The sequence below is a fragment of the Streptomyces sp. NPDC051104 genome (genome assembly GCF_040682835.1).
GTDB lineage: Bacteria > Actinomycetota > Actinomycetes > Streptomycetales > Streptomycetaceae > Streptomyces > Streptomyces cynarae.
This window is the reverse complement of record NZ_JBFBBS010000001.1, coordinates 299,838-354,549: the sequence shown is the minus strand read 5'-3', so window position 1 is coordinate 354,549 and position 54,712 is coordinate 299,838. Positions and strand designations below refer to the sequence as shown.

The 54,712-nt window shown below is 71.4% G+C and carries 54 protein-coding genes and 1 pseudogene (1 of these 55 running past the window's edge); 33 read left to right on the top strand and 22 right to left on the bottom strand.

Going from position 1 to position 54,712, the window contains the following annotated elements:
• The 3 genes in view from AB0N14_RS01790 to AB0N14_RS01780 are tightly spaced (each overlapping or abutting the next) and all read right to left on the bottom strand, a layout consistent with a single transcriptional unit that may run on beyond the window.
• On the bottom strand, positions 1 to 867 hold the 5' portion of the coding sequence (locus tag AB0N14_RS01790) for an ABC transporter permease (RefSeq protein ID WP_366023758.1). The gene continues 90 nt to the left of window position 1, outside the view; the window shows 867 of its 957 coding nt (coding positions 1–867); the start codon lies at positions 865 to 867; its stop codon lies off the left edge, out of view.
• Positions 864 to 1,874 (bottom strand): ABC transporter permease, encoded by a 1,011-nt coding sequence (locus tag AB0N14_RS01785; RefSeq protein WP_366023757.1) that lies wholly within the window; start codon positions 1,872 to 1,874, stop codon positions 864 to 866. Before AB0N14_RS01785 ends, AB0N14_RS01790 begins: the two co-directional genes overlap by 4 nt.
• Positions 1,874 to 3,721, bottom strand: a complete 1,848-nt coding sequence (locus tag AB0N14_RS01780) for an ABC transporter substrate-binding protein (RefSeq protein WP_366023756.1) — start codon at positions 3,719 to 3,721, stop codon at positions 1,874 to 1,876. Before AB0N14_RS01780 ends, AB0N14_RS01785 begins: the two co-directional genes overlap by 1 nt.
• A gap of 380 nt (positions 3,722 to 4,101) precedes the next feature.
• Between AB0N14_RS01780 and AB0N14_RS01775 the strand changes: the two genes are divergently transcribed.
• The 5 genes from AB0N14_RS01775 to AB0N14_RS01755 are packed head-to-tail and all read left to right on the top strand — an operon-like array spanning position 4,102 to position 9,691.
• Positions 4,102 to 5,718 (top strand): ABC transporter substrate-binding protein, encoded by a 1,617-nt coding sequence (locus tag AB0N14_RS01775; RefSeq protein ID WP_366023755.1) that lies wholly within the window; start codon positions 4,102 to 4,104, stop codon positions 5,716 to 5,718.
• 33 nt (positions 5,719 to 5,751) lie between these two features.
• Positions 5,752 to 6,675, top strand: a complete 924-nt coding sequence (locus tag AB0N14_RS01770) for an ABC transporter permease (protein ID WP_366023754.1) — start codon at positions 5,752 to 5,754, stop codon at positions 6,673 to 6,675.
• Positions 6,668 to 7,636 (top strand): ABC transporter permease, encoded by a 969-nt coding sequence (locus AB0N14_RS01765; protein WP_366023753.1) that lies wholly within the window; start codon positions 6,668 to 6,670, stop codon positions 7,634 to 7,636. Before AB0N14_RS01770 ends, AB0N14_RS01765 begins: the two co-directional genes overlap by 8 nt.
• Positions 7,637 to 7,641: 5 nt before the next feature.
• Complete coding sequence (locus AB0N14_RS01760) at positions 7,642 to 8,622, top strand: ABC transporter ATP-binding protein (protein ID WP_366023752.1); 981 nt, start codon at positions 7,642 to 7,644, stop codon at positions 8,620 to 8,622.
• Complete coding sequence (locus tag AB0N14_RS01755; RefSeq protein WP_366023751.1) at positions 8,609 to 9,691, top strand: dipeptide ABC transporter ATP-binding protein; 1,083 nt, start codon at positions 8,609 to 8,611, stop codon at positions 9,689 to 9,691. Before AB0N14_RS01760 ends, AB0N14_RS01755 begins: the two co-directional genes overlap by 14 nt.
• Positions 9,692 to 9,821: 130 nt before the next feature.
• Here the strand turns inward: AB0N14_RS01755 and AB0N14_RS01750 are convergent, their stop codons facing one another.
• Positions 9,822 to 11,942, bottom strand: coding sequence for a prolyl oligopeptidase family serine peptidase (locus tag AB0N14_RS01750; RefSeq protein ID WP_366023750.1), 2,121 nt, complete (start codon positions 11,940 to 11,942; stop codon positions 9,822 to 9,824).
• Positions 11,943 to 12,133: 191 nt separating this feature from the next.
• Here AB0N14_RS01750 and AB0N14_RS01745 point away from each other — a divergent pair, with 191 nt between their 5' ends.
• Positions 12,134 to 12,328 (top strand): hypothetical protein, encoded by a 195-nt coding sequence (locus AB0N14_RS01745; RefSeq protein ID WP_059128380.1) that lies wholly within the window; start codon positions 12,134 to 12,136, stop codon positions 12,326 to 12,328.
• Between the two features lie 111 nt (positions 12,329 to 12,439).
• Here the strand turns inward: AB0N14_RS01745 and AB0N14_RS01740 are convergent, their stop codons facing one another.
• Positions 12,440 to 12,649: a DUF397 domain-containing protein gene (locus AB0N14_RS01740; RefSeq protein WP_366023749.1), complete on the bottom strand. Its 210-nt coding sequence runs from the start codon at positions 12,647 to 12,649 to the stop codon at positions 12,440 to 12,442.
• Entirely contained in the window at positions 12,646 to 13,521 is an 876-nt protein-coding gene (locus AB0N14_RS01735) for a helix-turn-helix transcriptional regulator (RefSeq protein WP_366023748.1), read from the bottom strand. Before AB0N14_RS01735 ends, AB0N14_RS01740 begins: the two co-directional genes overlap by 4 nt.
• A gap of 350 nt (positions 13,522 to 13,871) precedes the next feature.
• Here AB0N14_RS01735 and AB0N14_RS01730 point away from each other — a divergent pair, with 350 nt between their 5' ends.
• From AB0N14_RS01730 to AB0N14_RS01690, 9 genes are all read left to right on the top strand, one after another.
• The gene (locus AB0N14_RS01730) at positions 13,872 to 14,759 is read left to right on the top strand and encodes a helix-turn-helix domain-containing protein (RefSeq protein ID WP_366023747.1); all 888 of its coding nucleotides are present in this window, start codon (positions 13,872 to 13,874) and stop codon (positions 14,757 to 14,759) included.
• 52 nt (positions 14,760 to 14,811) lie between these two features.
• Positions 14,812 to 15,432 carry a Uma2 family endonuclease gene (locus AB0N14_RS01725; protein WP_366023746.1) on the top strand — a complete coding sequence of 207 codons (621 nt, stop codon included), beginning with the start codon at positions 14,812 to 14,814 and terminating at the stop codon, positions 15,430 to 15,432.
• A 37-nt stretch (positions 15,433 to 15,469) separates the two neighbouring features.
• Positions 15,470 to 16,393: an N-acetyl-1-D-myo-inositol-2-amino-2-deoxy-alpha-D-glucopyranoside deacetylase gene (gene mshB, locus AB0N14_RS01720; protein ID WP_366023745.1), complete on the top strand. Its 924-nt coding sequence runs from the start codon at positions 15,470 to 15,472 to the stop codon at positions 16,391 to 16,393.
• A complete protein-coding gene (locus AB0N14_RS01715) occupies positions 16,390 to 16,809 on the top strand; it encodes a DUF6113 family protein (protein WP_366023744.1) in 420 nt (139 codons plus the stop codon). Before mshB ends, AB0N14_RS01715 begins: the two co-directional genes overlap by 4 nt.
• Before the next feature lie 227 nt (positions 16,810 to 17,036).
• Entirely contained in the window at positions 17,037 to 19,358 is a 2,322-nt protein-coding gene (locus AB0N14_RS01710; RefSeq protein WP_366023743.1) for a hypothetical protein, read from the top strand.
• A 134-nt stretch (positions 19,359 to 19,492) separates the two neighbouring features.
• Positions 19,493 to 20,416, top strand: coding sequence for an ABC transporter ATP-binding protein (locus AB0N14_RS01705; RefSeq protein WP_366023742.1), 924 nt, complete (start codon positions 19,493 to 19,495; stop codon positions 20,414 to 20,416).
• A complete protein-coding gene (locus tag AB0N14_RS01700) occupies positions 20,413 to 21,153 on the top strand; it encodes an ABC transporter permease (protein WP_366023741.1) in 741 nt (246 codons plus the stop codon). The genes AB0N14_RS01705 and AB0N14_RS01700 overlap by 4 nt, the downstream gene beginning before the upstream one ends.
• A gap of 5 nt (positions 21,154 to 21,158) precedes the next feature.
• On the top strand, positions 21,159 to 22,358 hold the full coding sequence (locus AB0N14_RS01695) for a histidine kinase (protein WP_366023740.1): 1,200 nt from the start codon (positions 21,159 to 21,161) through the stop codon (positions 22,356 to 22,358).
• Positions 22,355 to 22,969: a response regulator transcription factor gene (locus AB0N14_RS01690; protein ID WP_366023739.1), complete on the top strand. Its 615-nt coding sequence runs from the start codon at positions 22,355 to 22,357 to the stop codon at positions 22,967 to 22,969. The genes AB0N14_RS01695 and AB0N14_RS01690 overlap by 4 nt, the downstream gene beginning before the upstream one ends.
• Before the next feature lie 92 nt (positions 22,970 to 23,061).
• Here the strand turns inward: AB0N14_RS01690 and AB0N14_RS01685 are convergent, their stop codons facing one another.
• Both AB0N14_RS01685 and AB0N14_RS01680 read right to left on the bottom strand, forming a co-directional pair.
• On the bottom strand, positions 23,062 to 23,913 hold the full coding sequence (locus tag AB0N14_RS01685; RefSeq protein WP_366023738.1) for a transglutaminase-like domain-containing protein: 852 nt from the start codon (positions 23,911 to 23,913) through the stop codon (positions 23,062 to 23,064).
• A gap of 17 nt (positions 23,914 to 23,930) precedes the next feature.
• On the bottom strand, positions 23,931 to 24,980 hold the full coding sequence (locus AB0N14_RS01680) for a GNAT family N-acetyltransferase (RefSeq protein WP_366023737.1): 1,050 nt from the start codon (positions 24,978 to 24,980) through the stop codon (positions 23,931 to 23,933).
• Between the two features lie 140 nt (positions 24,981 to 25,120).
• On the opposite strand from AB0N14_RS01680, the gene fdxA reads away from it, so the two are divergent.
• Positions 25,121 to 25,441 (top strand): ferredoxin, encoded by a 321-nt coding sequence (gene fdxA / locus AB0N14_RS01675; RefSeq protein ID WP_043443616.1) that lies wholly within the window; start codon positions 25,121 to 25,123, stop codon positions 25,439 to 25,441.
• Positions 25,442 to 25,584: 143 nt separating this feature from the next.
• A complete protein-coding gene (locus AB0N14_RS01670) occupies positions 25,585 to 26,727 on the top strand; it encodes a bifunctional succinyldiaminopimelate transaminase/glutamate-prephenate aminotransferase (protein ID WP_366023736.1) in 1,143 nt (380 codons plus the stop codon).
• 195 nt (positions 26,728 to 26,922) lie between these two features.
• Here AB0N14_RS01670 and AB0N14_RS01665 read toward each other — a convergent pair whose 3' ends face one another.
• Together AB0N14_RS01665 and AB0N14_RS01660 are read right to left on the bottom strand one after the other, a co-directional pair.
• Positions 26,923 to 27,357 (bottom strand): ATP-binding protein, encoded by a 435-nt coding sequence (locus tag AB0N14_RS01665; RefSeq protein ID WP_366023735.1) that lies wholly within the window; start codon positions 27,355 to 27,357, stop codon positions 26,923 to 26,925.
• A gap of 341 nt (positions 27,358 to 27,698) precedes the next feature.
• Positions 27,699 to 28,658, bottom strand: a complete 960-nt coding sequence (locus AB0N14_RS01660) for a heavy metal transporter (protein WP_366023734.1) — start codon at positions 28,656 to 28,658, stop codon at positions 27,699 to 27,701.
• Positions 28,659 to 28,754: 96 nt separating this feature from the next.
• On the opposite strand from AB0N14_RS01660, the gene dapE reads away from it, so the two are divergent.
• Positions 28,755 to 29,834 carry a succinyl-diaminopimelate desuccinylase gene (dapE, locus tag AB0N14_RS01655; RefSeq protein ID WP_366023733.1) on the top strand — a complete coding sequence of 360 codons (1,080 nt, stop codon included), beginning with the start codon at positions 28,755 to 28,757 and terminating at the stop codon, positions 29,832 to 29,834.
• 114 nt (positions 29,835 to 29,948) lie between these two features.
• Positions 29,949 to 30,707: a TIGR00730 family Rossman fold protein gene (locus AB0N14_RS01650; RefSeq protein WP_366023732.1), complete on the top strand. Its 759-nt coding sequence runs from the start codon at positions 29,949 to 29,951 to the stop codon at positions 30,705 to 30,707.
• A 501-nt stretch (positions 30,708 to 31,208) separates the two neighbouring features.
• Here the strand turns inward: AB0N14_RS01650 and folP are convergent.
• A complete protein-coding gene (gene folP, locus AB0N14_RS01645) occupies positions 31,209 to 32,069 on the bottom strand; it encodes a dihydropteroate synthase (protein WP_366023731.1) in 861 nt (286 codons plus the stop codon).
• A 160-nt stretch (positions 32,070 to 32,229) separates the two neighbouring features.
• Here folP and AB0N14_RS01640 point away from each other — a divergent pair, with 160 nt between their 5' ends.
• Together AB0N14_RS01640 and AB0N14_RS01635 are read left to right on the top strand one after the other, a co-directional pair.
• Positions 32,230 to 32,577 carry a DivIVA domain-containing protein gene (locus AB0N14_RS01640; protein ID WP_366023730.1) on the top strand — a complete coding sequence of 116 codons (348 nt, stop codon included), beginning with the start codon at positions 32,230 to 32,232 and terminating at the stop codon, positions 32,575 to 32,577.
• The gene (locus AB0N14_RS01635) at positions 32,574 to 33,155 is read left to right on the top strand and encodes a DNA-3-methyladenine glycosylase I (protein WP_366023729.1); all 582 of its coding nucleotides are present in this window, start codon (positions 32,574 to 32,576) and stop codon (positions 33,153 to 33,155) included. Before AB0N14_RS01640 ends, AB0N14_RS01635 begins: the two co-directional genes overlap by 4 nt.
• 48 nt (positions 33,156 to 33,203) lie before the next feature.
• Here AB0N14_RS01635 and AB0N14_RS01630 read toward each other — a convergent pair whose 3' ends face one another.
• Positions 33,204 to 34,007: an enoyl-CoA hydratase-related protein gene (locus AB0N14_RS01630; protein ID WP_366023728.1), complete on the bottom strand. Its 804-nt coding sequence runs from the start codon at positions 34,005 to 34,007 to the stop codon at positions 33,204 to 33,206.
• Positions 34,008 to 34,379: 372 nt separating this feature from the next.
• On the opposite strand from AB0N14_RS01630, the gene AB0N14_RS01625 reads away from it, so the two are divergent.
• Positions 34,380 to 34,547: a DUF3117 domain-containing protein gene (locus tag AB0N14_RS01625; RefSeq protein ID WP_003966491.1), complete on the top strand. Its 168-nt coding sequence runs from the start codon at positions 34,380 to 34,382 to the stop codon at positions 34,545 to 34,547.
• A 124-nt stretch (positions 34,548 to 34,671) separates the two neighbouring features.
• On the opposite strand, the gene AB0N14_RS01620 is transcribed toward AB0N14_RS01625, so the two are convergent.
• Positions 34,672 to 35,475, bottom strand: a complete 804-nt coding sequence (locus AB0N14_RS01620; protein ID WP_366023727.1) for an O-methyltransferase — start codon at positions 35,473 to 35,475, stop codon at positions 34,672 to 34,674.
• Positions 35,476 to 35,594: 119 nt separating this feature from the next.
• Here AB0N14_RS01620 and sigE point away from each other — a divergent pair, with 119 nt between their 5' ends.
• From sigE to AB0N14_RS01595, 5 genes are all read left to right on the top strand, one after another.
• Positions 35,595 to 36,296, top strand: coding sequence for an RNA polymerase sigma factor SigE (gene sigE / locus AB0N14_RS01615; RefSeq protein ID WP_366023726.1), 702 nt, complete (start codon positions 35,595 to 35,597; stop codon positions 36,294 to 36,296).
• Positions 36,293 to 37,282 (top strand): zf-HC2 domain-containing protein, encoded by a 990-nt coding sequence (locus AB0N14_RS01610; RefSeq protein ID WP_366023725.1) that lies wholly within the window; start codon positions 36,293 to 36,295, stop codon positions 37,280 to 37,282. The genes sigE and AB0N14_RS01610 overlap by 4 nt, the downstream gene beginning before the upstream one ends.
• A 114-nt stretch (positions 37,283 to 37,396) precedes the next feature.
• Positions 37,397 to 39,277, top strand: a complete 1,881-nt coding sequence (locus AB0N14_RS01605; RefSeq protein WP_366023724.1) for a trypsin-like peptidase domain-containing protein — start codon at positions 37,397 to 37,399, stop codon at positions 39,275 to 39,277.
• A gap of 198 nt (positions 39,278 to 39,475) precedes the next feature.
• Positions 39,476 to 39,922: a sec-independent translocase gene (locus tag AB0N14_RS01600; protein ID WP_366023723.1), complete on the top strand. Its 447-nt coding sequence runs from the start codon at positions 39,476 to 39,478 to the stop codon at positions 39,920 to 39,922.
• A 263-nt stretch (positions 39,923 to 40,185) separates the two neighbouring features.
• Positions 40,186 to 40,845, top strand: coding sequence for a hypothetical protein (locus tag AB0N14_RS01595; RefSeq protein WP_366023722.1), 660 nt, complete (start codon positions 40,186 to 40,188; stop codon positions 40,843 to 40,845).
• A gap of 90 nt (positions 40,846 to 40,935) precedes the next feature.
• Here AB0N14_RS01595 and AB0N14_RS01590 read toward each other — a convergent pair whose 3' ends face one another.
• Genes AB0N14_RS01590 through AB0N14_RS01580 form a run of 3 tightly spaced genes read right to left on the bottom strand, consistent with a single transcriptional unit; the run spans position 40,936 to position 43,957 of the window.
• Positions 40,936 to 42,069, bottom strand: a complete 1,134-nt coding sequence (locus AB0N14_RS01590; protein ID WP_366023721.1) for an Mrp/NBP35 family ATP-binding protein — start codon at positions 42,067 to 42,069, stop codon at positions 40,936 to 40,938.
• Positions 42,070 to 42,111: 42 nt separating this feature from the next.
• The gene (locus tag AB0N14_RS01585; protein WP_366023720.1) at positions 42,112 to 42,687 is read right to left on the bottom strand and encodes a DUF1003 domain-containing protein; all 576 of its coding nucleotides are present in this window, start codon (positions 42,685 to 42,687) and stop codon (positions 42,112 to 42,114) included.
• Positions 42,677 to 43,957: a CBS domain-containing protein gene (locus tag AB0N14_RS01580; RefSeq protein WP_366023719.1), complete on the bottom strand. Its 1,281-nt coding sequence runs from the start codon at positions 43,955 to 43,957 to the stop codon at positions 42,677 to 42,679. Before AB0N14_RS01580 ends, AB0N14_RS01585 begins: the two co-directional genes overlap by 11 nt.
• A gap of 174 nt (positions 43,958 to 44,131) precedes the next feature.
• Here AB0N14_RS01580 and AB0N14_RS01575 point away from each other — a divergent pair, with 174 nt between their 5' ends.
• Positions 44,132 to 44,887 (top strand): hypothetical protein, encoded by a 756-nt coding sequence (locus AB0N14_RS01575; RefSeq protein ID WP_366023718.1) that lies wholly within the window; start codon positions 44,132 to 44,134, stop codon positions 44,885 to 44,887.
• A 176-nt stretch (positions 44,888 to 45,063) separates the two neighbouring features.
• On the opposite strand, the gene AB0N14_RS01570 is transcribed toward AB0N14_RS01575, so the two are convergent.
• Positions 45,064 to 45,576 carry a hypothetical protein gene (locus AB0N14_RS01570; RefSeq protein ID WP_366023717.1) on the bottom strand — a complete coding sequence of 171 codons (513 nt, stop codon included), beginning with the start codon at positions 45,574 to 45,576 and terminating at the stop codon, positions 45,064 to 45,066.
• A gap of 22 nt (positions 45,577 to 45,598) precedes the next feature.
• The gene (locus AB0N14_RS01565; protein WP_366023716.1) at positions 45,599 to 46,714 is read right to left on the bottom strand and encodes a magnesium and cobalt transport protein CorA; all 1,116 of its coding nucleotides are present in this window, start codon (positions 46,712 to 46,714) and stop codon (positions 45,599 to 45,601) included.
• Between the two features lie 542 nt (positions 46,715 to 47,256).
• Between AB0N14_RS01565 and AB0N14_RS01560 the strand changes: the two genes are divergently transcribed.
• Entirely contained in the window at positions 47,257 to 47,841 is a 585-nt protein-coding gene (locus tag AB0N14_RS01560; RefSeq protein WP_366023715.1) for a suppressor of fused domain protein, read from the top strand.
• A 40-nt stretch (positions 47,842 to 47,881) separates the two neighbouring features.
• Here the strand turns inward: AB0N14_RS01560 and AB0N14_RS01555 are convergent, their stop codons facing one another.
• Positions 47,882 to 49,204 (bottom strand): MFS transporter, encoded by a 1,323-nt coding sequence (locus AB0N14_RS01555; protein ID WP_366023714.1) that lies wholly within the window; start codon positions 49,202 to 49,204, stop codon positions 47,882 to 47,884.
• 174 nt (positions 49,205 to 49,378) lie between these two features.
• Between AB0N14_RS01555 and AB0N14_RS01550 the strand changes: the two genes are divergently transcribed.
• The 3 genes from AB0N14_RS01550 to AB0N14_RS01540 all read left to right on the top strand — a co-directional run bounded on the left by AB0N14_RS01550 (position 49,379) and on the right by AB0N14_RS01540 (position 51,781).
• Positions 49,379 to 50,020 carry a DUF6758 family protein gene (locus tag AB0N14_RS01550; protein ID WP_366023713.1) on the top strand — a complete coding sequence of 214 codons (642 nt, stop codon included), beginning with the start codon at positions 49,379 to 49,381 and terminating at the stop codon, positions 50,018 to 50,020.
• A gap of 127 nt (positions 50,021 to 50,147) precedes the next feature.
• Positions 50,148 to 51,014: a PHP domain-containing protein gene (locus AB0N14_RS01545; protein ID WP_366023712.1), complete on the top strand. Its 867-nt coding sequence runs from the start codon at positions 50,148 to 50,150 to the stop codon at positions 51,012 to 51,014.
• 161 nt (positions 51,015 to 51,175) lie between these two features.
• Positions 51,176 to 51,781: a MarC family protein gene (locus AB0N14_RS01540; RefSeq protein ID WP_366023711.1), complete on the top strand. Its 606-nt coding sequence runs from the start codon at positions 51,176 to 51,178 to the stop codon at positions 51,779 to 51,781.
• Between the two features lie 116 nt (positions 51,782 to 51,897).
• Here the strand turns inward: AB0N14_RS01540 and AB0N14_RS01535 are convergent, their stop codons facing one another.
• Positions 51,898 to 52,050 carry a hypothetical protein gene (locus tag AB0N14_RS01535; protein ID WP_200419162.1) on the bottom strand — a complete coding sequence of 51 codons (153 nt, stop codon included), beginning with the start codon at positions 52,048 to 52,050 and terminating at the stop codon, positions 51,898 to 51,900.
• Between the two features lie 248 nt (positions 52,051 to 52,298).
• Here AB0N14_RS01535 and AB0N14_RS01530 point away from each other — a divergent pair, with 248 nt between their 5' ends.
• Positions 52,299 to 53,195 (top strand): NYN domain-containing protein, encoded by an 897-nt coding sequence (locus AB0N14_RS01530; RefSeq protein ID WP_366023710.1) that lies wholly within the window; start codon positions 52,299 to 52,301, stop codon positions 53,193 to 53,195.
• A 28-nt stretch (positions 53,196 to 53,223) separates the two neighbouring features.
• Here AB0N14_RS01530 and AB0N14_RS01525 read toward each other — a convergent pair whose 3' ends face one another.
• Both AB0N14_RS01525 and AB0N14_RS01520 read right to left on the bottom strand, forming a co-directional pair.
• Positions 53,224 to 54,093, bottom strand: a complete 870-nt coding sequence (locus tag AB0N14_RS01525; RefSeq protein ID WP_366023709.1) for an alpha/beta hydrolase — start codon at positions 54,091 to 54,093, stop codon at positions 53,224 to 53,226.
• A gap of 98 nt (positions 54,094 to 54,191) precedes the next feature.
• Positions 54,192 to 54,712: pseudogene (locus AB0N14_RS01520) on the bottom strand (DEAD/DEAH box helicase); the annotation flags it as partial.

Genomic DNA, 54,712 nt, shown 5'->3' with positions numbered 1-54,712 from the left:
GCCCGGCGGCACCAGGTACCACCAGTCGCCGGAGCTCACCGCGCCCGCCTCGCGGGCGTCCTGGAGCAGACCGCCCCACGACACGACCGTCGGGTCGCCCATGCCGAGGAAGGCGAGCGTCGCCTCGGCGAGGATGGACGAGGAGATCATCAGGGTCGTCTGCGCCAGCACCAGCGGCATGACGTTGGGCAGTACGTGCCGGAGCATGATGTGCGCGTGGCCGCCGCCGAGCGCCCGCGCCCGCTCGATGTAGGGCCGGGACTCCACCGCCAGCGTCTGCGCCCGCACCAGCCGGGCGGTGGTCGGCCAGGACGTCACACCGATCGCCAGGATCACCGTGCCGAGCGAACGGGACATCACGGTGGCGAGCGCGATGGCGAGGACCAGCGTCGGCATCACCAGGAACCAGTCCGTGATCCGCATCATCACCGTGGCGTACGCGCCCCGGAAGTGCCCGGCGGTGATCCCGACCAGCGCGCCGATCGCCACGGACAGCACCGCCGCGGGCAGCCCGACCAGCAGCGAGATCCGCGAGCCCCACACCACCAGGCCCAGCAGGTTCCGCCCGAACCGGTCCGTGCCCAGCGGGAACTCACCGCTGGGATGCTGAAGCGGCCGGCCCGGCGCACCGGTCACACTGGACACGTCGGAACCGACGGTCAGCGGCGCGGTGAGCGCGACCGCGGCGAACAGGACGAGGACGGCCAGGCCCACGAGCCCGGCGCGGTGCGTGCGGTAGTGCGCCCAGAAACGGGCGGCGGAGCGGCGGCGGCGCTGCCACGCGAGCGTGCGCGGGCTCGCCTTCACCACCGGAGGAGTCGTGTCGGTACGGGCCGGTCCGCCCGGGGGAGTCGTGTCGGTCGTCATCGGCCCACCCGGGGGTCGAGCAGCGGATAGATCAGGTCGGCCAGCGTGTTCATGAGGATCACCGCCGAGGCGAAGACGAAGAACAGCCCCTGGACGAGGGGAAGGTCGGGCACGCTCAGCGCCTGGTAGAAGAGCCCGCCGAGGCCGGGCCAGGAGAACACGGTCTCGACGAGGATGACGCCCGCGACCGTCCGGCCGAGATTGACGAAGACCAGCGTCACGGTCGGCAGCAGCGCGTTCGGTACGGCGTGCCGGCGCCGGACCAGGTCGTCCCTCAGGCCCTTGGCGCGCGCGGTGGTCAGGTAGTCGCTGCCCATCTCGTCGAGCAGCGCCGAGCGGGTGACCAGCAGCGTCTGCCCGTACTCGACCGCGACCAGCGTGATCACCGGCAGGACGAGATGGTGGGCGACGTCGACGGCGTATGCGAAGCCCTCCTTGCCGCCGGACTCCATGCCGCCGGTCGGGAACACACCCGGGACCGGGCCCATGCCCACCGCGAACACGATGATGAGCAGCAGGCCCAGCCAGAAGGAGGGGATCGAGTACAAGGTCAGCGCCACACCGGTGTTGAGCCGGTCGCCGAGCCGGCCGTGGCGCCACGCCGAGCGGGTGCCGAGGACGATGCCGAGGACCGTGTAGAGGACGAACGCGGTGCCGGTGAGCAGCAGCGTGTTCGGCAGCGCTTCGGTGATCTTGTCGATGACGGGTGCCCGGAACTGGTACGACGTGCCGAGGTCGCCCGTGAGCGCCTTGCCGCAGTAGTCCGTGAACTGCTGCCACAACGGCAGGTCGAGACCGAATTCCCTGCGGTAGGCCGCCAGTTGCGCGGACGATACGGGGCGGCCGCCCGTCATGAACTTCACGGGGTCGCCCGGGATAAGCCGGAAGAGGAAGAAACTGGTCAGGAGGACGGCGAGCAAGGAGACGGAGGCGCCGCCCGCCTTGCCCGCCGCGTACCGCAGGTACGGCGTGCCGGCATGTGCCCGCAGTTCGCGTGCCGGTTCCACTACTCACGGTCCTCAGCGGTGGCGCGGCGCCGCAGGCCGAGGACCACCCCGGCGCCGACGAGGACCACGACGCCCGCGACGATGCCGATGACGACCCCGGTGGACGAGGAACCGCCCGAGGAGTCACCGGAGTTCGCCGGTACGGCCGACCACCAGCTCCAGTAGCCGTCCTGGCCGTAGATGTTGCCCGCCTTCCGAGGCATGGTGGTGATCGACGCGATCTGGTCCGTCCGGTAGGCCTCGACCGCGTTCGGGTACGCCATGACGTTCATGTACCCGAGGTCGTACAGCCGCGACTCGGCCTGCTTGACGAGGCCGGCGCGTTTGACGGGGTCGTACTCCGCGAGCTGCCGGGCATAGAGGTCGTCGAACGTCCTGTCGCAGATGAAGTTGTCCGTGGCGGCCGTGTCCTTCGGGGTCGCCGGGAGCGCCGCGCAGGTGTGGATCGACAGCACGAAGTCGGGATCGGGGTTGACGGACCAGCCGTCGAAGGCGAGGTCGTACGTGCCGGCGAGCCAGGGGTCGGTCACGTTGTCGAGGCAGTCGAGCGTCAGGCCGATGCCGAGCTTGCCCCACCACTCCTTCAGGTACTGGCCGACGGCCTTGTCGTTCGGGTCGGTGGCGTGGCACAGCATGCGGTAGGTGAGGGGCTTGCCGTCCTTGCCCACGCGTTTGCCGTCGGCGTTCTTCCGGTAGCCCGCCTGGTCGAGGAGCTGGGCGGCCTTCGCGGGGTCGTAGGCCAGCTCCTGGGCCGCCGTCGGCTTCCAGAAGTACGTGGAGAAGCGGGGCGGTATGTAGCCCTGGCCCTCGACGGCGTGGCCCTGGAAGACCTTGTCGACGAGTGTCCTGCGGTCGACGGCCATGAACAGGGCGTGCCGCACCCGCTCGTCCAGGAGGGAGGGGGCGCCGTCGCCGAACTTCTGCCCGTTCCGCGCCCGGGCACCGGGGTTGGTGGCGATGGCGTAGAAGCGGCGGCCCGGGGCGTCGTTGACCTTGATGTCCTTCACGCCCTGCAGGGAGGCGGCCTGAGCAGGTGTCAGGGAGGGCGAGCCCGCGACGAAGGACACCTCTCCCTTGCGCAGGGCCGCCACCGCGGCGTCCTGGTCCTTGTAGTACCGGAACACCAGCTCGTCGAACTTCGGGGCGCCCCGCCAGAAGTTCTTGTTGGCCTTGAGCCGCACATAGCTGTCGGGCTTGTAACCGGTCAGGACGAACGGCCCGTCACCGACCACGGGGAAGCTCTTGTCGTTGTTGAACGTCCCGAAGTCCCCGACTTTCTCCCAGACGTGCTTGGGCACGATCGGCACGTCGAGCGCGGTCATCGTGGCCTGGGGCTTCTTGAGTTCTATGACGAGCGTGGTGGGGTCCGGAGCCGTGACCTTGCGGAAGCCCGCGACGAAGCTGCCGTTCGCGGTGGCCGCCTTGTCGTCGGTCATCATCTTGGTGAACGTCCACGCCGCGTCCTCGGCGGTGACCTTCTGCCCGTCCGACCATGTGGCGTCGGAGCGGATCGTGTACGTCCAGGTGAGCTTGTCGGCGGACGGCTTCCACCGGGTGGCGAGGCCCGGGACCGGGTGGGCGTCCCCCGGGTCGTAGTCGGTCAGGTACTCGTACATCAGCCGGTTGATGCTGGTACTGACCAGGCGGGTCGCGAGGAACGGGCTCAGCGAGTCCACGCTCTGGGCGACCGCCACGGTGAGGACCGTGTCGCTCGCCTTCGCCTCGGCCTGCTGGGGTAGGGCCAGAGCGGCGGAGACCGTGAGGGCGGCGGCGACGAGCCGCGCTGAACGGTGTCGTGGACGGTCCGGGCGCGAGCGCCCTCTGCCGTGCTGGTCTTGCGTGCTCATCGATGCTGACCTCACGTCATCACTGCACGGGGACGGCGGTTCGGGGAACGGCTTGATCCGGCCGGATCGGCTGACGCCGGATGGGTGATGAGTGTGTCTATCAGCGGCGCTCCGCACCCGTCAACGGTGCGTCAAATGCCCTGTGGCCTGCGGAAACGAGGTCGCCGACGGCGGGCTGGCAACCATTGGTCCACACCTGTGAAGCGCCGCTGGTGGAGGCCTGGCGCCCAGGGTCCTTCGTTACGGGAGGCCCGCGTCCGGACGGGGGTGCGGCCAGTCGGGTGGCGTTGCGTGTGATGAGGGGTCTTCGGGTCGATAGTGGCGATAACGGACAGTGTCCCGGCGCCGAGGGCAGGGGCACACCCTCGAGGAGGCACCCCATGCGTGGAGCCAGGCACGCCCTGTGGGCGGCGGTGGCCGCCCTCATGGCGGCCGCCTGTGGCGGGGGCGCGGACGGCGGCGGCACCGTGCCCGGGGTGTTCAGTTCCTCCTGGGGCGATCCGCAGAACCCGCTCGAGCCGGCCAACACCAACGAGGTCCAGGGCGGCAAGGTGCTCGACATGGTCTTCCGGGGGCTCAAGCGGTACGACCCGAGGACCGGCGCGGCCGAGGACATGCTCGCCGAGAGCATCCGGACGTCCGACTCGCGGAACTTCACCGTCACCGTCAAGGACGGCTGGACCTTCAGCAACGGGGAGCCGGTCACCGCCCGGTCCTTCGTCGACGCCTGGAACTACGGCGCGAGCCTGAGGAACAACCAGAGGAACGCGTACTTCTTCGGGTACATCGAGGGCTACGACAAGGTGCACCCGGCCTCCGGCACCCAGACCGCCGACACCCTCTCCGGGCTGAAGGTGACCGGCCCGCGTACCTTCACCGTCCGGCTGGGCCAGAAGTTCTCCACGTTCCCGGACACCCTCGGCTATGTGGCCTTCGCCCCGCTGCCCCGGGCGTTCTTCGACCACCACGCGGACTGGCTGAAGAAGCCGGTCGGCAACGGCCCGTACCTGGTCCGCTCCTACACCCGGGGCTTCATGATGTCCCTGCGGAAGTGGGACGCCTACCCCGGCCCGGACAAGGCCCGCAACAACGGCGTGGACCTGAAGGTCTACACCGACAGCAACACCGCCTACACCGACCTGCTGGCCGGCAACCTCGACCTCGGCGACGACGTGCCCGCCTCGCAGCTCAGGAACGTGAAGTCCGATCTCGGCGGCCGGTACATCACCGCCCCGGCCGGCATCATCCAGACCCTCGCCTTCCCCCACTACGACCCGCGCTGGAAAAGACCGGGGACGGAGAAGGTCCGCACGGGTCTGTCCATGGCGATCAACCGGGACCAGATCACCGACACGATCTTCCACCACACCCGCACCCCCGCCAGTGACTGGACCTCACCCGTCCTGGGCGCCGACGGCGGTTTCAAGGCAGGTCTGTGCGGCGACGCGTGCCGCTACGACCCGGTCCGGGCCAAGAAGCTCATCCAGGAGGGCGGCGGGCTGCCCGGCGGACAGCTGAGGATCAGCTACAACGCCGACTCCGGCTCGCACCGGGAGTGGGTGGACGCCGTGTGCCACTCCATCAACAACGCCCTCGGCAACGACCGTGCCTGCGTCGGCAACCCGGTCGGCACCTTCGCCGACTTCCGCAACCAGATCGCGCAGCACAAGATGTCCGGGCCGTTCCGCGCCGGATGGCAGATGGACTACCCGCTCCTCCAGAACTTCCTCCAGCCGCTCTACTACACGAACGCCTCCTCCAACGACGGCAAATGGTCGAACAAGGACTTCGACAAGCTCGTCGACCGGGCGAACGCCGAGAGCGACAAGGCAGCTGCGGTCGGGCTGTTCCAGCAGGCCGAGGGGGTCGTGCGGGACAACATGGCCGCCATCCCGCTCTGGTACCAGAACGGCAGCGCCGGCTACTCGCAGCGCCTCGCGAACGTGGCGCTCAACCCGTTCAGCGTCCCCCTCTACGACCAGATCGAGGTCCGCTGAACCGCACGCCCGCCCGCCACCCCCGGAGGCCTCATGGGACGGTACGTCGTCCGGCGCCTGCTGCAGATGATCCCGGTCTTCTTCGGCGCCACCCTGCTCATCTTCCTGATGGTGAACGTGATGGGCGACCCCGTCGCCGGCCTGTGCGGCGAACGGCAGTGCGACCCCGCCACCGCGGCCCAGCTGCGCCGGGAGTTCGGCCTCGACAAGCCCCTCTGGCAGCAATACGCGACCTACATGGGCAACGTCTTCACCGGCGACTTCGGCACCGCATTCAACGGGCAGAAGGTCACCGAGCTGATGGCGACCGCCTTCCCGCCCACCATCCGGCTCACGATCGTCGCGATCGTCTTCGAGGTCGTCCTCGGGATCGCGCTCGGCGTGGTCACCGGGCTGCGCCGCGGGCGGCCCGTCGACACCACCGTTCTGCTGCTCACCCTCGTCGTGATCTCCGTGCCGACCTTCGTCACCGGTCTGCTGCTCCAGCTGCTGCTCGGTGTGAAGTGGGGCTGGACCAGACCGTCGGTCTCCCCGGCGGCCACCGTCGGGGAACTGATCGTGCCCGGCCTGGTCCTCGCCTCCGTCTCCCTCGCCTATGTCACCCGGCTCACCCGGACCTCCCTCGCCGAGAACAGACGCGCCGACTACGTCCGCACCGCAGTCGCCAAGGGGCTGCCGCGCCGGCGTGTGATCACCCGGCACCTGCTGCGGAACTCGCTCATCCCCGTCGTCACCTTCATCGGCACCGACATCGGCGCCCTGATGGGAGGCGCGATCGTCACCGAGCGGATCTTCAACGTCCACGGCGTCGGCTACCAGCTCTACCAGGGGATCCTGCGGCAGAACACCCAGACGGTCGTCGGCTTCGTGACCGTGCTCGTCCTGGTCTTCCTGGTCGCCAACCTGCTCGTCGACCTCCTGTACGGCGTACTCGACCCGAGGATCCGCTATGCCTGAGCAGCCACGGTACGAGCGGAAGGGGGCCGTCGCCGGGACGGGCATGGGCGGTGCCATGGACCTCGCCGCCAGCGAGGCGACCACCCTGCAGAGGGGACCGGAAGGCCCGGCCGGACGGCCGCGCAGCCTCTGGTCCGACGCCTGGCGCGACCTGCGCCGCAACCCGGTCTTCCTCGTCTCCGCGCTGGTGATCCTCTTCCTCGCCCTGATCTCCCTCTGGCCGTCCCTGATCACCTCCGGCAACCCGCTCGTCTGCGAGCTGTCCAAGGCCCAGGAGGGCTCCCAGTCCGGGCACCCGTTCGGCTTCGACGGCCAGGGCTGCGACGTGTACACCCGGACCGTCTACGGCGCCCGTACCTCCGTCACGGTGGGCGTCTGCGCCACGCTCGGCGTCGCCGTCCTCGGCTCGGTCCTCGGCGGGCTCGCCGGGTACTTCGGCGGTGGATGGGACGCGATGCTGTCCCGGGCCACCGACATCTTCTTCGCCATCCCGGTCGTCCTCGGCGGGCTCGTCCTGCTCTCCGTGGTGATCGGCAACACGGTCTGGCCGGTCGTCGGGTTCATCGTGCTGCTCGGCTGGCCGCAGATCTCCCGGATCGCCCGCGGTGCGGTCATCACCGCCAAACAGCACGACTACGTCCAGGCCGCCCGCGCCCTCGGCGCGTCCGACACCCGCATCCTGCTGCGGCACATCGCGCCCAACGCGGTCGCCCCGGTGATCGTCGTCGCGACCATCGCGCTCGGCACCTACATCGCCCTCGAGGCGACCCTGTCGTACCTCGGCGTCGGGCTGAAGCCGCCGAGCGTGTCCTGGGGGATCGACATCTCCGCCGCCTCCCCGTACATCCGCAACGCCCCGCACGCGCTGCTGTGGCCATCCGGCGCTCTGGCGATCACCGTGCTGGCGTTCATCATGCTCGGCGACGCGGTGCGCGACGCCCTCGACCCGAAGCTGAGGTGACGGCCGTGCTGCTCGAAGTGCAGGACCTGCACGTGGAGTTCCGGACCCGGGAGGGCATCGCCCGGGCCGTCAACGGGGTCGGCTACAGCGTGGACGCCGGCGAGACGCTGGCCGTGCTCGGCGAGTCCGGCTCCGGCAAGTCCGTCACCGCGCAGGCCGTCATGGGCATCCTCGACACGCCGCCCGGCCGGATCACCGGCGGCCGCGTCCTCTTCCAGGGGCGGGATCTGCTCACCCTCAAGGAAGAGGAGCGGCGCAGGATCCGCGGCGCCGGAATGGCCATGATCTTCCAGGACGCCCTCTCCGCGCTGAACCCCGTCCTCACCGTGGGCGACCAGCTCGGGGAGATGTTCGTCGTGCACCGGGGGATGTCGAAGAAGGACGCACGCGCCCGGGCGATCGAGCTGATGGACCGGGTACGGATCCCGGCCGCCCGCCAGCGCGTGCGGGACTATCCGCACCAGTTCTCCGGCGGTATGCGCCAGCGCATCATGATCGCCATGGCGCTGGCGCTGGAGCCCGCGTTGATCATCGCCGACGAACCCACCACCGCCCTCGATGTCACCGTGCAGGCCCAGGTCATGGACCTGCTGGCCGAGCTGCGGCGCGAGTACGGCATGGGTCTCGTCCTCATCACCCACGACCTCGGTGTCGTCGCGGACGTCGCCGACCGGATCGCCGTCATGTACGCGGGCCGGATCGTCGAGTCGGCCCCCGTGCACGACATCTACAAGAGCCCCGCTCACCCCTACACCCGCGGCCTGCTCGACTCCATCCCCCGTCTCGACCGCAAGGGCCGCCGACTCTACGCAATCGAGGGCCTGCCGCCGAGCCTCACGCACATCCCGCCGGGCTGCCCCTTCCATCCCCGCTGCCCCCTGGCCCGCGACGTGTGCCGCACCGACGAGCCGCCGCTCTACGAGGTGAACGAGCAGCGGGGCAGCGCCTGCCACTTCTGGAGGGAGTGCCTGCATGGCCGGTCCTGAGACGATCCTGGAGGTCAGCGGGCTTGTCAAGCACTATCCGCTCACCCGGGGGATCCTGTTCAAGAAGCAGATCGGCGCGGTGCGGGCGGTCGACGGCGTGGACTTCACGCTCGCTCGGGGCGAAACGCTCGGCATCGTCGGGGAGTCCGGGTGCGGCAAGTCGACGCTCGCCAGGCTGCTGGTCAACCTGGAGCCGCCGACGGCCGGTTCGATCCGGTACAAGGGCGAGGACATCACCCGGCTGTCAGGGCGCGCGCTGAAGGCGGTGCGGCGCAACATCCAGATGGTGTTCCAGGACCCGTACACCTCCCTCAACCCCCGTATGACGGTGGGCGACATCGTGGGGGAGCCGTACGAGATCCATCCCGAGGTCGCGCCCAAGGGGGACAGACGGCGGCGGGTGCGGGAGCTGCTGGACGTCGTCGGACTCAACCCCGAGCACATCAACCGCTATCCGCACCAGTTCTCCGGCGGTCAGCGCCAGCGCATCGGCATCGCCCGGGGGCTGGCGCTGCGCCCGGAGATCATCGTGGCGGACGAGCCGGTCTCCGCGCTCGACGTGTCGGTGCAGGCCCAGGTGATCAACCTGATGGCGCGGCTCCAGGACGATTTCGGGCTGAGTTACGTCTTCATCGCGCACGACCTGTCGATCGTGCGGCACATCTCCGACCGGGTCGGGGTGATGTACCTCGGGAAGATCGTGGAGATCGGCACCGACGAGGAGATCTACGAGCATCCCACGCACCCCTACACCCAGGCCCTGCTGTCCGCCGTGCCCGTGCCCGACCCGGCGGCACGGGAGCGCCGGGAACGGATCATCCTCAGCGGGGACGTGCCGTCCCCGACGGACATCCCCTCCGGCTGCCGGTTCCGCACGCGCTGCTGGAAGGCCAGGGAGCGGTGTGCGCTCGAGGTGCCGCCACTCGCGGTGCCGGAGGAGTTCCGGGGGACGACGGGACCGGCCGCGCACGATTCGGCGTGCCACTTCGCGGAGGAGATGCGTGTGGTGCCGCCCGAGGAGCCACCGGAGGAGCCGCATAACTCCGCAAACACGCACGAAGTGCGTTAACACGCAGGCAACTTGGCTGACGCGATTCCGATATACGGACGCAAGAGAGTGAACAGCGTACGGCCGTGCGGGTGCCGTAAACGGGCCGGGGCGCGCCATGTCGCCCCGGCCCGTTGCCGTGCGGCGCGGCTCAGCCCAGGTTCAGCGCGCGCCGGAGGAAGTCCCGCTGGAGCAGCAGCAGGTTCTCCGCGACCGTTTCCTGGGGGGTCATGTGCGTGACCCCCGACAGCGGGAGCACCTCGTGCGGGCGGCCCGCGGCCAGGAGGGCCGAGGACAGGCGCAGTGAGTGGGCCACCACGACGTTGTCGTCCGCCAGGCCATGGATGATCATCATCGGGCGGGCCGGATCCGCCGCGTCCACCAGGCCCGCGTCGTCGATGAGCGAGTTGCGGCGGTAGACGTCGGGCTGCTCGCCGGGGTGCCCCAGGTAGCGCTCCTGGTAGTGGGTGTCGTAGAGCCGTAGATCGGTCACCGGCGCGCCCACGACGGCCGCGTGGAACACGTCCGGGCGGCGCAGCACCGCCAGCGCCGCCAGATAGCCGCCGAAGGACCAGCCGCGGATCGCGACCCGGGACAGATCGAGGGGGAAGTCGCCGGCCAGGGCGTGCAGCGCGTCCACCTGGTCCTGGAGCACGACCGCCGCGAGGTCGTCCCTGACCGCCTTCTCCCAGGCGGGGGAGCGGCCCGGGGTGCCGCGCCCGTCGGCGACGATCACCGCGAAGCCCTGGTCGGCGAACCACTGCGAGGTCAGGTGCGGATTGTGCGCGGCCACCACGCGCTGTCCGTGCGGGCCGCCGTAGGGGTCCATGAGGACGGGGAGGGAGGCGTCACCGGAGTAGTCCGTAGGCATAAGCACGGCGCATGGGATTCGGCGTGCGCCCCCCAGTGCCAGTCGCACGCGCGGGGACAGACCGGGGCGTTCCGCATACGACGCCACGGTGGCCAGACGCTTGCCGTCGCGCAGCACCTGCACCTGGGCGCCGGGGCGGTCGAGGACCGAGGAGACGAGCACGGTCACGGCCCCCGCGCGCACCGCCGAGTGCACACCGGGCTCCTGCGACACGCGCTCCACGCCGAGTTCGTTCACGCGGTAGACATGGACCTCGCCGATCTCCGGGTCCGTCGCGGCCTCGCCCGCCGACGCGGCCACCAGCACATCCGCGTCCGCGACGTCGAGCACCGCCCGCAGGTGCAACTGCGGTCCCGTCAACGGCCGTTCCCCCACGGCGAGCACGCGCGCGCCGCCCTCGTCGGCGACCCGGACCAACTGCCCGGAGGGGCTCCAGCACGGCACACCGGCGAAAAGTTCCAGCCAATATGGATCTTCGTCCGCGTGCACCATCCGGGTCGCCCCGGTGTCCGGGTCCACCGCCAGGTACAGCTGGCTGCGCTGGTCTCGCGCCTGCACCAGAATCAAAGGTGCCCCTGCCGCTGACCAGTGCACTCGCGCCAGATACGGGTAGCGCGCCCGGTCCCAGACGACTTCCGTGCGCGCCCCGTCGAGGCCCACCACGAACAGCCGTACGTCCGCGTTGTCGGTGCCCGCAGCCGGGTACGGAACCCGCTGCGGCTCCTGGTCCGGACGCGCCGGATCGGAGATCCACCACCGCCGCACCGGCGTGTCGTCCACGCGCGACACGAGCAGCCGGTCGGACTCCGGCGACCACCAGAAACCCCGCGAACGGCCCATCTCCTCGGCCGCGATGAACTCGGCCAGGCCGTACGACACCGACTCCGACTCCGGCTCCGCGATCGCCCGGTCGCCGTCGCCCTCCGCGCCGACCACGCGCAGCGCGCCCCCGCGCACGTAGGCGATGTGCCGTCCGTCGGGGGCCGGGCGCGGGTCGATCACCGGCCCGGCCACGGGCAGTTGGCGGGCCGTGCCCGCGCGCAGCTCCGCTGTGAAAAGCCGCCCTGACAAGGCGAAAGACGCCAACTCCACGGCCGCGTCGGTGGCGTAGCCGACGATGCCGGCGCCGCCCTCGCGGCTGCGCTCCCGACGGGCGCGCTCCTCGGGCGGCAACTGCTCGGCGGCGCCCCCGAGGAGCACGCCCGGGTCGGCCGCGGCGCGCTCCTTGCCGTCCGCCAGGTCGAGGACCCACAACTGGTGCGCGCGGTCCGTGCCGGAGGTGGACCGCAGGAACACGACACGGGAACCGTCGGGCGCGACGGTGAACGCACGCGGCGCGCCGAGCGTGAACCGCTGGGTCCGCGCGTGCCGTCGGGGGAAGGAAGCAGGCTCGGTGGTCATGCCCCGACCATATTGGCCATGCGCCCCCTTGTGCGGCCGTGCGCCGATCGATGCGCACGTACGGATAGTTATGATCACTAGCGCATAGTGGGTATGAACGTGCTGCCTGCTGCGTGGATTTATCTGCGTGGATTTGTCTGCCCCCATAGTCCGAACCCCCCGCGTCCTGGGATCTTTGGAGGTGAGCCGCCGTGGCACTCTCGATTTCGGCGGTGGTGCTGCTGGCGATCGTCGTCTTCCTTCTGATCAAGAAGTCCGGGCTGAAGGCGGGCCACGCGATCGTGTGCATGCTCCTCGGCTTCTACCTCGCCTCCTCCACGGTCGCACCCACGATCAGCGAGCTGACCACGAACATCGCGGGGATGATCGGCAGCATCAAGTTCTGACCCGAGCGGTGCCGCTGGTTCGGCGTCGACGGCGTCCAGCCGCCACCATGGCTGCCCACCGGGCGGGTCCGGGCAGAGGCCGGACCGCGCCCGAGTGCGCCGGGGAGGTCGTCAGCCTTCGGACGCGTACGCCACGAAGCGGGTCCAGGCCTCCGGGGGCAGCGTGAGCCGGGGGCCCGGGACGTGCTTGGAGTCACGGACGTGGACAGCGCGGGGTGCTATGGCGATCTCGACGCAGGAGTCGCCTTCGGGACCGTCGCTGTAGCTGCTCTTGAACCACGTCAGTTCGCAGGTGTCGCTGACGGCGGTCTCGCGGATCATGCTTCTCCCAGCAGTTGCTCGATGAGGGCCAGCGACTCCCGTGGGGAAAGAGCCTGCGTCCGGATGGTGCTGTATCGCAGCTCAAGGATGCGGAGCTGCTTGAGATCAGAAGTCGGGCGACCGTTGAACGCTCCGTCGGAGCGGCCTACCGCCGTCCCGTCCTCGAACTTCAGCACCTCGACCTTGCCGCTCAACCCGGGATGGGCACCGGAGTCCGTCGGCATCACCTGAAGCGCGACATGGCGTAACCCAGCCACTTCCAGCAGATGTTCGAGTTGCTGACGCCACACCATTGCGCCTCCGACCTTTCGGCGCAGCGTCACCTCTTCCTGGGCGAAACTGAGCATCGGCGCCGGATCCCGGTCGAAGATCGACTTGCGGCCCATGCGTGCGGCCACCAGGCGTTCCGACTCGGCTTCCGAGTACGCCGACTGGGACACCTCGAACAAGGCCCGTGCGTGCTCCGGCGTCTGCAACAGGCCATGGATGCTGAGCCCGACGTAGACGCCCATCTCTACTGCCTTCGCTTCCAGCTCGGCCAGTTCCCGCACCTTCTTCGGGTACCGGACTTTCTCCACGTCCTCCTTCATCGCAGAGAGCAGCCCACCCGCGCTCAACACCCCGTCGGCCTTGTCCAGATACTCGGGCCGGGGAATCCGCTTGCCGCTCTCGATCTTGTAGACCATGTCCTCCCCGTAGCCGACGGCCCTGCCGAACTCGCAGGCCTTCATCCCCACCGCCTCCCGGCGTAGCTTCAGCTGCCGCCCGACGGTCGCGATGACCGCGACACCCCACTCGTCGTCCGGATCCACCTCCCAACTGGGCTCATCCGTCTCGCTCTTGAGCCGCCCCGCGTCCGCGTCGACCGTCATCAGCGCGCGCCCCTCCCTCGTACGTCCTGCCGCCGGGCAGTCACCGTAAGCGATTGTCTGATCACTCATCACGGTAAGCGCCCACCGGCACCGTGACCCGTCCCCATGGGCTCCGGTGACACCAGCGGCTGAAAAACAAAGGACCAGGGGAAAGGACCCGACCAAGCCCCACCCCTCCCGCCCGTGCCGCACGCTCGCTCGGGAGGGTGAACATCCCTGATTCGGCTGCGTTTCGCGGCCCCGCGCGGCCCTACGCTCAGCGCGACACAACCGCAGACATGCGACGGCCCCCGCCGGGACGGGCAATCCCAGTGCGAGGGCCTGACCACCGAGGAAGAGGCAACTTCCCGATGGGTAACCAGAATTTTAGCGCGCCCGCGCGCGCCCAGTCCCGCACTGCGGGCAACAAGCACCCGAACCGGGGCCACCACAGCGGCGGGCTGATCCACGACAACATCCGCCATACCACCCGCTTCACGGTGATCGGCAATCACCTGGTCCAGCACCCGGACCTCTCCCTCCTCGCGATCGGTCTGGGCTGCCACATCCAGTCACTGCCGAAGGGCGCCCGCGTCGACATCAAGAGCCTCGCCGCCCGCTTCCCCGAGGGAGCCACCCGTATCGCCGCCGCGCTGCGCGAGCTGGAGACGCACGGCTACCTACGTCGCGAGCGCGAACGCACCCCCGGCGGCCGTATCGTCACCCGGACCATCTCCTGCAACCAGCCGGCGGCCCGACGTCACGCCGACAAACCGAGCTGCCCCGACCGCCCCGCCGCCCGCGCGGCAGCAGCACCCGGCAGGCGCACACCTGCCCGCCCCCGCAAACCCCTCCCCGCCGTACCGCAGCCCGCCTGCACTGCCCCGTCCCTCCTCCAGGCGGCCACCGACCTCCTCGCTGACCTGCGCCGCCACGACTCGCGGTTGTTTCTCTCCGCCCGTGACACGGCCCACCTGGCCCCCGGCGTCGCCGCCTGGCTGGAGCGCGACGTCAGCACCGCCGCCGTACGACGGGCGCTGACCGCCGACCTGCCACCCGAGGGACTCCATCGGCCCGCCGCCCTGCTGGCCCACCGCCTCGCCGAGCAGCTGCCGCTCCCGCCCCCGTTCCGCGAACCGGCCGCTCCGCCGCCCGTACGGCACCCGCTCCAGACCTGCGACGCCTGCGACCGCGCCTTCCGCGCGCCCGAGCCCGGCCGCTGCCGTGACTGCCGCCGCGACGCCCAGGAGGCCGCCTAGCATGAGAGCGACGATCCTTGCCCCTGGGCACAGACGACGAGGAGCGAGCGCCATGACCATCGCACAGGGCAACGCGCGGCAGGGTGCTTCCCACGCCTATCGAGCCATGCGGGACTTCGTTCAGTCCGTGGAGGACACCCTCCCCGGCAAGTTCGAGATCACCAAGGAAGGACTCGTCCACGACATGATGTCGCCCGTGAAGCAGCACGAGCTGACCGCGCTGCATCTCCGGAAGCGCCTGGAGAAGGTCATGCCGGAAGAGCTCGTGGCCCACACGGGGGAGCCCGATGTGGAAGACGAGCCCGAAGCCATCCTGCGGCATCCTGACGTGATGGTCATCGCCATGGCCGATATGGAGGGCGGCGGTTCCTTCGACCCCCGCACCCTGATCGCCGCCGTTGAAATCGTCTCCCGCTCCAACCCGGACAACGACTGGGTCACCAAGATGCGCGACTACCCCCTGATGGGCATCCCGGTCTACGCGGTGTTCGACCCCCGCACCGGCACCGGTGCCGTTCTCACCGACATCCACCTCACCCCGGACGGCCCCCGCTACGCCACCCGCAAGGACTTCGTCTACGGCGAGGACGTCACCATCGCCGACTGGACCATCTCGACCGAAGGCCTGCCGCGTTACAAGGACGAGAGCGCCGAGGGCGAGCATCAGGGGTGACAACGGCAGGGAGCCGAGGCACTCGTAGGGTGGTCCCATGACGGATCTGCCCGACCGGCGTCTGCTCCTGGTGCACGCGCACCCGGACGACGAGTCGATCAACAACGGCGCGACCATGGCCAAGTACGCGGCCGAGGGCGCCCGGGTGACGCTGGTGACCTGCACCCTCGGCGAGGAGGGCGAGGTCATCCCGCCGGAGCTCGCGCACCTCGCGCCCGACCGGGACGACGCGCTGGGTCCGCACCGCGTCGGTGAACTGGCCGCCGCCATGGCCGAACTCGGCGTCGGCGACCACCGCTTCCTCGGCGGCCCGGGCCGTTACCGCGACTCCGGGATGATGGGCGCCGAGCAGAACCACCGGCCGGGCTCCTTCTGGTCCGCGGACCTGGACGAGGCGGCCGGCCACCTCGTGACGGTCGTCCGGGAGGTGCGCCCCCAGGTCCTCGTCACCTACGACCCCGACGGCGGCTACGGCCACCCCGACCACATCCAGGCCCACCGCGTCGCCATGCGCGCCGCCGACCTGGCCGCCGACCCCGGCTTCCGCCCGGACCTCGGGGAGCCCTGGCGGATCACCAAGATCTACTGGAACCGGCTGCCGCGCTCGGTCGCCCGGGCCGCGTTCGCCCGCCTCGGCGAGGTCCTCGACAAGACGCCCTTCACCAAGGCCGCGAGCATCGACGACGTCCCCGGCATGGTCGACGACCACGTGGTCACCACCGAGATCGACGGCGCGGCGTTCGCCGCCGCGAAGGCCGCGGCGATGCGCGCCCACGCCACGCAGATCGAGGTCGCCGAGCCGTACTTCGCGCTGTCCAACGCGCTCGCGCAGCCCCTCCTCACCACCGAGTACTACCAGTTGGTACGCGGCGAGCGAAGCGAGATGGGGGTTCCCCCGGCCGGAGGCTGGGGGAACACCGAGGCCCGTGAAACGGATCTGTTCCAAGGAGTGGCCCCATGACGGCGTCGAGCAAACAGTCGAACGCACTCGCACAGCCCCTGAGCCTGCCCTCGGCCGGCCGGACGGCCGCCTACCTCGGGCTGCTGGTGCTCGGCGCGGGCGTCGGCGTGGCGGGCGGTCTGGTGCAGGCCGCATGGTTCCCCGGCGGACTGTTTCTCGCGCTCGCGGGCGCGGCCGGACTCTTCCTGGGCGGCGCCCAGGCCACCGGGGCCCGCGCGGGGGCTCTCGCGCCCGCCGCCGGGTGGATGGTCGCCGTCGTGCTGCTCACCGCCAGCCGCCCCGAGGGCGACTTCCTGTTCGGAGCGGGCATCGGCTCGTACCTGTTCCTGCTCGGCGGAATGGCCGTCGCTGTGATGTGCGCCACCCTTGCCCACGGGCGGCAACCCGGTCGCCCCGGCGCCCGACTTGGCAAGTGACGTACCACTTCGTCGCTGCGAGTCATGGGATGTCCCCCGGAAAACGCGGTGCGGACGTGGGGGTCCCGTGCGGGTTTCCCTCGCGGGCGCGGTCTACGTGGCGCAGGCGGCCAGTATGGTGGTGCGCGCCGCCGAGCCTCCCCCACGCTCTCGGCTTCGCTCGAGCAGGGGGGACCCCCACCTGTTGAGGTCGAAACAGGCGGTGGAGCCAACCGGGAGAACCTGCCTTGAGTCGTGAAACTGACAGCTCGTCCGCCGGGCCCAACGGGCGTGGCCCAGCCGCGTACCCGTCGGGGACGCCGCCGTACGGCACCCCCCTGGCTGCCGAGGACGGTGTCGACACGAGCCGTTCGGCCTCGCCGTCGGACGAACGCAAGACCGAGACCACGCTGACGACCCGCATCCGGATCAACATCCCCGGATCCCGGCCCATTCCGCCGGTCGTCGTGCGCACCCCCGTCGCGGACGCCGACAGCGCGACGGACGAAGCGGGCTCCGACACACGGGCGACGAGCTCCGTGAGCGCGCTCAGCACCTTCGACCCGCCCGCCGAGCCCGCCGCGCAGTCCGAGGAGAAGACGGCGACGAGCGACTGGTTCGCGCCGCGCAAGCCCGCGGCGGTCAAGGGCGCTCCGGGCAGTGGGTCGACCAACGGCGCGCGGCTGCCCGGGGCTTCGGGCACACAAGGCGCGAGCGGCGCGTCGGGCGTGGGGGCGCCGGGCGAGGGCGCTGGTGGCGGTACGGGTGCGCGGGGCAGCAACGGGGCCTTCGGTGGCCCCGGTGCGTCGAGCGGTCCCGGCGCGGGCGGCACGCGGCCAAGTGGTCCGGGGCCGAACGGCGCGGGTGGCGCGCGTCCCGGCGCTTCCGGTGCGCCGGGCGCACGGCCCGGAGAGGGCGCGGGCGGCACGGGCTCCTTCGGCGCACGCCCGGGCGGTACGAACGGCGCGGGGCTCCCGGGTGCCACCGGCGCCGGACCCGTCGCGCCGGGGCACGGCGGCGGCACCGGCTCCTTCGACGTGTCCGACGCGGTGGCGGCCAGCACGGCCTCCTTCCCGGTGATCGGCGCCGAGGAGAGCGCCGAACCCCGCCGCGACGACCTTCCGTACTTCTCGGAGCCGGGCCGGCGCGGCCCCTCCGGCCCGACCAGCGGCCCGGTCACCGGAGACAGCACGGTCGCCTCGGGCCCCGGCGGCCCCGGACTGACCGCTCCCGGTACGGGCCCCGGCGGCCCGGGCCTCCTGGCGCCCGGCATCCAGAGCACCTACGGCGGACCGCTCGGCCCGGGAGGCCCCGGAGCGCCCAGCGCGCCCGGCGTGCCCGGAGCCGCGGCGGGCCAGGGCCATCCCGGCGGCGGGCTCAGTGACGACACCGCGATCCTCACCCCGCAGAAGCCCGCCCCCGAACCGGGCCCCCAGGGCTTCGGCGGCCCCGGCAGCAACGTCTCCGGGCACACCGTCACCAGCGGCATCCCCGTCGTCCCGTCGGGCGACCGCAGCGGCCCGTTCGGCCCGGGCTCCCCGTCGGAGGCTCCGGCGCCGCACACGCCCCCGAGGCTGCCCGACGCGCCCAAGCAGCAGAACACCGGCGCCGCGAAGCCGGCCAAGAAGAAGGGCCGCAGCAAGCTGGTCCTCCTTGGCGGCGGCGTGGTCCTCGTCGCCGGTGTCGCCTACGGCGCCGGACTGCTCATGAACCACTCCGACGTGCCCAAGGGCACCACTGTGCTCGGCGTCGACATCGGCGGCGGCACCCGGGACGAGGCGGTCGAGAAGCTCGACGCCGTGCTGGGCAGCCGAACCGACAAACCCCTGCAGCTGTCGGTCGACGGCAAGGCGGTTCCCCTCAGGCCGGACCAGGCGGGCCTCCAGTTCGACAGCAAGACCACCGTCGCCGCCGCCGCGACGAGCGACTACAACCCGGTGTCGGTGATCGGCTCGCTGTTCGGGCAGCACCGAGTGGTCCAGCCCGTCATGCCCGTCGACGAGGAGAAGCTGCAGGCCGCCCTGCAGCGCGTCGCGGGCGGATCCGGGTCGATGGTCGAGGGCACGATCAAGTTCGAGTCCGGCCGGGCGGTTGCCGTGTACGGCAAGGCGGGCAAGGGAATCGACGTGCCCGCGTCCGTCGCGGCCGTCGAGGAGGCGTACCGCACTCAGGTGGAGACCGGCTCCGGCACGCCCGTGCGGGTGGCCACCACGAGCCGGCAGCCGGCGGTCACGAACGCCGAGGTCGACCGGGAGATGAAGGAGTTCGCGGAGCCGGCGATGGCGGCTCCCGTGACGGTGCGGACGGACGCGGCGCACTCGGTGCTGATGAGTCCGCAGAAGTCGCTGTGGAAGTTCCTGAGGGTGACGGCTGTCAACGGCAAGCTGGTCGACAAGCCCGACCTGACTGCCCTGAAGGCGCTCTACGGCCAGGCGTTCGACGGTGTGCTCATCACCCGGGCCAACGGCCAGAAGACGCCCGTGACACCCCAGGACGTCTACGTCGCCCTGCGCCAGGCGCTGCTGAGCAAGACCAACCGGGTCGCGGTCATCAACACGAACCCGAGCTGAGGGCACCGCACAGGGGGGGCGCCCGGTGACGACCGGGCGCCCCCCCTGCCGTGCCGCAGACATGACATCTGTCATGCCGGAGTGACGACACCTGGCACTGCCGTGCACGCCCCCGGCCCCGGGACGATGGGTCCATGACGACGACAGTGTCGGCCACCGACGTGGTGGTCGGGTTCGATCAGGTGACCAAGGCCTACAGGGACGTACGGGCCGTGGACGGCTTGTCGCTCGAGCTGCACCCGGGGGAGACCGTGGCCCTGCTGGGGCCCAACGGCGCGGGCAAGTCGACCACCCTCGACCTGCTCCTCGGGCTCAAGCCGGCCGACAACGGCTCCGTGCGCGTGTTCGGGACCAGCCCGCGCGAGGCCATCGTCGCCGGGCGCGTGGGCGCCATGCTGCAGAGCGGCGGCCTGATGGACGAGGTGACCGTCGCCGAACTGGTCAAGCTCGGCTGTGACCTGCACCCGAGGCCGTACAAGGTCACCGACGTGCTCGCCCGCGCGGGCATCGCGCAGATCGCCGACCGCAAGGTCAACAAGCTCTCCGGCGGCCAGGCCCAGCGCGTCCGCTTCGCCCTCGCCACCGCGGGCGACAGCGACCTGATCGTCCTCGACGAGCCGACCACCGGCATGGACGTCTCCGCCCGCCAGGCCTTCTGGGCCACCATGCGGGAGCAGGCGGACCAGGGACGCACGGTCCTGTTCGCCACCCACTACCTGGAAGAGGCCGACGCGATCGCCGACCGCGTGTTGGTGCTGCACCGCGGGCGGCTCCTCGCCGACGGCACCGCCGCCGAGATCAAGGCCAAGGCCGGCGCCCGCCGCGTCCGTTTCGACCTTGAGGGCCCGATCGACGAGGCCCCGCTGCGCGCGCTGCCGTTCCTGACCGCGATAGACGTTTCCGGGCAGACCGTACGCATTCAGTCCTCCGACGCCGACGCGACCGTCCACGCGCTGTACGGGCTCGGCGTCTACCCCCGCAACCTCGAAGTCGCCGGGCTCGGGCTCGAGCAGGCGTTCGTCGCCATCACCGAGGCCGAGGAGGCCAAGCAGTCATGATCTCGCTCATCAGGCTGGAACTCACCCGCGCCCTGCGCAACCGCAAGTTCCTGTTCTTCTCGGTGATCTACCCCTCGGCCATCTTCCTGCTCGTCGCGGGCAAGGCGGACAGCACGACCAAGGTCGACGGCAGCGGCCTGACCGTCCCGACCTACATGATGGTCTCCATGGCCTCCTTCGGCGCCCTGACCGCCGTCCTGATGGGCAACAGCGAGCGCATCGCGAAGGAGAGGGAGAGCGGCTGGGTACGGCAACTGCGGCTGACCACCCTGCCCGGGCGCGGCTACGTCCTCGCCAAGACGGCCAGTGCCGCCGTCGTCAGCCTGCCGTCCATCGTCGTCGTGTTCGCGGTCGCCGCGGCCGTGAAACACGTCCGCCTGGACGCCTGGCAGTGGCTCGCCCTCACCGGGGCGATCTGGGCCGGCAGCCTCGTCTTCGCCGCGCTCGGCGTCGCCCTCGGCTACCTCGCCAGCGGTGACGCGGTCCGCCCCATCACGATGATCACCTACTTCGGGCTGTCGATTCTGGGCGGCCTGTGGATGCCGTCGACGACCTTCCCGCAGTGGCTGCAGGACATCGCCAAGTGGCTGCCCACCCACGCGTACGCTGCCCTCGGACAGGCCATCGAACAGAGCCAGGCCCCGCACGCCGGGGACATCACGATCCTGGTCGCCTTCTTCGCCCTCTTCGCGGGCGGCGCGGCCTGGCTGTACCGGAAGGACACGCTGAAGGCGTGAGTGCCATGACGGAAGACCAGGCGTCGGACGAGGTCCGGGCGGAGCGGCTGATGCGCATGGGTCAGCCGCCCCGCAACCGGAAGGAGCTGCTGCGCAAGACGCTGTGGATCGGCGTGTGGCTGGTGTTCCTGAGCTCGCCGGCCCGGGACCTCGCGTCCGGCCGCCACACCACCGGCGTCACCGTGGCCGGCTGGCTGGGCCTCGCGGCCTTCGTCGCGGTCTATCTGTCGCTGGTCTTCCGGAACATCGGCAGGCCGTACAGCCGGCGGTTCGTCATCGGGATACTCGTCGCCCTCGCGGGGATCGCCACGCTGCTGAACCTCACGCTCGGCGCCGAGCACTGGCTGGGACTGTTCGTGTACGTCTCGGTGGCCTGCGGAGCGACGCTCCCGCTGCGCGCCGCGTACTGGGCGATCCCCGCGACGGCCGCCGTGATGGCCCTGGTCGGTTTCCAGGGCGGCGCGATGGACACGGTCGAGGACCTCCTGCTCCTGGTGGTGCTCATCGGATACGCGATGACGGGCGTCGGCCAGCTCGTACGCACGACGATCGAGCTGCGCAAGGCCCGCGCCACCGTCGCCCAGCTCGCCGCCAATGAGGAGCGGCTGCGCCTGGCCCGCGATCTGCACGACCTGCTCGGCCACTCTCTCTCCCTGATCACGCTGAAGAGCGAGCTGGCCGGCCGCATGCTCCCCGACCGCCCCGAGAAGGCGGCCCAGCAGGTGGCCGACATCGAACGGGTCAGCCGTCAGGCCCTCGTCGACGTGCGTGAGGCGGTCACCGGCTACCGGCGCCCGCGCCTGTCCGCGGAACTCGCGGGCGCGCAGGTCGCCCTCACGGCGGCCGGAGTCACGGCGGACATACCCGCGGAACCCGACCTCACCGGGGTCGCGGAGGAGAGCGAGTCCGTCCTCGCCTGGGCGCTGCGCGAGGCGGTCACCAATGTCGTGCGGCACAGCGGCGCCGGCCGCTGCGCGGTGGAGGTGCTGCAACGGCAGACCCTCGACGGGCCGATGCTGGAACTCTCCGTCGAGGACGATGGATCGGGAGGGGCGGGCAACGGCCCGGGCAACGGTCTGACGGGTCTGACCGAGCGTCTGGAGAAGGTCGGCGGCACGCTGGAGGCGGGGCGCGTCCGGCATGGTTTCCGGCTGGTCGCACGCGTGCCCGTGGGCGCCGTGGCCCACGTAGGATCCGGGGCATGAGCCGTACGGTCAAGGTCCTGCTCGCCGAGGACCAGTCGATGGTCCGCGAGGCGCTGGCCGCGCTGCTGGGCCTGGAGGAGGACATCGAGGTCGTCGCCCAGGTCGCCCGCGGTGACGAGGTGCTGGCGGCGGCGCGCGCTCATGAGGTGGACGTGGCGCTGCTGGACATCGAGATGCCCGGCGCCACCGGGATCGAGGCGGCGGCCCAGCTTCAGCGCGAGCTGCCGACGCTGAAGGTGGTCGTGCTGACGACCTTCGGCCGCCCCGGCTATCTGCGCTCCGCGATGGAGGCGGGCGCCGCCGCGTTCCTGGTGAAGGACGCCCCCGCCGCCCAACTCGCCGAGGCGGTACGGAAGGTGCTCGCAGGGGAACGGGTCATCGACCCGACGCTCGCGGCGGCCGCCCTGGCCGACGGCGCCAACCCGCTGACGGAGCGCGAACGCGAGGTCCTGCGCGCGGCGGCGAACGGCGCGACCAACGCGGAACTGGCGGCGACGCTGCACCTGTCCCAGGGGACGGTCCGGAACTACCTGTCCACCGCCATACAGAAACTGGCGGTACGGAACAGGGCGGAGGCCGTACGGATGGCTCGTGAGAAGGGGTGGCTGTAGCGCCCTGACAGGGGCGCGGGGCACTGCGCGACAAGCCACGCCCTGCCCGCACACGCGCGATGACACAGCCACCTATGGCGCGTGGGCGGACCTCAGTTGAGCATGGCCCGCGCAGCCCGAGCCTGCCCCCGCACCCGCTCCGCAGCCGCGTCGTCAACGGCAGAGACGATCTCGGCATACGCGTCCAACTCCGCGGCCCCCCGCAAGAACTCCCCCCGCTGCACCAGAAGCTGCGCGTGCTCGTACCGCAACCGCGCCGGATGCGACGGCACCAGCAACGACAACTCCACCGCCCACAGGGCGACATCCGACCGCTCGGGGCGAGCCGCCGCCCACGCCCGGATGTTGTTCAACACCCGCAGTACGACATCCAGCGGATCGGCAGCGGTGAGCATCGAAGGATCGAGCGGCGCCCCCGTGGCGCCGGCGACCAGCATCTCGGCGTCACCCCCGGTCAGCACCCGGCCGCCGTCGAACGGATCGGCCAGCACCTGCTCGTCCGGCGGCCCGAACCCCACGACGAAGTGCCCGGGCAGTGCGACCCCGTACACCGGCGCCCCCGCCCGCCGCGCCACCTCGATCCACACCACCGACAGCAGGATCGGCAGCCCGCGCCGCCGCCGCAGCACCGCGTGCAGCAACGAGGACTCCAGGCGCTCGTAGTCCGCGGCAGAACCGCGGAACCCGCAGCGGCCCCCGAGGACGTCCGCCAGCGCCTCGGCCCAGGCCCGCGGCCCGTCCGGCCGGAACGGCACCAGCCCCGCCAGCCGGTCCAGCTCGATCTGGGCGGCGTCGATCCCGGCCTCGTCCAGCTCCCCGTCCGCCGCCGCGCCCACGAGCAGGCACAGCGTCACGAGATCGGGCCGCTCGGACCGCGCCTCCTCGCCGAACCGCCGCCGCACCTCGGCGGCCCGCTCCGGCTCCGGGGGACGGGGGCCACGCATCACAACCTCGAACCCTCTCACGCCACCGGTCCGCGGGAGCCCTCCGGCTCCCGGTAGTGGTGATATGCATGATGCGCCCCGAAACCCAGTCCCGCGTACAGGGCCCGCGCGCCCTCGTTGTCCGTCTCCACCTGCAGCCAGGCCGCCGAGGCGCCCTCGTCCAGGGCCTGCCGGGCCAGCGCCGCCATCACGGCGGTGGCCAGACCCCGCCGGCGCTGCTCCGGGTCGACCTCGACCGCCGCGAAACCGGCCCACCGCCCGTCCACCACGCACCGCCCGATCGCCGCAGGAGGGGCACCCTGAGCCCCCGGCACCGTCGCGAACCACACCGAGGGGCCTCCCCCACTCTCGGCTTCGCTCGAGCGGGGGGACCCGCATCCCAGCACTTTCAGGGCCACCTCGCTCAGCCCCTTGCGCTGGTAGCGGGCGAGCCACGCCTCGTCGGCCGTGCGGGACAGCTCGACCCCGGGCGCCTCGCGGTCCGCGAGGGGCGCCAGGGAGCCGGTCCACAGCTCGGCGGTCACCTCCCGCGTCCAGCCGCGCGCTTCGAGCTCCGCGCACAGCAGCTCCTGCGTGCCCTCCGCTCCCGTCGCGACCTGTATGTAGGCGGGCAGGCCACGGTCCGTGTACCAGCGCCGTACGGCCGTCAGTGCCTCGTCCAGCGGCAGCCCGGGGTCGCCGAGGGGCAGCGCCGAGTTGGCCCGCCGCGTGAACCCGGCGGCCGCGCGCAGCTCCCACTCACCGAGCTGCTCCCGCTCCACCGGCTGCCAGGCCCGGGAGGCGATCCGCACGAGCTCCTCGTAGGACGCCGCGGGACCCCTGCGACGCGCCGGAGCGGCGGGGACGACCCTGCCCGCGACCAGCGACGATTCCGCGATCCGGACGCTTTGACCGTCCCGCCGTGTGATCAGCAGCACACCTTGATCCCATGATGTGAGAACTCCGACCGTGTCGGTGAACTTCTCACCCTCGGCGACATGTTCGTCCCACCGCCGTACGGAGACGCGTTTTCCCACGTCAGCAGCGGTGATGCGGATCTCGAGCCGTCCGCCCGCAGAGATTTCCACAGGTCAGTTCACCCCTCCTGTTCGGATCGTGCCCCGGAACGGAGATACTAGGTGCGGGCATCGACGACGCCGCGCTCCCGCGCGCCAGGCGGCGGAGCCTGAGGAGGCCCGCCAGCGCCCTATCGAGGAGGAACGACAGCGTGACCTACGTCATCGCAGAGCCTTGTGTCGACGTCAAGGACAAGGCGTGCATCGAGGAGTGCCCGGTCGACTGCATCTACGAGGGCCAGCGGTCCTTGTACATCCACCCGGACGAATGCGTCGACTGTGGGGCCTGTGAACCGGTCTGCCCGGTCGAGGCGATCTTCTACGAGGACGACACTCCCGAGGAGTGGAAGGACTACTACAAGGCGAACGTCGAGTTCTTCGACGAGCTCGGCTCGCCCGGTGGCGCCAGCAAGCTGGGGCTGATCGAGCGCGACCACCCCTTCATCGCGGCGCTGCCCCCGATGAATCAGTAAGCGGCGAATCAGTAAGCGGTCTGCACAACCGTGCCGCCTCGGTCCCGTCACGGTGCCTGCCCGCACCGGACGGGACCGAGGTGTCGGGGAGCCCCTACGCTCGTACGGGGGCGCCCGTCGTAGCAGAAAGTGAGCCGATCCCCGTGTCCGCAGTCTCCGACCGCCCTCCCGTCTCCAGCCACCACGCTGCCAAGGAGTCGCTTCGCGACCGCCTTCCGATCTTCCCCTGGGACAAGCTGGAGCCGTACAAGAAGACGGCCGCCGCGTACCCGGACGGGATCGTCGACCTGTCCGTCGGCACCCCGGTCGACCCGGTGCCCGGGCTGATCCAGAAGGCGCTGGTCGCGGCGGCGGACTCCCCGGGCTACCCGACCGTCTGGGGCACGCCCGAGCTGCGGGACGCGATCACGGGCTGGGTGGAGCGCCGCCTCGGCGCCCGCGACGTCACCCACCGGCACGTACTGCCGATCGTCGGCTCCAAGGAGCTCGTCGCCTGGCTCCCGACCCAGCTCGGGCTCGGCCCCGGCGACAAGGTCGCCTACCCGCGCCTGGCCTACCCGACATACGAGGTCGGCGCGCGCCTGGCCCGCGCGGACCACGTGGCCTACGACGACCCGACGGAGCTGGACCCGAGGGACCTCGAGCTCCTCTGGCTCAACTCCCCGTCGAACCCGACGGGCAAGGTGCTGGGCAAGGAGGAACTGACGAGGATCGTCGCCTGGGCCCGCGAGCACGGCGTACTGCTGTTCTCCGACGAGTGCTACATCGAGCTGGGCTGGGAGTCCGATCCCGTCTCGGTCCTCCACCCGGATGTGAACGGCGGCTCGTACGACGGCATCGTGTCGGTCCACTCCCTCTCCAAGCGCTCGAACCTGGCGGGCTACCGCGCTGCCTTCCTCGCTGGTGACCCCGCGGTCCTCGGCCCGCTCCTGGAGATCCGCAAGCACGGCGGCATGATGACGTCGGCGCCCACACAGGCCGCCGTGGTGGCCGCGCTGGGCGACGACACGCACGTCCGCGAACAGCGCGAGCGGTACGCGGCCCGGCGCACGGCCCTGCGCGCCGCCCTCCTGAAGCACGGCTTCCGGATCGAGCACAGCGAGGCGAGCCTGTATCTGTGGGCGACCCGCGAGGAGTCCTGCTGGCAGACGGTGGCCCACCTGGCCGACCTGGGCATCCTGGTGGCACCGGGCGACTTCTACGGCGAGGCGGGCGGAAAGTTCGTACGGGTGGCCTTGACGGCGACGGACGAGAGGGTGGCAGCAGCGGTGGAGCGCCTCGGCTAGAGGCGCCGCTGCCGCTACCGCTGTGGGCAGTCGTTCCGCTGGGGATATGGGGGTCACCCCTGCTCGAGCGAAGCCGAGAGCTTGGGGGAGGGTGGGCACAGCCCACACCACCGGGCACGGTCCAGCCAAGCCCAGCTGCAACAGACGGGGGGTCCGGGGAAGCTTCCCCGGACCCTCCGCGCAAAGAACCCGGTGTCAGCCGCCCAGCGGCAGCCCCTTCGGCAGCCCGCCCTTGGTCGCGCCCCCGAGCAGCCCGCCGGCCTGCCCCGCCGCGTCCCCGGCCACCTTCTGCGCGACCGGCGCCGCCGTCCCGACGACCTTCCCGCCGGTCCGGCTCACCGCCGGCACCGCCTTCCGGGCCGCCTGGCTTCCGGCCTTGACCGCGTGGCTGCCGGTGTCACCCGCGACCCCGGTGACCTGCTGCGCCGCACTGTCGGCCTTCTGGGCCGCGCCGTCGACGGTGGTGCCGACCTGCGCGGTGTCCAGGGCGGTCAGCCCACCGAGGTTCGGGGTGGCCGGCAGATCGGTCGTCGCCGCGCTGGCGGAGCCGGCCGCACCGACCACGGGCGCCGCTCCCGCCGCGATCAGCAGCGCGGCACGGGCGATCCGGTGGGTCAGGGGGAGGGACATGATGCTCCTTAGACGGGAGAGAACGGTGAAGTGTTCGACTGCGCCCGGGAGTTCGGCCGATTCGGCTGTTCATCGTTCCGGGCTCGGACGCAGTGACTACCGCTCGAAGCCCGCGAAGGTTGCGGTGGGCCAATGTAAAGAGTTGGCAATGCGTCGCATTATCAGGTGGGGATGAAATCGGGCAAACGGCAACCGGTCGGAAAGCCTGCCGAATCCTTACAGCCCTTTGTTCGCAAGGGGCTCGGCGCATACGCCGAAGGCCCCGCAAAAAAGTGCGCGCCCCGTCGACGAGGCGCGCCGCGCATTACCCGCAGGAGTGAGAACTCGTACTGCTGCCCGGGCTACCCCACGGTGACGATGCGGACTTCGGTGGCCGACGCCTTCCCGTCGCCGGAGCCGGTCGTACGCCACTCGCCGGCGAAGCCTCCGCGCGACCACTCGCGGCCCGCGAAGGAGACGCGTGAGATGTGCAGCGCAGTGGAGTTGGCCACCGCCCAGTGCGCCAGCTCCCAGCCGCGCTCCCAGACGGTCCCCGAAGCGGTGGACCTCTTGGGCACCGGAATCGTCACCGTGTCGTCGGCGGCCCGCGTCGGCGTGGCCGTGGGGGACGGCGACCGGCGCCGGGGGACCACCTCCGCGCCGGCCGTCTGGAGCACGTCGCGCCCGAAGTCCCGTACCAGCGCGGCCCGCACCGCGTCGGGGCCCCCGGTCGCCGTCGGCGCGGGGCGCCCCTGGCAGGTCAGCGTGCCCGCCGCGCGGCCGGTCAGGGCGGCGGCTAGCAGCATGGCGTCCGGCTCGTGCTTCGCGTACGCCTCCGGATAGCCGCTGCGCTGCACCCGCTGCGCGGCGACCGTCAGCGGAAGACCCGTGTAGTCCGGCACCTTGGCCAGGTGCTCGTAGAACACGCCCGCCGCGTACGTCGGGTCCATGATCTGCTTCTCGGTCCCCCAGCCCTGCGACGGGCGCTGCTGGAACAGGCCGAGCGAATCCCGGTCGCCGTGCTCTATGTTGCGCAGGCCCGACTCCTGCAGGGCGGTCGCGAGCGCGATGGTCACCGCGCGCTCCGGCATGCCGCGAGTGGTGCCGATGGCGGCGATCGTCGCCGCGTTCACCGCCTGCTCCGGAGTGAACTCGTACGAGGCGCCGTCGTCCTTTCCGGAGACGACCCGGCATCTCGGCGCCGCCGAACCGGTGAGGTACTGGACGACGAGATAGCCCGCGACGGCGAGCAGGACCACGAAGGCCGCCCCGAAACGGAGGAGGCGGCCACGTCGCACGGAAGGAGGGGACGGCTCTGACACGCCGTACAAGGTACTGGAGGTGAACAGCGGGTTGCCCGGCGCTGTGGACAACTCCTGTGACAGGCCCGCACGGTCGGGCGCGCTAGGGTCGAGGACATGGCCGATACCCCGCTTGACCTCACGCTGGACGCCGCTCGGCTCACCGCGCGGCTGGTCGACTTCCCCTCCGAGAGCGGCACCGAGAAGCCCCTCGCGGACGCCATCGAGGCGGCGCTGCGCGCCCTGCCGCACCTGACGGTCGACCGGTACGGGAACAACGTGGTGGCGCGTACGGACCTGGGACGTCCGCAGCGCGTCATCCTGGCGGGCCACATCGACACGGTCCCGATCGCGGACAACGTGCCCTCCCGCCTGGACGCGGGCGGCGTGCTGTGGGGCTGCGGCACCTGCGACATGAAGTCGGGCGTCGCCGTCCAGCTCCGTATCGCGGCGACGGTCCCCGAGCCCAACCGGGACCTGACGTTCGTCTTCTACGACAACGAAGAGGTCGACGCACACCTGAACGGTCTGAAGCACGTGTCCGAGGCCCACCCGGATTGGCTGGAGGGCGACTTCGCGGTGCTGCTCGAGCCCTCCGACGGCCAGGTCGAGGGCGGCTGCCAGGGCACGCTGCGGGTGCAGCTGAGGACCAGGGGTGAGCGGGCCCACTCGGCGCGCGGCTGGATGGGCTCCAACGCCATCCACGCGGCGGCCCCGATCCTGGCCCGCCTGGCAGCCTACGAACCGCGCCATCCGGTGATCGACGGCCTGGAGTACCGGGAGGGCCTGAACGCGGTCGCCGTCTCCGGCGGGGTGGCCGGGAACGTGATCCCGGACGAATGCGTCGTGACGGTCAACTTCCGATACGCGCCGGACCGCACCGAGGAGGAGGCGGTCGCGCACGTCCGTGAGGTGTTCGCGGACTGCGGCGTGGCGGAGTTCGAGGTGGTCGACCACAGCGGCGGCGCCCTGCCGGGGCTGTCGCACCCGGCCGCGGCGGCGTTCATCGAGGCGGTCGGCGGCACCCCGATGCCCAAGTACGGCTGGACGGACGTCGCCCGCTTCAGCGCGCTCGGCGTACCGGCGGTCAACTACGGTCCCGGCAACCCGCTCTTGGCGCACAAGCGGGACGAACGGGTGGAGACGGCGAAGGTCCTCACGGCGGAGGAGCGCCTGCGGGCCTGGCTGACGTCCTGACCTGCCGCCGGACGTGGGGGACGGTCGTCCGAGCCGGACATGCGCACGTCCCCCCTCCGTAACCCGCGCGGATCTACGCTGGGGTGGAACCACCCCCGAGCGGAGGGAGCGCACATGCCTACCGGCAACCCCGAGGGGAAGAAGATTCCGCCGGATGAGCAGCGGCTCGGTCCGGTGCTGCGCAGACGGGGCCAGGTGACGAGGAGCACGACGGACCAGCGCCTGCTGGACGAGCGCGCCCCCACCGACTGGGTCCACACGGACCCGTGGCGTGTCCTGCGCATCCAGTCGGAGTTCATCGAGGGTTTCGGCACGCTGGCCGAACTCCCACCCGCGATCAGCGTGTTCGGCTCGGCGCGGACGCCGGTGGACTCGCCGGAGTACGACGCGGGCGTACGGCTCGGGCGCGGCCTGGTGGAGGCGGGCTGGGCGGTGATCACCGGTGGCGGCCCGGGCGCGATGGAGGCGGCGAACAAGGGGGCCTGCGAGGCGAAGGGCATCTCGGTCGGCCTCGGTATCGAGCTGCCGTTCGAGCAGGGGCTGAACCCGTACGTCGACATCGGCCTGAACTTCCGCTACTTCTTCGTCCGCAAGATGATGTTCGTCAAGTACGCGCAGGGGTTCGTGGTCCTGCCGGGAGGCCTCGGCACGCTGGACGAAATGTTCGAAGCCCTGACCCTGGTCCAGACCCAGAAGGTGACCCGCTTCCCGATCGTGCTGTACGGCACGTCGTACTGGGGCGGCCTGGTGGACTGGCTCAAGAACACCCTGGTGGCGCAGGGCAAGGCCTCGGACAAGGATCTGCTCCTGTTCCACCTCACGGACGACGTGGAGGAAGCGGTGGCCCTGGTCTCCAAGGAGGCGGGACGCTAGGCGCTGAGCCTGAACCGGGGCGGTGGGGTCATCGGGGTCAGGGCACGCACCCGGCGCGGGGGGTGCCCTCCTCGGGGGCTTCGCCCCCGGTCCCCGAAACCGGGCATGGCTCGGGCACGCACCCGGCCCCCCGAGCCCGCGGGGCATGGCTCGGGCGAGTGACCGGCTGTGGCCCGTCCGTGGCTGGTCGCGCAGTTCCCGCGCCCCTTCAGGGGCGCAGCCACGGTTCGCCGTAGCCCCGGAAGCAGCTCCCCGGCCGGGGACCAGGGGCGCTGCTCCGGCGGGGTGGTGGGGCGGAGCCCCGCCGGGGGACCAGGGGACGCCAGTTCCCCGCCGGGGCCGCGGGTCGGAGCCCGAGTGGGGTCCGCGGCGGAGCCCCGTGAGGGGTGCAGGGGACGTGGTCCCGGCCGGGGGCCGGGGGCGGAGCCCCTGGTGGGGTTGAAGGGGCGAAGCCCCTGGAGGTGGGACGGGTAGGGGCGGCGGGGGCGAGGAAAACTCCCGTCAGGCCAGGCCCCGGCGGGCCACCGCCGGCGGCCGGTGGCCCGCGATCGTCGCCACCATGTCCAGCACCTGCCGCGTCTCCGCGACCTCATGCACCCGGTACACCTGCGCCCCCAGCCACGCCGACACCGCCGTCGTCGCCAACGTCCCCAACACCCGTTCCTTGACCGGCTTGTCCAGCGTCTCCCCGACGAAGTCCTTGTTGGACAGCGACACCAGCACCGGCCACCCCGTGGCGACCATCTCGTCCAGCCGCCGCGTCGCCTCCAGGCTGTGCCGCGTGTTCTTCCCGAAGTCGTGGCCGGGGTCGATCAGGACCGATTCGCGCGGCACCCCGAGAGCCACCGCCCGCTCCGCCAGCCCCACCGTCACCTTCAGAATGTCGGCCATGACGTCGTCGTACGTCACCCGGTGCGGCCGTGTCCGAGGCAGCGCGCCCCCGGCGTGCGTGCACACCAGCCCCACCCGGTACCGCGCCGCCACCTCCGCGAGCCGTGGATCCACCCCGCCCCACGCGTCGTTCAGGAGATCGGCGCCCGCCTCGCACACGGCCTCGCCGACCTCGTGCCGCCAGGTGTCCACACTGATCACGACGTCCGGGAAGCGCCGCCGCACCTCCGCGACGAAACCGACCGTCCGCCGCGCCTCCTCCTCGGCCGTGACCTCCTCGCCCGGCCCGGCCTTCACCCCGCCGATGTCGATGATCGCGGCACCCTCGGCCACCGCCTGCTCCACGCGCGCGAGGGCGGGCTCGTCGCGGAACGTGGCCCCCCGGTCGTAGAAGGAGTCCGGGGTCCGGTTCACGATCGCCATGATCACCGGCTCGTGGTCGCCGAATTCTCGCCTGCCCAGCCTGAGCATCCCCTGTGACCTCTCCCAGTACGTCCCGTTCCTCGGCCGCCTGTGACCTTAATTGTCAGCGACGCATGGCACGATCTGACCCAGAGAGAAAGACAGACTCGACATCGGCACTTCCGCGCCGGCGCGCAGCGCGCCGGCACCGAGCGTGGGGACTTAAGTGATGCTCATGTTCTTGTTCCTGGTCGTCGCGCTCGCGGTCGTGGTCGCCGCGGTGACACTGGCCGTGGTGGGAGGCGGCGAGAGCACCCCGCTGCCGGAGGCGGCCCCCGAGCGGTTCGACGACCCGCTCCCGCCGGACCGCCCCGTCGGCCGCGACGACGTGGAGGCCCTGCGCTTCCCGCTCGCCGTCCGGGGCTACCGCATGGCAGACGTGGACGACGCGCTCGGCCGCCTCGGCGCCGAGATCGCCGAGCGGGACGCCCGTATCGCCGACCTGGAGACCGCGCTCGCCGGCACCCGCGCCGCCGGACCGGCAGGGGACGAGCGGGCCGGAGGAGACTCCCAGTGAGCGGTGCGGCCATCGCGGGGCCCGACGGCGTGCTGCGCTGCCCCTGGGCACTGTCCACCGAGGACTACGTGGCGTACCACGACGAGGAGTGGGGCCGCCCGGTCCACGGCGACGACGCGCTGTACGAGCGGCTGTGCCTGGAAGCGTTCCAGTCGGGCCTGTCCTGGATCACGATCCTTCGCCGCCGCGAGGGCTTCCGGGCCGCCTTCGCCGACTTCCGGATCGCCAAGGTGGCCGCGTTCACGGACGCCGACCAGGAGCGTCTGCTCGCCGACCCGGGCATCATCCGCAACCGCGCCAAGATCGAGGCGACGCTCGCCAACGCGCGCGTGCTGGCCGAGTGGGCCCCGGGCGAGCTCGACGAGCTGATCTGGTCGTACGCCCCCGACGGGGCGTCCCGCCCGGCTCCGGCGACCCTGGCCGACGTCCCCGCGGTCACCGAGGAGTCGACGGCGCTCTCCAGGGACCTGAAGAAGCGCGGCATACGCTTCGTCGGCCCGACCACGGCGTACGCGCTGATGCAGGCCTGCGGCCTGGTGAACGACCACCTGGCGGACTGCGCCGCCCGCGGCGGCTGACTCCCGTCGATCGACCGGGGACGGCGCACGGCCACGGCAGTCGCAGACCTACCGGCCCAGGTACTTCGGCCTCTCCTTGTTCACGAACGCCTCCACCGCGATCGCGTGGTCGTCGGACGAGCCCGCCCGTGTCTGCAGCTCGTCCTCCTTCTCCAGGGTCTCCTCCAAGGAGTGCGTCAGCCCGTAGGCCACCGCCTCCTTGATCGCCGCGTACGCCACCGTCGGCCCCTCGGCGAGCGCCACGGCCACCTTCTCCGCCTCGGCCCGCAGCTCGTCCGCGGGGACGATCCGGTTCGCGATGCCCAGCTCCAACGCCTCCTGGGCGCCGATGCTCCGCGGGAAGAACAGCAGGTCGGCAGCGCGCCCGGGACCGACCACGCGGGGCAGCGTCCAGGAGACGCCCGAATCGGCCGTCAGCGCGACACCCGCGAACGACGTGTTGAAGGATGCGGTGCCCGACACGATCCGGTAGTCCGCGGCCAGCGCGAATCCGAAGCCGGCCCCGGCCGCGACGCCGTTCACCGCGGCCACCACCGGCTTGGGCGCACCCGCCAACGCCCGGACGATCGGGTTGTAGTGCTCCCGGACCGTGCTCATCGTCCGGCCCGAGCCGGTCTCCCGGTCGGCGGCCAGCAGCCCGATGTGCTCCTTGAGGTCCTGCCCCACGCAGAACGCCCGGTCCCCGGCGGCGGTGAGCAGGATCGCGCGTACGGAGCCGTCGTCCGCCGCGGACCGCACCGCGTCCCGAAGGGCGACCTTGGTCGCGACGTTCAGCGCGTTCATCGCCTCGGGACGGTTCAGCGTGATCGTCGCGAGTCCGTCGCTCACCTCGTAGAGCACGGTGTCGGCCATGGTGGTCCCCTCCGGTGTCGCGCCTCGGGCGTACCGGCCGGTACGCCCGCGTCCGAAGGACAGCATGGCCGAGATCACCGTCCGCGGAACGGACCGTACGTGTGACCTGCGTCAAAGAATTCCCGCAGGGATCCGCTCGGCGGATGTCCGTGCGGGGGCGAAGTATCACAGTCACATCGCCGAATTGAGTGGTTTTGCTCGCGCGTGTTTCCCAAGCGATGCCGACTGATGTTGGTCATCGGGTCATGAGATGCGGGATAATGGCCTGGAAGCAATGTGTTCGATGCCGGTGTCGCGTGTCCTGTGAAGGATCGCGTGCCCTTCAAGGGGCCGTCGGCTGACGATGAGCTGGTTTCAGGAAGGGGAACGAGCATGGCGGCCATGAAGCCGCGGACGGGCGACGGCCCGCTCGAGGTGACCAAGGAGGGGCGGGGCATCGTCATGCGCGTTCCGCTCGAAGGCGGCGGTCGGCTCGTCGTCGAGCTGACCCCGGACGAGGCCGACGCGCTCGGCGACGCCCTCAAGAAGGTCGTCGGCTGACGCGGCAGACCCCGGATTCAGCTGCCCCGGCATCGTACGCGGTGCCGGGGACCGCTTTTTCCAGGGGGCTTCCCGGGGGTGCTTCGACCCGGACGGCCCACCCGCCCCGCCCCCACGGCCGTGCTCAGCGCCTGACCGCGCACAACAGTCCGTCCCCCACCGGGAGCAGCGAGGGCACGAGGTCGGGGCTCTCGCGCACCGCGCGCAGCAGCTCGCGCAGCCGCAGCACCTCGGTGGGCTGCGGCCCCGAGTCGACCGTGCGGCCGTTGGCGAAGGCGCCCTCGAAGACGACGAGCCCGCCGGGACGCAGCAGACGCAACGATTCGGCGAGGTAGTCGAGCACCTCGAGACGGTCGCCGTCGCAGAAGACGAGGTCGTAGCCGGCGTCCGCCAGCCGTGGCAGGACGTCCAGGGCGCGCCCCGGGATGAAGCGGGCCCGGTTGCTGGCGAAGCCGGAGGCGCGGAAGGCCTGGCGGGCGGACTGCTGGTGCTCCGGCTCCGGGTCCACCGTGGTCAGCACGCCGTCCGGCCGCATGCCGTGCAGCAGATGGATCCCGGAGACACCGCATCCCGTCCCGATCTCCGCCACCGCCTTGGCGTCCACGGTGGCGGCGAGCATGCGCAGCGCGGCGCCCGTGCCGGGCGACACCGAGCGCAGCCCTGCTTCACGGGCCCGTTCCCGTGCCCAGCGCAGCGCGTCGTCCTCGGCGACATAGGCGTCGGCGAACGCCCAGCTCGTCTGCCGGTTGCCGGTAATGACCCTCTCCTGTCCCGTGATTGCTTGGGCGTGACTGTATCCGTTGACGGCGGGAACCCGCAGATGGGACCGGGCGTTGAGGAGGGTGGGAAGAGGGCGCGGGGAAGGACCGGGACAGACGCGTGGACGTGGATGCCGAGCAAGTGCTGACGCAGCCGTATCAGCGGGCATCAAATTCTCGTAAAACCGCTTATCCGGAGCTAACGGGCGAGGTGGCTATGGTAGGGGCTCCACTGGACACCACCGGAGCCGACAGGGGAGGTGCGGCTGCGCCTGCGGATCGGGGAGGGGTGCTACGGCTCCTTCTCAGGTCATCGGGTGAGCCGAAATCCGTGACCGACATCGCTGACACCCACCACGCTGCCGACACCGCGCAGATCGCGACCTTCGCCACCGACGCGGACGCGCAGGCGTGGACTCCGCCCACCTGGGAGGAGATCGTCAGCACTCACAGCGGCCGGGTCTACCGGCTGGCGTACCGCCTGACCGGAAACCAGCACGACGCCGAGGACCTCACCCAGGAGGTCTTCGTGCGGGTCTTCCGCTCCCTGTCGACGTACACGCCCGGCACGTTCGAGGGCTGGCTGCACCGCATCACCACGAACCTCTTCCTGGACATGGTCCGCCGCAAGCAGCGCATCCGCTTCGACGCGCTCGGCGAGGACGCGGCGGAGCGCCTGGCCAGCCGTGAGCCGACGCCGCAGCAGATCCTGCACGACGCGCACTTCGACGCGGACGTCCAGCAGGCGCTGGACACGCTCGCGCCCGAGTTCCGTGCGGCCGTCGTCCTGTGCGACATCGAAGGGCTGTCCTACGAGGAGATCGCCGCGACCCTGGGCGTCAAGCTCGGCACGGTGCGCTCCCGGATCCACCGCGGCCGCTCGCAGCTGCGCAAGGCGCTCGCGCACCGGGCGCCTCAGGCCCGCGCGGCCGAGCGCCGCTCCTTCGTGCCCCGCGTGCCCGCGCTGGGGGGAGGAGGCGCGACCGCGTGAGTGGATCCCGTCGCCCCACACCGGCAGAGCAGCACCTGGGAGACCGCCTCTCCGCCCTGGTGGACGGAGAGCTCGGTCATGAGATGCGCGAGCGCGTGCTGGCCCATCTGGCCACGTGCGCGAAGTGCAAGGCCGAGGCCGACGCCCAGCGCCGGCTGAAGAGCGTCTTCGCCGAGGCGGCCCCGCCGCCCCCCTCCGAGAGCTTCCTGGCCCGCCTCCAGGGCCTGCCCACGGGAGGTGACGTCGACGGCGGTGGCACGCTGCTCGGCGGGGGAGGATTCGGCAGAAGACTACAGAGCAGCGCCGGACTGCCCGCGCGGCCCGGCGTCTTCGGAGTGAGGGGCGAGCCCTTCGGCTACGTCCCGTCGGGCCCGCACGCCGCGGCACTGTCGCCCTCCGACAGCCGCGTCCTCCCCGTGGACCGTGTCCTCCCGGAGGACGGCGGCTTCCGTGTCCATCCCGTCGGCCGGCAGGAGAGCGAGCGGCCGGCGTCCCGTGGGCGGCGTTTCGCGTTCGTCGCCGCCGGCGCCGTCTCGTTGGCCGCGCTGGCGCTCGGCGGCGTGTCCGGCGTGGGCGGTGACACCGGCGTGGAGGCGCGCGGCGGTTCCGGCGGGAGCAATGTGACCCCGATGCGTTCACCGGGTACAGGCGGTGTCACCTCGCCCGAGACGCAGCGGCGGCGATCCACCGGAGCGCTGCTCGGGCAGCGCGCGCTGGATCGGACGCCCGTCGCGCCCACGCAGTCCTCGGCGCCGCTGCTGCCCGGAGTGCCCGCTCACGGCGTCCAGGACGTCTCGGAGATCCGCGCGCTGACCGCTCCCGTGGTGGCCGGGGCGGCGGCGATGTCCCCACTCATACGCCCGCTCACCGAGACCGGACCGTTCACGCTGCCGACCGCCCCTCGGCTGACGGCCCCCGGCCTGCTGGCCCGCCCGGTGCCGTCCACGTCCCCCACACCCTCACCCTCCTCGAACACCGGCCACTGAGCGGCTGCGCGGCCGCGCGGGGAACCTGGTTGAATCCGTGGTGCCCGCGCCCGCGCAAGCGGTCCGGGCGCGGAATCCGCGGCACCAGGTGCCGCCGGCGGGTGTAGGGAGACCATGAACGAGGGGAAGCCGGCCCCTACCGGGGGACCGGAGCAGGGGGCGAGCGGGTCGGCAGCGGCGCACGACGCCGAGGGGTCGATGGACGGCGGTACGGCGCCGGGCGGAGAGTCCGGCGGCGACTTCGAGCTGCCCGCCCCTGCCGGGGCACGCACCCGCAGTGAGGCCGACGCCGAGGGCGACTTCGGGCTCGAGCGCCCGGCTGCGGCGGGAACGGGGGACGGGGCCGACGCCCTCACGAAGCCCGCGACGGCCGACGGGGACGGCGATTTCGAGCTGGAGCGCCCGGCCGCCGTGGGCACGGCGCAGGAAGGTTCTGCCGGGCACACCGGCCCTCGGCAGGGCGGCGACGCGCCCGACGCCCCCGACGGTCGCGCCCAGGCCCTTCACGATCCCGACCCCTACAACACCCCGCCCTACGGCGAACCGGGCCCCTGGGCGCCCGCCCCACCGGTCCAGCACCCGGCGGTGACGTCCCCGCACGGCGCCGCCCCGCAGAGCACGCCCCCGCCTCCGGGCGCGCCCGTGCCCGGCGCGACCGCGATGTCGGCGCCGCCCACCGCACCGGCGCCGCCCACGGCACCGGCGCCGCCCACGGCACCGGTGCCGCCCACGGCACCGGTGCCGCCCACGGCACCGATGCCGGGCGGCCCCACCGACCCGACCGGCGCCCCCTCGTCCCCTTCGCCCTGGCAGAACTACGACCCGTGGGCGCCCCGGGCCCCCTTCCAGCAGAACGGCGCCGCGCTGCCCGGCACGGAGCAGCGGCGGGCGCGCGGCCGGAAGGCGCTCGTTCTCGCCGGCGTGCTGATCGCGCTCGTGTCCGGAGGGGTCGGCGGTGTCGTCGGCACCGCGTGGGAGCGGGACGGTGGCATCGGGGAGGTGCGGCTGCCGCAGGCCGGGAAGGAGCCCGCGGGGCGCGCCCCGGACGGCGTCGCCGGGATCGCCGCACGGGCGCTGCCCAGCGTCGTCACCCTGCACGTCAAGGGCACCTCTGAGGAGGGCACCGGCACCGGCTTCGTCCTCGACGGGCGCGGACACATCCTCACCAACAACCACGTCGTCCAACCCGCGGCAGCCGGCGGCGAGATAACGGTGACGTTCAACGGCGGTCAGAGCGCCAAGGCCACCGTCGTCGGGCATGACACCGGTTACGACCTCGCCGTCGTCAAGGTCACCGGCCTCCGGGGCCTGACCCCCCTGCCCCTCGGCAACTCCGACAACGTCGAGGTCGGTGACCCCGTCGTCGCCATCGGCGCGCCCTTCGACCTCGCCGGCACCGTCACCTCCGGCATCATCAGCGCCAAGGAACGGCCCGTCACCGCCGGCGGCGAGAAGGGCGACGGCAGCGACGTGTCGTACGTCGACGCCCTGCAGACCGACGCCCCGATCAACCCCGGCAACTCCGGCGGCCCCCTCCTCGACGGCAAGGGCCGTGTCGTCGGCATCAACTCCGCCATCCGTTCGGCCGGCAGCGGATCCGACCAGAGCGGCCAGGCCGGTTCCATCGGGCTCGGCTTCGCCATCCCTGTGAACCAGGCCAAGCGCGTCGCCGAGGAGCTGATCAACACCGGTAAGGCCACCCACCCGGTGATCGGTGTCACGCTCGACATGAACTACACGGGAGACGGCGCCCGGGTCGGCGCCAAGGGCGTCGGCGGAGGCCCGGCCGTCACCCGGGGCGGTGCCGGCGACAAGGCCGGCATCAAGCCCGGCGACATCATCACGGAGGTCGACGGCGTGCGCGTCCACTCCGGGGAGGAGCTGATCATCAGGACCCGCGCCCACCGCCCCGGCGACCGCCTGGAGCTGACCGTGGTCCGCGGCGGCGCCGAACGGAGGATCACGCTCGTCCTCGGCTCGGCGGACGGCAGCTGACGCGAACCCCACAATGGCGGGACGAAACCCGCCCGACAAGGCGAACAACTCGGAAAACCCGCCGTGCACACGCGGCCGGTGTGCCGGGACAGTACCGGTTCGGCAGGAACGCCGGGTACCGTGGACCCGGCCCGGACCACGGAAGACCCGCACAGACCACCGAGGGCCGAGGACCGAGGACATCGCAAGGAGCTTCAGGTGTTCAATGACATAGGACCGCTCGAGCTGGTCACGATCGTGGTCATCGCCGTGCTCGTCTTCGGTCCGGACAAGCTCCCCAAGATGATCCAGGACGTCGCGCGCACGATCCGCAAGATCCGCGAGTTCTCGGAGAGCGCCAAGCAGGACATCCGCAGCGAACTGGGTCCGGAGTTCAAGGACTTCGAGTTCGAGGACCTCAACCCGAAGACGTTCATCCGCAAGCAGCTGGAGAACGACGACCTGGGGCTGACGGAGATCCGCAACGGCTTCGACCTGAAGAAGGAGATGGCCGAGGTCACGGACGCGGTCCACAGCCGCGAGTCCGAGTCGTCCACCTCCTCGCCGGCGTCCTCCGGCCCCACCGGCGGCACCGTCGACATGACGAAGAAGCCCACGGGCACCGACCCCGACGAGCGCCCGCCCTTCGACGCGGACGCCACCTGAGCCCTGCGCGCCACGCCCGGCCCTGCGCGCCACGCCCGGCCCGGCGTCCGCCGTGCCCGCCTGACGTGACGCAGGCCGTACGCCCATCGGCGTGCGTACGGCCGTATTGCGCCGCGCGGGGGTGGTACGCGCCGGGCGTTTCCCTGCTGTTCGGAGTGCTGTGGCTATGCTGCCCAGTTGTTGTGCGGACCGTTTTGGGAGCGAGGACGCCCGTGGGGGGCGGGCCGCTCGGGTCCGACGAGAGCGAGGAGGCGTCCGGGCAGATGAAGACGACGAGTCGGGTGGACGCGCAGGCGTCGGCCGCGGAGGGCGGACCACAGCTCCCCTCCGCCCGCCGCACGGTCGACGGCTATCTCCGGGCACCCTTTCCGTGGTACGGCCTCGACGAGGCGTTCACGGGGCCGCGCTGGCTGATGCAGGTGGGTACCGCGGCCGACGGGACCGTGGAACACGGGTCCATCGGACACGGGGACGTGCCGTCCGTGCGCAACGAGGCCACGGAGGACAAGGAGAAGTTCGCCGTCGTGGTCACCGTCGCCGAGAACCCCGTACGGCGCAGTCCGGACGGCACCGGCGTGCTGGAGGCCACATCGGTCTCGTCCGCGGCGTGGCTGGCGGGCGTGGGGCTGCTGTCGTTCACCTGGCCGGGCCAGATGGACCACACCCTGCGGGACGACTGGCTCGACCAGCAGACGGAGACGGCGTGGGTCCTCGCGGACGACCTGACCGGGCCCGCGTGGTCGACGCTGTCCCTGCCGGTGGACGGGGCGCCGACGCCGTTCCACTACCGGGAGTCCGAGTTCGGCTGGGTGCTCGCGGGGGCGACGGAGGCCGGGGTGCATCTCGGGGCGTACGGCAGAGGCATGAGCGCGTACGGTCTGGGCTTCGCCGCGATCAAGGACATCACCGCTTACGCCGCTTAGCGGATGTACGACGCTGCGGCGCTCGGCCGGGCGAACGACGAGGGGGCGCCGTCGGTGTGACGGCGCCCCCTCGTCGTACGAGCCCTGGGACTAGAACTTGTTCCTCGGCGTGATCCCCAGCGACATCCCCGCCAGGCCCCGCTGCCGTCCCCCGAGCTTGCCCGCGATCGCGCGCAGGGCCGAGCCCGCAGGGGAGTCCGGGTCCGTGAGGACCACCGGCTTGCCCTCGTCGCCGCCCTCGCGCAGGCGGACGTCGATGGGGATGTGGCCGAGGACCGGGACCGTCGTACCCGTCGTGCGGGTGAGGCCGTCGGCGACCAGCTGGCCGCCGCCCGTGCCGAAGACGTCGACCATCTCGCCGCAGTGCGGGCAGGGCAGGCCGGACATGTTCTCGACCACGCCCACGATCTTCTGGTGCGTCTGCACGGCGATCGAGCCCGCCCGCTCGGCCACCTCGGCGGCCGCCTGTTGCGGGGTCGTCACGACCAGGATCTCGGCGTTCGGGACCAGCTGGGCCACGGAGATGGCGATGTCGCCGGTGCCGGGCGGCAGGTCGAGCAGCAGCACGTCCAGGTCGCCCCAGTACACGTCCGCGAGGAACTGCTGGAGCGCGCGGTGCAGCATCGGGCCGCGCCAGACGACCGGGGCGTTGCCCGGGGTGAACATGCCGATCGAGATGACCTTCACGCCGTTCGCGGACGGCGGCATGATCATGTTCTCGACCTGGGTGGGGCGCCCGTCCGCGCCCAGCATGCGCGGCACGCTGTGGCCGTAGATGTCGGCGTCCACGACACCGACCTTCAGGCCGTCGGCGGCCATCGCCGCCGCCAGGTTCACCGTCACCGAGGACTTGCCGACGCCGCCCTTGCCGGAGGCCACCGCGTACACCCGGGTGAGCGAGCCAGGCTTGGCGAAGGGGACCTCACGCTCGGCCTGGCCGCCGCGCAGCGCGGTCGCCAGCTCCCGGCGCTGCTCGTCGCTCATCACGTCGAGCGTGACGCCGACGCGGGTGACGCCCTCGACGCGCGAGACGGCCTCGGTCACGCGCTGCGTGATCGTGTCGCGCATCGGGCAGCCGGAGACCGTCAGGTACACGGTGACCGCGACCGCTCCGTCCGCACCGATGTCCACCGATTTGACCATCCCCAGCTCGGTGATGGGTCGATGGATCTCGGGGTCGTTCACCGTCGCCAGCGCTTCGCGGACCGCGTCTTCCGTAGCCATAAGGAGATGGTACGGCGTGCCGCGGTGGCCAGGGTAAGCCCGTCAGCGGTCGTCTACGTCACGTCCGCGCGCCCGTTCCGCCGGGAATACGACATGCCCGTCGGAGCGCCGCCGGTCCTCCAGTTCCTTCATGAGGTCCTGGAGTTCGGAGCGTATCCAGTCCCGGGTGGCGACCTCGCCGAGGCCCGAGCGCAGCGCGGCGATCTCGCGGGTCAGGTACTCGGTGTCCGCGATCGACCGCTCGTTCTGCTTGCGGTCCTGTTCCAGGTTCACCCGGTCGCGGTCGTCCTGGCGGTTCTGCGCGAGCAGGATCAGGGGGGCGGCGTAGGAGGCCTGCAGGGACAGCATCAGCGTCAGGAAGATGAACGGATACGGGTCCCAGCGCAGGTGAGCCGGGGCTGTGATGTTCCAGCCCAGCCACACGATGATGACGGCGGTCATCCAGACGATGAACCGCCCGGTGCCGAGGAAGCGCGCGATGCGCTCCGACAGGCGCCCGAAGGCCTCCGGGTCCCACTCCGGCACGAGGCGCACGCGCCGTGGCTGCGGCTGGTCGAGCCGGAGGCGCCGGGTGGCGGCGGTCGCGCCGGAGGGGAACTTCTCGCGGTCAGGCGTCATCGCTGACCCCCTCCTCGTCCAGGTGGAACTCCGTCTCGCGCCAGTCGTCGGGGAGCATGTGGTCCAGTACGTCGTCCACGGTCACCGCGCCGAGCAGCGAGCCGGACTCGTCGACGACGGGCGCCGCGACCATGTCGTACGCCGCGAAGAACCCGGCCACCACGGGCAGCGGTGCGTCGGGGGCGAGCGCCTGCAGATCGTCGTCGACCAGCGAGCTGACCAGCGTGTACGGCGGGTCCCGCAGCAGCCGCTGGAAGTGCACGGTCCCCAGGTACTTGCCGGTGGGCGTCTCGTCCGGCGGACGGCAGACGTACACCTGCGCGGCGAGCGCGGGGGACAGGTCGGGGTTGCGGACCCGGGCGAGCGCGTCGGCGACGGTGGCGTCCGGCCGCAGCACGATCGGCTCGGTGGTCATCAGGCCGCCCGCGGTCTTCTCCTCGTACGCCATCAGACGGCGCATGTCGGCCGCGTCGGCGGGCTGCATCAGGCTCAGCAGCCGCTCCTTCTCCTCCTCCGGCAGCTCGGCGAGCAGGTCGGCGGCGTCGTCCGGGTCCATCGCCTCCAGGACGTCCGCGGCGCGCTCCTCCTGCAGCTTGCCGAGGATCTCGATCTGGTCGTCCTCGGGGAGCTCTTCGAGCACATCGGCGAGCCGGTCGTCGTCGAGGGCGGCGGCGACCTCCGCGCGGCGCTTGGGGGACAGGTGGTGCAGGACGTTGGCGAGGTCGGCGGGCCTGAGCTGTTCGAAGGTGGCCAGCAGGCTTTCGGCGCCCTGCCCGTGCTCCTCCAGGGAGAACCCGGTGACCGCCGACCACTCCACCGTCAGCGTCTCGCCCTTGCTGCGCCGGAACGTGCCGCTCCTCCCCTTGCGCACGAAGACCCGGTCGATCTCCCAGTCGCGGCGGGCCGGCAGCTGCTGCACGGACAGGTCGAGGACGGTGACCTCCTCGCCCGTCTCGACGAGGGTGACGTGCCGGTCGAGCAGCTCCCCGAAGACGAGCCGCTCGGTGGGCCGCTGCTCGAAGCGGCGCACGTTGAGGACGCCGGTGGTGATGACCTGACCGGACTCGATGCCGGTCACCCGGGTCATGGGCAGGAAGATACGGCGACGGGTGGCGAGTTCGACGACCAGGCCCAGCAGCCGCGGGGGGCGACGGCCCACCCGCAACATGACGACCAGATCGCGCACGCGCCCCACCTGGTCGCCGGTGGGGTCGAAGACGGCGATTCCGGCCAGGTGTGAGACGAAGATCCGAGGGGCGCTCGCGGCCATGCCCGCGCCTCCTTTGCCTGCCGTTTTGTCCGCTCGCGTGGGCTTCAGGCTAGCCCGTCCCGGTGCGCCGCGCCCTGGCGGGGGGTGCGGATGGACCGGCTCCGGAAGGCTCCCCGGGCACCGGTACTCTGCGGTACGCCGATGAGGACTCCCGGATGAGAGGTAGCCCCGCCTGTGACCGCCATTCCCCAGGGCCGTACCCGCAGGGCCGCGCTGGTGCGCGCGATGTGCGCGCTGGTCGTGACGGGGGCGGGGCTCGCGGGGTGCGGCGGAGGTGACCCGGACGCCGGGACCAACGGGGTCGGCAAACTGCCCGCCGACAAGATCCAGAGCCGGACGCGTACGGCGGCCAGGTCGGCGTCGTCGGTCCATCTGTCCGGCACCGTCGTCAGCAACGGCGGCACCTACACACTGGACATGCGGCTGAAGGGGGAGGGCGGCAGCGGGTCGGTCACCTCGAAGAACGGAACGTTCCGGCTGCTGCGGGTGGGCAAGCACCTGTTCCTGAAGGCCGACGCGGCGTTCTGGGACCAGCAGGACGGCTCGGGGGACGGCGGGGGCTCGGCGGCCGCGGCGGGCAAGCTGGACGGGAAGTACGTGAAGGTGCCGACGGGGGACCCGGCCTACCAGCGCTTCAGCGGCTTCACCGACAAGGACGTCCTGCTGGACGGGCTCCTCACGCTGAACGGCGCGCTGGCGACGGACGGCCACCACGAGCAGAACGGCGTCCGCACGATCCGCATCACCGGCGACAAGGGCGCCGGCGGCAGCCTGGACGTCTCCCTGGAGGGAAGCCCGTATCCCCTGCTCCTGGTCCGCGCCGGCAACGCGGGGACGCTCCGCTTGTCGGAATGGGGGAAGGACTTCACGCTGACGGAACCGCCGAAGGGGGAGACGGTGGACTACGGGAAGCAACTGCCGTCCTCCTAGCTACCTACCGCTGGGGCGGTACGAGTGGGCGCCGGGGGTACCCCCTGCTCGAAGAGCTTGGGGGAGGCACCTCTTAGCGCCGGGTCGCGCAGCCTCCCCCCGGGCCAGCCCCCGTGCCGGGAACTTGGCAGCAACGGCACCTGCCGCACAGCGGGAAGCGGCACGACTGCCCGCAGCTACGTCCGCTTGCGCCGCAGCAGCCGCGGCAGCGCCGCCGGGATCGGCCGGCGGGTCGTGGCCGAGGTCGGGACCGGGCGCGCCGCCTGGGAGTCGGACGGCAGGGGCACCGTCGTCCCCCGCGGCTCGAGGCGGAGCACCCGGCACTCCCGGCGCCACCGCTCCGGCATCTCCTCCCCGTCGGACGCGTTCAGCCGCTTGCCCTTCAGCTCAGCGACCGCGCCCTCCCACTCGGGCGACCCCGGCGCCAACTCCACCACCCTCGCGGGCCAGGTGACGATCCGGCCGCCCTTGTCCTTGCTGCGCACCGTCACGACCGCGTCCCCGCCGTCGACCAGGCCGGGCAGCGGCTGCTCGCCGGGTCCGTCGCCCACCACGCACGCCGCGCCCTCGTACCACACGTGCCACAACGCACGCGCGGCCGCGGCCGGCGCCGCGCCCTGGACCCAGATCAGCCCGGACTTCTTCGTGGCCTCCTCGACCAGGGCCCTCTCGAGCAGCTCGCTTGTCATGCGCCCAGCCTAGTCGGGCCCGTCACAGCCATCCGTTCCGCTTCAGCATGCGGTGGATGCCCACGCAGATGCCCACCGTGATGCCCATGATCGCCGGGTAGCCGTACTTCCAGTGCAGCTCGGGCATGTACGTGAAGTTCATGCCGTACACCCCGCACACCATCGTCGGCACGGCGATGATCGCCGCCCACGCGGTGATCTTCCGCATGTCCTCGTTCTGTGCGACGGACGCCTGCGCCAGGTTGGCCTGGAGGATCGAGTTCAGCAGTTCGTCGAAGCCCAGCACCTGCTCGTTGACGCGGGCGAGGTGGTCGGCGACGTCGCGGAAGTACTTCTGGATGTCCGGGTCGATCAGCCGCATCGGCCGCTCGCTCAGCAGCTGCATCGGCCGCAGCAGCGGCGCCACCGCCCGCTTGAACTCCAGGACCTCGCGCTTGAGTTGGTAGATCCGGCCGGCGTCCGTGCCTCGGGGCGTGCCCTTGCGGCCCGGCGAGAACACCTCGGTCTCCACCTCGTCGATGTCGTCCTGCAGCGCGTCCGCCACCGCGATGTACCCGTCGACGACGTGGTCGGCGATCCCGTGCAGCACCGCCGAGGGGCCCTTGGAGAGCAGTTGGGGCTCGTCCTGCAGCCGGTGCCGCAGCGTCCTGAGCGAGCCCTTCCCGCCGTGCCGGACCGTGATGAAGAAGTCCCGCCCGGTGAAGCACATGACCTCGCCGGTCTCGACGACCTCGCTGTTGGCGGTCAGCTGGTCGTGGTCGACGTAGTGGACGGTCTTGAAGACGGTGAAGAGGGAGTCGTCGTACCGCTCCAGCTTGGGCCGCTGGTGCGCCTGCACCGCGTCCTCGACGGCCAGCGGGTGCAGCCCGAACTCGCGGGCGATACCGGCGAATTCGGCCTCGGTCGGCTCATGCAGCCCGATCCACACGAACCCTCCGTCGCGCCGCACCAGCCGCATCGCCTCGTGCGGGGAGAGCGGCTGCTGCGTCTGGACGCGGACGCCGTCGCGGTAGACGGCGCAGTCGACGACGGCGGACGGGGTCGCGGGGTCACGCGTGGTGTCGTAGGCGCCGTTGTCCTTCCGCGGGGAGGTGCGGGACGGGCGGACCACGGCGCGAAGGTCACGGATCATCGACATGGCAGGGCTCCTTCGCAACGAGCAGCGAAAGGCCACGAAAAACGGGTGGAACCACCCGGAATGGGGACGTCCTGGATGCGGAGGTTTGGCACGTCCACAAAGCGGGGAGCACCGCACCGTCACGGTGGCGGGCTTCGCTGCTGATTCAGCTACTGACTGAGATCAGACAGATCAGGCAAAGCGAAACGAAGTGCTCTTCCGTGGCGACGCGAACGCGAGATGCGAGAGGTGGCAGCCGACGGGAGTCAGAACAGCTGCGTCAGCGGCTGGAAGAGCGGGTGGTACTGCACGGTCGACTTCGATCCATGACAGCCCCACCTCCTCCGGCCGGTCCCTGGTGAGGGACGATCCATACCCTGATTAGAGGGTGCCCCCTTAGGGGAGTCTCATGGGTGCCGGGCCTGACAGGACTTCCCCAGTGCCGTGAGGGCCTGGGAGGTACCCCTGCTGCGTGCTGCCCGAAACCACCGGCCAAGACTATCAGCCGACAGAAGTGTCAAGGCGCCGCTTTGCCCGGTGCTGACGAGTTCTATGCTCGCCGCATGGTCGATGTTCTTCCTCTGGTCGAGGCCCGGTTGCGCACCTCGCTGGGCGAACCGGACGCGCGCGCGGCGGTCACCTTCCTCGGCACGGACCGCATCGAGGTGCTCCGCTTCCACGAGGGCGACATCGTCCGCTACGCCACCCTCGGCATGTCCGCACAGCCCATGGCGGACCCCACCGCGATGCTCGCCGACCCCGTCAAGGGGCCCCGCGCCGAGCTGGTCCTCTCCGTGCGCGGCGGCCTCGCCGACACCGACAAGGTGCTCCGCCCGCTCGCCGTGCTCGCCGCGTCCCCGCAGGTCGAGGGTGTGGTCGTGGCCCCCGGCGCCTCACTGGAGGTGGGTGAACCGCTGTGGCCCGGCGCCCCGTTCGCCTCCGTCCTGGTGGCCGAGCCCGGTGGCCTGGTCGAGGATCTGGAACTCGACGAGCCGCTTGATCCCGTACGGTTCCTGCCGCTGCTGCCGATGACTCCGAACGAGGCCGCCTGGAAGCGGGTGCACGGCGCACAGGCCCTTCAGGAACGCTGGCTGGCGAACGGGACGGACCTGAGGGATCCCTCCCGCAGGTCCGTCCCGCTGGACTGAGCCCGGGTGAGCAAGCTCACCAACGCCCGTCCGGAAACGGTCACTTGGCAAAGACCGTGACACCGTCCTCGGTCGCGTGCCGCGTCTGGAGCTTCTCTGCCGTGGGGGTCCCCCCTGCTCGAGCGGAGTCGAGAGCTTGGGGGAGCGTGAGCGCCCTGCGCCGTACGAGGACCACGACCGCCCCGAGAAGCGCCGTGAGCGCCCCCGCCACGAACGGCATGCGGATGTCGCCCCACTCCTCGATCTTCGGCGCGAAATAGGGCGCGGCAGCCGCCGCGAACCACCGCACGAAGTTGTAGCCGGCGCTCGCCACCGGGCGCGGCGCGTCCGAGACGCCGAGGGCCAGCTCGGTGTAGACCGTGTTGTTCACGCCGATGAACGCGCCGGACAGGATCGTGCAGACGATCGCGGTGGTGTGGTCGCCGTAGCCGAGTACGGCCACGTCCGCCGCGAGCAGCACCAGCGAACCGCCGAGCACCTTCAGCGAGCCGAAGCGCTCCTGCATGCGCGGCGCCACGATCACCGAGAAGACGGCGAGCAGCACACCCCAGGCGAAGAACACGGCACCCGATTTGTACGGCGTCATGTTCAGCACGAAGGGCGTGAAGGCCAGCACGGTGAAGAACGTGTAGTTGTAGAAGAACGCCGAGACCGCCGCGGAGGCGAGGCCGCCGTGGCCCAGCGCCTTGATCGGGTCCAGCAGTGAGGTCTTCCGCGCGGGCCTTGGCTGCTCCTTCAGGAACGCCGTGATGCACAGGAAGCCGATCGCCATCAGCGTGGCCGTACCGAAGAACGGGTAGCGCCAGCTGACGTTCCCGAGCAGCGCGCCCAGCAGCGGGCCGCACGCCATGCCGAGGCCGAGCGCGGACTCGTACAGCAGGATGGCCGCGGCGCTGCCTCCGGCCGCCGCGCCGACGATCACGGCGAGGGCCGTGGAGACGAAGAGCGCGTTCCCGAGGCCCCATCCGGCCCGGAAGCCGACGAGCTGGGCGACCGAGCCCGAGGTGCCCGCGAGGCCCGCGAAGACCACGACGAAGGCGAGGCCGAGCAGCAGGGTCTTGCGGCCGCCGATGCGGCTGGAGACGAAGCCGGTGACCAGCATCGCCATGGCGGTGATCAGGAAGTACGAGGTGAACAGCAGGGAGACCTGGCTGGGTGTGGCGTGTAGACCCTTGGCGATGGACGGCAGGATCGGGTCGACGAGTCCGATGCCCATGAACGCGACGACGGACGCTCCGGCGGTCGCCCACACGGCCTTCGGCTGCCGCAGGATGCTGCCGGCTCCGGCGTCGAACGGGTCCGCGTCGCCTGCTGTGGCCGCGTCGCCCGCTGTGGCGGGTTCTCCTCCTGTGGTGCTCTTCATGGTCTCCTCGCAGAGTCGTGGATCCAGATAGTTGGCGTATACATATATTAAGTTAGGAGACCTAATTAGTGCAAGTGACATTTAATTGGCACAGGTGAAGTGGCGGTGAGGGGCACACGCCGGAAGGGTGATCGTCCTTGACGCGACGCGGGACGGGGAGGACCGTGGGGGCCTATGAGGGGCGAACCCAGTTGCCCGAAGTGCGGTGGCCGGGTCAGGGCTCCCGGACTCTTTGCCGACTCCTGGCAGTGCGATGTGCACGGCACCGTGCATCCGCTGCAGCCCGTGATCCCGCCCAGCGTCGAGGCCCTCAGCGTCGTGGTGCACCGCGCCCGGGTGCCGGTGTGGATGCCGTGGCCGCTGCCGGTCGGCTGGCTCTTCACGGGTGTGGCCTACGCGGGTGACGACCGCAGTGGGGGCCGTGCCACTGCCGTGGCCTGCTCGGGTCCGGGGCCGCTCGGCGGCATGGGCGAGCTGATCCTGGTGGCGGAGGAACTGGGGGTCGGGCTCGGTGCGCGGTACGCGGGCATCGACGGGCCGGACCCGGGTCCGTACATGAACGTGGAGAAACCACCTCAGGCCAAGGTGCTCGCCGTCGGCCGCCCCACGCCGCTGTGGCATGTCTCGGGCGTCCCCGGCGACCGCGCGGTCTTCGCGGGCGAGGCGCGCGGCCTGTGGCTGTGGGCGGTCGTCTGGCCGGAACAGTCGGGCTTGCTGATGTACGACGAGCTGGTCCTGACGGATCTGCGGGACGCGGGCGCGGAGCTCGATCTCCTGCCGATCGGGGCGTTGTCGCCGCGCCTGCTCGAGCCGTGACACGAGCCACCGGAGGGTGCGGGATGCCGTAGGGGGCGCAGCCACTGTGCGGCTGTGACAGGGCTCCCGGAACTGCCGTTATCCTTGAGCGTCCCCTTCCGTCCCGTCACCGCCTGGAGTACGTGTCGTGCGCATCGACCTGCACACCCACTCCACCGCCTCCGACGGTACGGACACCCCGGCCGAGCTGGTGCGGAACGCCGCTGCCGCCGGACTGGACGTCGTCGCGCTCACCGACCACGACACCACCCGCGGCCACGCGGAGGCGATCGAGTCGCTCCCCGAGGGGCTGACCCTCGTCACGGGCGCCGAACTCTCCTGCCGGTACGACGGCATCAGCATGCACATGCTGGCCTACCTCTTCGACCCCGAGGAGTCCGACCTGCTCGCCGAGCGCGAGCTGGTGCGGGACGATCGCGTGCCGCGCGCCCACGCCATGATCGCCAAGCTGCGGGAGCTGGGTGTGCCGGTCACCTGGGAGCAGGTGGCCCGCATCGCCGGTGACGGCTCGGTCGGACGGCCGCACATCGCCTCCGCCCTGGTGGAACTCGGCGTGGTCGGCAGCGTCTCGGAGGCGTTCACGCCCGAGTGGCTGGCCGACGGCGGGCGCGCGTATGTGCAGAAGCACGAGACCGACCCCTTCGAGGCGATCCGGCTGGTCAAGGCCGCGGGCGGAGTGACCGTCTTCGCGCACCCGGCCGCCTCCAAGCGGGGACGGACCGTGCCGGAGTCCGCCATCGCGGACCTCGCCGCCGCCGGGCTCGACGGCATCGAGGTCGACCACATGGACCACGACCCGGCGACCCGGGCCCGGCTGCGCGGCCTCGCCGCCGAGCTGGACCTGCTGGTCACCGGCTCCTCCGACTACCACGGCAGCCGCAAGACGTGCGTGCTCGGCGAGTACACCACCGACCCGGAGGTGTACGGGGAGATCATCCGGCGGGCCACCGGCGCGTTCCCCGTCCCGGGCACCGGCGGACCCCGCAACGCCTGATCCTGCCGTAGCTCCCCTCTCTCTCCCCCTTTTCAAGGCACCCGGCGCCCGCCGCCGTGTCCAGCCGTCGCACGCCTCCGCGCGCGGCGACGGCACCGGCGGCCGCGGGACGCCCGCCGTCGCATGCTCGTTGCTCGTCCGTACCTCATCGCAAGGCACCCATGTTCGACGTCGCCGTTTTCGGTTCCCTCTTCCTGACCCTGTTCGTGATCACGGATCCCCCCGGGATCACCCCGATCTTCCTCGCGCTCACCGCCGGCCGCCCCGCCAAGATGCAGAAGCGCATGGCCTTCCAGGCCGTCTGCGTGGCCGGCGGTGTCATCGCCGTGTTCGGTGCGCTCGGCCACCAGATCCTGAACTACCTGCATGTCTCCGTGCCCGCGCTGATGATCGCGGGCGGGCTGCTGCTCCTGCTGATCGCCCTGGACCTGTTGACCGGCAAGACGGACGAGCCGAAGCAGACCAAGGACGTCAACGTGGCCCTGGTGCCGCTCGGCATGCCGTTGCTGGCCGGACCGGGGGCGATCGTCTCGGTGATCCTCGCGGTGCAGAAGGCGGACAGCCTGAGCACCCAGGTGTCGGTGTGGACGGCGATCCTCGCGATCCACGTCGTGCTGTGGCTGGTCATGCGCTACTCGCTGCTGATCATCCGCGTCATCAAGGACGGCGGAGTGGTCCTCGTGACCCGGCTCGCGGGCATGATGCTCTCCACGATCGCCGTGCAGCAGATCATCAACGGTGTCACGCGGGTCATCCACGGAACCTGACCGCCCGGTCCGGGCCCGGAACGCGCGGAGCCCCGTACGGCGCGATGCCGTACGGGGCTCCGAAGTCGTCTACGTGTATACGCAGGTCGTATACGCAATATGTGTCGTCGATGCCGTTACGAGGCTGTCGTCTCGGCCGGGCGGATCCACAGCCGCTGCCCGATGGCCGCGGCTTGCTGAACGATCTGGTTGACGGAGGCGGCGTCCACGACGGTGGTGTCCACGGGGGTACCGTCGACATCGTCGAGTCGCATGATTTCGAAGCGCATGGGCTTCTCCCTTCGTCTGGTCATCCTCCTGCGGAGAACTACTGGCGAGCGGAGCGCGGAGCGTCTGTGCCCCTCTCCTGTGAGTAGTCAACGGGATGCTTGTTACAAACATTCCCTACGCTAAGGAAATTTTTCGAGTCTCTAATTACTGACTGGTAATCGACCGGGTCGACGCCCGGTTTGTGTTCATGGTGCACTGATTGGGGTCGGTTGTGTTCGCTGCGTGACCGCCGGGAGAATGGAGGCATATGAACGACGACCTGGCGGCGCTCGGCGCCCGCATCGACCGAACGAACGAGCTGCTCCAGCGCATGCTCGCCGAGGTGGCGAAGACGCCCTCGACTCATGCGATCTTCGTCGACGCCGGCTACCTGTACGCCGCCGCTGGACGGCTCGTCGCCGGCACCGAGGACCGCCGGGCCTTCGACCTCGACGCCGAGGGTCTGATCGACGCCCTCATCGACAAGGCGCGCCAGGTCTTCGCGGACAGCCGGTTGCTGCGCGTGTACTGGTACGACGGCGCGAGACGCCGCATCCACACCGCGGAACAGCAGTCCATCGCCGAACTCCCGGATGTGAAGGTACGGCTCGGCAATCTCAACGCCAACAACCAGCAGAAGGGCGTCGACTCCCTCATCCGGACCGACCTGGAGTCACTGGCCCGGCACCGCGCCATCAGCGACGCGGCGCTCATCGGCGGCGACGAGGACCTGGTGTCGGCGGTGGAGGCGGCGCAGGGGTACGGGGCCCGGGTGCACCTGTGGGGCATCGAGGCGCCGGAGGGCCGCAACCAGGCGGAACCGCTGCTGTGGGAGGTCGACAGCCAGCGCACTCTCGAACTCGACTTCTTCAAGCCGTATGTGAGCCGCCGCACGGCCGCGACCTACGAGCCCTCCTCCACGGCCCGCCCCAGTCGCGACGACGTCCGGTTCGTGGGCGCGCAGGTCGCCGCCAAGTGGCTGGCCGAGCGCGGCCGGGACTCGCTGGCGGACCTGTTGCCCGGCCACCCGTACCTGCCCGGCTCCATCGACCAGGATCTGCTGGTGGAGGCGGAAGGTCTGCTGCAGTACTCGCTGCGCGGCCAGGCGGACCTGCGCCGCGCCCTGCGGGACGGCTTCTGGGAGCACCTGCAGGCGCAGTACTAGGCAGTACTGGAGGGGGAGTCCCAAGGTCTCAGACGAGCCGGTCCCAGAAGGCGGCGAGGGCGCCGGCCGTCCCCTCCGGCTGGTCGGTGTTGGGGGAGTGCTCCGCGTGCGGGACGACGGTGCGGTGAGCGCCGAGGCGGTCCGCCATGTCGTCCAGCAGTGGCACGGGCCAGGTGTCGTCGCGGTCGCCGGACAGGACGTGCACGGGCAGGCCGACGGCGGCGAGTTCGGCCACGCGGTCGGGTTCCTCGCACAGCTGCCGCCCCGTGGCGAGGAGCTGGGCGGGGCTGTTGCGGAGCCAGCGGCGGCGCAGGTCCTCCCCGTCGGAGAGTCCTTCGTCGAGGTCTCCGGCGTCGATGTCCTCCGGCGGTTCGAAGGCCTGGACGGCGTCCCAGACCCCGGCCATGTCCAGGACGGCGAGGGCGTCGTGCAGCAGCTTGACGCGCTGCTGCTGGGGAAGGGAGATCTGGGCGGGGCCGGAGGCCATCAGGGTGAGCGAGACGAACGGGGAGGGGGCGAGGAGGACTGCGGCCCGGGCGATGTGGCCGCCGAGAGAGTGCCCGAGCAGATGCACCGGTGCGCCGACGGCGTGCGCCTGCGCGATCACGTCCCGTGCCAGCTCGGCCTGCGCGTACGGTGCCTCGTCGTCCTTCGGTCCGGGGGACTCGTACTGCCCTCGCCCGTCGACGGCGACGGTCCGGTATCCGGTCGCCGCGAGAAGCGGCTGCAGGAGGAGGAAGTCCTCCTTGCTGCCGGTGAAACCGGGCAGCAGCAGGGCGGTCCCCTTCACGCGCGCCGTCCCCGCGTCGGCCTCGAGCACGGCGAACTCCCCCCGCTCGGTGGCGAGCCGGCGCGCACGGACGCCGGGGGGCGGGGTGAAGCTGGGGGGACGGCTCATGGGGGTGAGGGTACCGGGCGGAGAGAATCCCGATGGCCCGCCCCTGTGCGTGACAGGTGCGGGCCATCGATGAACAGTGCCGTGGCCTACCGCGGGTGTCAGCCCTCCACGGGCTCCGCGACCTTGCGCGTGCGCCGTCGCGGCTTGGCCTCCGCGGCGTCGTCCGCCTGCGCCGGGATCTCCGCCTCTGCCGCGACGGCCTTCCGCGCACGGCGTCGGGGCTTGGCCTCGGGCTCGTCGGCGGCCTGCGCGGGAATCGCGGCCTCGGCGGCCTTGCGGGTACCGCGCCGGGGCGTGACCTCGGCGGCGGCCTCCGCACCGTCCACGGCGGCCTCCGGGGCGGCCTCGGCGGTCTTACGCGTACGGCGGCGAGGCTTGGCCTCGACGGCTTCGACGGTGTCGACAGCCGCCTCGGCGGCCTTGCGGGTACGCCGCGGCTTGGCCTCGGTGTCCTCCGTGGGCGCGACCTCCGCCGTCTTGCGGGTACGCCGCGGCTTGGCCGGAGCCTCGGCCTGTGCCGCCACGCCCTCGACCGTCTCGGCGGCCGGGACCGTCTCGGCGGTCTTGCGGGTACGCCGACGCGGCTTGACCTCGGTCGCCTCGGTCGCGGTGTCGGTGG

What these genes read in the sequence shown, in the direction of transcription:
- AB0N14_RS01715 (WP_366023744.1), top strand. Translation starts at nt 16,390, where the DNA reads ATGACGGCGTCGAGCAAACAGTCGAACGCACTCGCACAGCCCCTGAGC.
- AB0N14_RS01765 (WP_366023753.1), top strand. Translation starts at nt 6,668, where the DNA reads ATGCCTGAGCAGCCACGGTACGAGCGGAAGGGGGCCGTCGCCGGGACG.
- AB0N14_RS01770 (WP_366023754.1), top strand. Translation starts at nt 5,752, where the DNA reads ATGGGACGGTACGTCGTCCGGCGCCTGCTGCAGATGATCCCGGTCTTC.
- AB0N14_RS01780 (WP_366023756.1), bottom strand. Translation starts at nt 3,721, where the DNA reads ATGAGCACGCAAGACCAGCACGGCAGAGGGCGCTCGCGCCCGGACCGT.
- AB0N14_RS01530 (WP_366023710.1), top strand. Translation starts at nt 52,299, where the DNA reads ATGAACGACGACCTGGCGGCGCTCGGCGCCCGCATCGACCGAACGAAC.
- AB0N14_RS01650 (WP_366023732.1), top strand. Translation starts at nt 29,949, where the DNA reads ATGCCTACCGGCAACCCCGAGGGGAAGAAGATTCCGCCGGATGAGCAG.
- mshB (WP_366023745.1), top strand. Translation starts at nt 15,470, where the DNA reads ATGACGGATCTGCCCGACCGGCGTCTGCTCCTGGTGCACGCGCACCCG.
- AB0N14_RS01590 (WP_366023721.1), bottom strand. Translation starts at nt 42,069, where the DNA reads ATGGCTACGGAAGACGCGGTCCGCGAAGCGCTGGCGACGGTGAACGAC.
- AB0N14_RS01595 (WP_366023722.1), top strand. Translation starts at nt 40,186, where the DNA reads ATGAAGACGACGAGTCGGGTGGACGCGCAGGCGTCGGCCGCGGAGGGC.
- AB0N14_RS01560 (WP_366023715.1), top strand. Translation starts at nt 47,257, where the DNA reads ATGGTCGATGTTCTTCCTCTGGTCGAGGCCCGGTTGCGCACCTCGCTG.
- AB0N14_RS01725 (WP_366023746.1), top strand. Translation starts at nt 14,812, where the DNA reads ATGACCATCGCACAGGGCAACGCGCGGCAGGGTGCTTCCCACGCCTAT.
- AB0N14_RS01605 (WP_366023724.1), top strand. Translation starts at nt 37,397, where the DNA reads ATGAACGAGGGGAAGCCGGCCCCTACCGGGGGACCGGAGCAGGGGGCG.
- AB0N14_RS01700 (WP_366023741.1), top strand. Translation starts at nt 20,413, where the DNA reads ATGATCTCGCTCATCAGGCTGGAACTCACCCGCGCCCTGCGCAACCGC.
- AB0N14_RS01685 (WP_366023738.1), bottom strand. Translation starts at nt 23,913, where the DNA reads ATGCGTGGCCCCCGTCCCCCGGAGCCGGAGCGGGCCGCCGAGGTGCGG.
- AB0N14_RS01525 (WP_366023709.1), bottom strand. Translation starts at nt 54,093, where the DNA reads ATGAGCCGTCCCCCCAGCTTCACCCCGCCCCCCGGCGTCCGTGCGCGC.
- AB0N14_RS01755 (WP_366023751.1), top strand. Translation starts at nt 8,609, where the DNA reads ATGGCCGGTCCTGAGACGATCCTGGAGGTCAGCGGGCTTGTCAAGCAC.
- AB0N14_RS01620 (WP_366023727.1), bottom strand. Translation starts at nt 35,475, where the DNA reads ATGCCCGCTGATACGGCTGCGTCAGCACTTGCTCGGCATCCACGTCCA.
- AB0N14_RS01775 (WP_366023755.1), top strand. Translation starts at nt 4,102, where the DNA reads ATGCGTGGAGCCAGGCACGCCCTGTGGGCGGCGGTGGCCGCCCTCATG.
- AB0N14_RS01740 (WP_366023749.1), bottom strand. Translation starts at nt 12,649, where the DNA reads ATGATCCGCGAGACCGCCGTCAGCGACACCTGCGAACTGACGTGGTTC.
- AB0N14_RS01555 (WP_366023714.1), bottom strand. Translation starts at nt 49,204, where the DNA reads ATGAAGAGCACCACAGGAGGAGAACCCGCCACAGCGGGCGACGCGGCC.
- AB0N14_RS01585 (WP_366023720.1), bottom strand. Translation starts at nt 42,687, where the DNA reads ATGACGCCTGACCGCGAGAAGTTCCCCTCCGGCGCGACCGCCGCCACC.
- AB0N14_RS01730 (WP_366023747.1), top strand. Translation starts at nt 13,872, where the DNA reads ATGGGTAACCAGAATTTTAGCGCGCCCGCGCGCGCCCAGTCCCGCACT.
- AB0N14_RS01705 (WP_366023742.1), top strand. Translation starts at nt 19,493, where the DNA reads ATGACGACGACAGTGTCGGCCACCGACGTGGTGGTCGGGTTCGATCAG.
- AB0N14_RS01750 (WP_366023750.1), bottom strand. Translation starts at nt 11,942, where the DNA reads ATGACCACCGAGCCTGCTTCCTTCCCCCGACGGCACGCGCGGACCCAG.
- AB0N14_RS01625 (WP_003966491.1), top strand. Translation starts at nt 34,380, where the DNA reads ATGGCGGCCATGAAGCCGCGGACGGGCGACGGCCCGCTCGAGGTGACC.
- AB0N14_RS01735 (WP_366023748.1), bottom strand. Translation starts at nt 13,521, where the DNA reads ATGACGGTCGACGCGGACGCGGGGCGGCTCAAGAGCGAGACGGATGAG.
- AB0N14_RS01690 (WP_366023739.1), top strand. Translation starts at nt 22,355, where the DNA reads ATGAGCCGTACGGTCAAGGTCCTGCTCGCCGAGGACCAGTCGATGGTC.
- AB0N14_RS01580 (WP_366023719.1), bottom strand. Translation starts at nt 43,957, where the DNA reads ATGGCCGCGAGCGCCCCTCGGATCTTCGTCTCACACCTGGCCGGAATC.
- AB0N14_RS01665 (WP_366023735.1), bottom strand. Translation starts at nt 27,357, where the DNA reads ATGTCCCTCCCCCTGACCCACCGGATCGCCCGTGCCGCGCTGCTGATC.
- AB0N14_RS01535 (WP_200419162.1), bottom strand. Translation starts at nt 52,050, where the DNA reads ATGCGCTTCGAAATCATGCGACTCGACGATGTCGACGGTACCCCCGTG.
- AB0N14_RS01640 (WP_366023730.1), top strand. Translation starts at nt 32,230, where the DNA reads ATGCTCATGTTCTTGTTCCTGGTCGTCGCGCTCGCGGTCGTGGTCGCC.
- AB0N14_RS01540 (WP_366023711.1), top strand. Translation starts at nt 51,176, where the DNA reads ATGTTCGACGTCGCCGTTTTCGGTTCCCTCTTCCTGACCCTGTTCGTG.
- AB0N14_RS01550 (WP_366023713.1), top strand. Translation starts at nt 49,379, where the DNA reads ATGAGGGGCGAACCCAGTTGCCCGAAGTGCGGTGGCCGGGTCAGGGCT.
- AB0N14_RS01570 (WP_366023717.1), bottom strand. Translation starts at nt 45,576, where the DNA reads ATGACAAGCGAGCTGCTCGAGAGGGCCCTGGTCGAGGAGGCCACGAAG.
- AB0N14_RS01565 (WP_366023716.1), bottom strand. Translation starts at nt 46,714, where the DNA reads ATGTCGATGATCCGTGACCTTCGCGCCGTGGTCCGCCCGTCCCGCACC.
- dapE (WP_366023733.1), top strand. Translation starts at nt 28,755, where the DNA reads ATGGCCGATACCCCGCTTGACCTCACGCTGGACGCCGCTCGGCTCACC.
- folP (WP_366023731.1), bottom strand. Translation starts at nt 32,069, where the DNA reads ATGCTCAGGCTGGGCAGGCGAGAATTCGGCGACCACGAGCCGGTGATC.
- AB0N14_RS01630 (WP_366023728.1), bottom strand. Translation starts at nt 34,007, where the DNA reads ATGGCCGACACCGTGCTCTACGAGGTGAGCGACGGACTCGCGACGATC.
- AB0N14_RS01695 (WP_366023740.1), top strand. Translation starts at nt 21,159, where the DNA reads ATGACGGAAGACCAGGCGTCGGACGAGGTCCGGGCGGAGCGGCTGATG.